General features: G+C 73.5%; 56 protein-coding genes (2 of these 56 only partly in view). 28 read left to right on the forward strand and 28 right to left on the reverse strand.

Annotated elements, in window-relative coordinates; translation table 11 throughout:
- On the forward strand, nucleotides 1–2,307 hold the 3' portion of the coding sequence (locus tag Mco01_RS12485; protein ID WP_204057055.1) for a helix-turn-helix transcriptional regulator. Its footprint begins 168 nt before the window's first position; 2,307 of the gene's 2,475 nt are visible here — the last part of the coding sequence; the start codon falls outside the window, past its left edge; the stop codon is at nucleotides 2,305–2,307.
- Nucleotides 2,308–2,313: 6 nt separating this feature from the next.
- On the opposite strand, the gene Mco01_RS12490 is transcribed toward Mco01_RS12485, so the two are convergent.
- From Mco01_RS12490 to Mco01_RS12510, 5 genes are all read right to left on the reverse strand, one after another.
- Nucleotides 2,314–2,880 (reverse strand): carboxymuconolactone decarboxylase family protein, encoded by a 567-nt coding sequence (locus Mco01_RS12490; RefSeq protein WP_204057056.1) that lies wholly within the window; start codon nucleotides 2,878–2,880, stop codon nucleotides 2,314–2,316.
- A gap of 93 nt (nucleotides 2,881–2,973) precedes the next feature.
- The gene (locus Mco01_RS12495) at nucleotides 2,974–3,789 is read right to left on the reverse strand and encodes an SAM-dependent methyltransferase (protein ID WP_204057057.1); all 816 of its coding nucleotides are present in this window, start codon (nucleotides 3,787–3,789) and stop codon (nucleotides 2,974–2,976) included.
- A gap of 100 nt (nucleotides 3,790–3,889) precedes the next feature.
- Nucleotides 3,890–4,501, reverse strand: coding sequence for an FMN reductase (locus Mco01_RS12500; RefSeq protein ID WP_204057058.1), 612 nt, complete (start codon nucleotides 4,499–4,501; stop codon nucleotides 3,890–3,892).
- A gap of 13 nt (nucleotides 4,502–4,514) precedes the next feature.
- On the reverse strand, nucleotides 4,515–5,612 hold the full coding sequence (locus Mco01_RS12505) for an LLM class flavin-dependent oxidoreductase (RefSeq protein WP_204057059.1): 1,098 nt from the start codon (nucleotides 5,610–5,612) through the stop codon (nucleotides 4,515–4,517).
- A 128-nt stretch (nucleotides 5,613–5,740) separates the two neighbouring features.
- Entirely contained in the window at nucleotides 5,741–6,526 is a 786-nt protein-coding gene (locus tag Mco01_RS12510; RefSeq protein WP_204057060.1) for an SDR family NAD(P)-dependent oxidoreductase, read from the reverse strand.
- Nucleotides 6,527–6,732: 206 nt separating this feature from the next.
- On the opposite strand from Mco01_RS12510, the gene Mco01_RS12515 reads away from it, so the two are divergent.
- The 8 genes from Mco01_RS12515 to atzF are packed head-to-tail and all read left to right on the forward strand — an operon-like array spanning nucleotide 6,733 to nucleotide 15,069.
- A complete protein-coding gene (locus Mco01_RS12515; protein ID WP_157099645.1) occupies nucleotides 6,733–7,485 on the forward strand; it encodes a GntR family transcriptional regulator in 753 nt (250 codons plus the stop codon).
- Nucleotides 7,460–8,986, forward strand: a complete 1,527-nt coding sequence (locus Mco01_RS12520) for an ABC transporter ATP-binding protein (RefSeq protein WP_036327598.1) — start codon at nucleotides 7,460–7,462, stop codon at nucleotides 8,984–8,986. Before Mco01_RS12515 ends, Mco01_RS12520 begins: the two co-directional genes overlap by 26 nt.
- On the forward strand, nucleotides 8,983–10,029 hold the full coding sequence (locus Mco01_RS12525; RefSeq protein ID WP_204057061.1) for an ABC transporter permease: 1,047 nt from the start codon (nucleotides 8,983–8,985) through the stop codon (nucleotides 10,027–10,029). The genes Mco01_RS12520 and Mco01_RS12525 overlap by 4 nt, the downstream gene beginning before the upstream one ends.
- A complete protein-coding gene (locus Mco01_RS12530) occupies nucleotides 10,016–10,918 on the forward strand; it encodes an ABC transporter permease (protein WP_036327596.1) in 903 nt (300 codons plus the stop codon). Before Mco01_RS12525 ends, Mco01_RS12530 begins: the two co-directional genes overlap by 14 nt.
- Nucleotides 10,919–10,939: 21 nt before the next feature.
- On the forward strand, nucleotides 10,940–12,076 hold the full coding sequence (locus Mco01_RS12535) for a BMP family ABC transporter substrate-binding protein (RefSeq protein WP_204057062.1): 1,137 nt from the start codon (nucleotides 10,940–10,942) through the stop codon (nucleotides 12,074–12,076).
- Nucleotides 12,073–12,636, forward strand: a complete 564-nt coding sequence (locus Mco01_RS12540; protein WP_204057063.1) for an isochorismatase family protein — start codon at nucleotides 12,073–12,075, stop codon at nucleotides 12,634–12,636. Before Mco01_RS12535 ends, Mco01_RS12540 begins: the two co-directional genes overlap by 4 nt.
- A complete protein-coding gene (gene biuH / locus Mco01_RS12545) occupies nucleotides 12,633–13,334 on the forward strand; it encodes a biuret amidohydrolase (protein WP_036327590.1) in 702 nt (233 codons plus the stop codon). The genes Mco01_RS12540 and biuH overlap by 4 nt, the downstream gene beginning before the upstream one ends.
- Complete coding sequence (gene atzF / locus Mco01_RS12550; RefSeq protein WP_204057064.1) at nucleotides 13,324–15,069, forward strand: allophanate hydrolase; 1,746 nt, start codon at nucleotides 13,324–13,326, stop codon at nucleotides 15,067–15,069. The genes biuH and atzF overlap by 11 nt, the downstream gene beginning before the upstream one ends.
- A 57-nt stretch (nucleotides 15,070–15,126) precedes the next feature.
- Here the strand turns inward: atzF and Mco01_RS12555 are convergent, their stop codons facing one another.
- Both Mco01_RS12555 and Mco01_RS12560 read right to left on the reverse strand, forming a co-directional pair.
- Nucleotides 15,127–15,579, reverse strand: coding sequence for a DoxX family protein (locus tag Mco01_RS12555; RefSeq protein WP_204057065.1), 453 nt, complete (start codon nucleotides 15,577–15,579; stop codon nucleotides 15,127–15,129).
- A gap of 922 nt (nucleotides 15,580–16,501) precedes the next feature.
- Entirely contained in the window at nucleotides 16,502–17,281 is a 780-nt protein-coding gene (locus tag Mco01_RS12560) for a glucose 1-dehydrogenase (RefSeq protein ID WP_204057164.1), read from the reverse strand.
- Between the two features lie 94 nt (nucleotides 17,282–17,375).
- Between Mco01_RS12560 and Mco01_RS12565 the strand changes: the two genes are divergently transcribed.
- The 3 genes from Mco01_RS12565 (at nucleotide 17,376) to Mco01_RS12575 (ending at nucleotide 19,663) form a co-directional block, all read left to right on the forward strand.
- Nucleotides 17,376–17,522: a TetR/AcrR family transcriptional regulator C-terminal domain-containing protein gene (locus Mco01_RS12565; RefSeq protein ID WP_239103561.1), complete on the forward strand. Its 147-nt coding sequence runs from the start codon at nucleotides 17,376–17,378 to the stop codon at nucleotides 17,520–17,522.
- A 150-nt stretch (nucleotides 17,523–17,672) separates the two neighbouring features.
- Complete coding sequence (locus Mco01_RS12570; RefSeq protein ID WP_239103562.1) at nucleotides 17,673–18,488, forward strand: sulfotransferase family protein; 816 nt, start codon at nucleotides 17,673–17,675, stop codon at nucleotides 18,486–18,488.
- On the forward strand, nucleotides 18,485–19,663 hold the full coding sequence (locus Mco01_RS12575; RefSeq protein WP_204057067.1) for a glycosyltransferase family 4 protein: 1,179 nt from the start codon (nucleotides 18,485–18,487) through the stop codon (nucleotides 19,661–19,663). Before Mco01_RS12570 ends, Mco01_RS12575 begins: the two co-directional genes overlap by 4 nt.
- A 58-nt stretch (nucleotides 19,664–19,721) precedes the next feature.
- On the opposite strand, the gene Mco01_RS12580 is transcribed toward Mco01_RS12575, so the two are convergent.
- Both Mco01_RS12580 and Mco01_RS12585 read right to left on the reverse strand, forming a co-directional pair.
- Nucleotides 19,722–20,390, reverse strand: coding sequence for a response regulator (locus tag Mco01_RS12580; RefSeq protein ID WP_204057068.1), 669 nt, complete (start codon nucleotides 20,388–20,390; stop codon nucleotides 19,722–19,724).
- On the reverse strand, nucleotides 20,387–21,697 hold the full coding sequence (locus Mco01_RS12585; RefSeq protein WP_204057069.1) for a sensor histidine kinase: 1,311 nt from the start codon (nucleotides 21,695–21,697) through the stop codon (nucleotides 20,387–20,389). The genes Mco01_RS12580 and Mco01_RS12585 overlap by 4 nt, the downstream gene beginning before the upstream one ends.
- A 191-nt stretch (nucleotides 21,698–21,888) precedes the next feature.
- Between Mco01_RS12585 and Mco01_RS12590 the strand changes: the two genes are divergently transcribed.
- Entirely contained in the window at nucleotides 21,889–22,905 is a 1,017-nt protein-coding gene (locus Mco01_RS12590; protein WP_204057070.1) for a carboxymuconolactone decarboxylase family protein, read from the forward strand.
- 109 nt (nucleotides 22,906–23,014) lie between these two features.
- Here the strand turns inward: Mco01_RS12590 and Mco01_RS12595 are convergent, their stop codons facing one another.
- Genes Mco01_RS12595 through Mco01_RS12605 form a run of 3 tightly spaced genes read right to left on the reverse strand, consistent with a single transcriptional unit; the run spans nucleotide 23,015 to nucleotide 25,739 of the window.
- The gene (locus Mco01_RS12595; RefSeq protein ID WP_204057071.1) at nucleotides 23,015–23,794 is read right to left on the reverse strand and encodes a PhzF family phenazine biosynthesis protein; all 780 of its coding nucleotides are present in this window, start codon (nucleotides 23,792–23,794) and stop codon (nucleotides 23,015–23,017) included.
- 32 nt (nucleotides 23,795–23,826) lie between these two features.
- Nucleotides 23,827–24,924, reverse strand: coding sequence for an acetate/propionate family kinase (locus Mco01_RS12600; RefSeq protein ID WP_204057072.1), 1,098 nt, complete (start codon nucleotides 24,922–24,924; stop codon nucleotides 23,827–23,829).
- A 41-nt stretch (nucleotides 24,925–24,965) separates the two neighbouring features.
- Nucleotides 24,966–25,739: a class I SAM-dependent methyltransferase gene (locus Mco01_RS12605; RefSeq protein WP_204057073.1), complete on the reverse strand. Its 774-nt coding sequence runs from the start codon at nucleotides 25,737–25,739 to the stop codon at nucleotides 24,966–24,968.
- Nucleotides 25,740–25,809: 70 nt separating this feature from the next.
- Here Mco01_RS12605 and Mco01_RS12610 point away from each other — a divergent pair, with 70 nt between their 5' ends.
- Nucleotides 25,810–26,373: a CGNR zinc finger domain-containing protein gene (locus tag Mco01_RS12610; protein ID WP_204057074.1), complete on the forward strand. Its 564-nt coding sequence runs from the start codon at nucleotides 25,810–25,812 to the stop codon at nucleotides 26,371–26,373.
- Nucleotides 26,374–26,435: 62 nt separating this feature from the next.
- On the opposite strand, the gene Mco01_RS12615 is transcribed toward Mco01_RS12610, so the two are convergent.
- A complete protein-coding gene (locus tag Mco01_RS12615; RefSeq protein WP_204057075.1) occupies nucleotides 26,436–27,164 on the reverse strand; it encodes a PP2C family protein-serine/threonine phosphatase in 729 nt (242 codons plus the stop codon).
- Nucleotides 27,165–27,222: 58 nt separating this feature from the next.
- On the opposite strand from Mco01_RS12615, the gene Mco01_RS12620 reads away from it, so the two are divergent.
- Complete coding sequence (locus Mco01_RS12620; RefSeq protein ID WP_204057076.1) at nucleotides 27,223–29,139, forward strand: HsdM family class I SAM-dependent methyltransferase; 1,917 nt, start codon at nucleotides 27,223–27,225, stop codon at nucleotides 29,137–29,139.
- Nucleotides 29,140–29,179: 40 nt separating this feature from the next.
- Nucleotides 29,180–30,070, forward strand: coding sequence for a serine/threonine-protein kinase (locus Mco01_RS12625; protein WP_204057077.1), 891 nt, complete (start codon nucleotides 29,180–29,182; stop codon nucleotides 30,068–30,070).
- 9 nt (nucleotides 30,071–30,079) lie between these two features.
- Here the strand turns inward: Mco01_RS12625 and Mco01_RS12630 are convergent, their stop codons facing one another.
- From Mco01_RS12630 to Mco01_RS12670, 9 genes are all read right to left on the reverse strand, one after another.
- Complete coding sequence (locus Mco01_RS12630; RefSeq protein WP_239103563.1) at nucleotides 30,080–31,129, reverse strand: DUF2293 domain-containing protein; 1,050 nt, start codon at nucleotides 31,127–31,129, stop codon at nucleotides 30,080–30,082.
- 15 nt (nucleotides 31,130–31,144) lie between these two features.
- Nucleotides 31,145–32,302, reverse strand: a complete 1,158-nt coding sequence (rodA, locus tag Mco01_RS12635; protein ID WP_204057078.1) for a rod shape-determining protein RodA — start codon at nucleotides 32,300–32,302, stop codon at nucleotides 31,145–31,147.
- Entirely contained in the window at nucleotides 32,299–34,308 is a 2,010-nt protein-coding gene (mrdA, locus tag Mco01_RS12640; RefSeq protein ID WP_204057079.1) for a penicillin-binding protein 2, read from the reverse strand. Before mrdA ends, rodA begins: the two co-directional genes overlap by 4 nt.
- Nucleotides 34,301–34,846 carry a rod shape-determining protein MreD gene (locus Mco01_RS12645; RefSeq protein WP_204057080.1) on the reverse strand — a complete coding sequence of 182 codons (546 nt, stop codon included), beginning with the start codon at nucleotides 34,844–34,846 and terminating at the stop codon, nucleotides 34,301–34,303. The genes mrdA and Mco01_RS12645 overlap by 8 nt, the downstream gene beginning before the upstream one ends.
- Nucleotides 34,843–35,628 (reverse strand): rod shape-determining protein MreC, encoded by a 786-nt coding sequence (gene mreC, locus Mco01_RS12650; protein ID WP_204057081.1) that lies wholly within the window; start codon nucleotides 35,626–35,628, stop codon nucleotides 34,843–34,845. Before mreC ends, Mco01_RS12645 begins: the two co-directional genes overlap by 4 nt.
- Nucleotides 35,625–36,662 (reverse strand): rod shape-determining protein, encoded by a 1,038-nt coding sequence (locus Mco01_RS12655; protein WP_204057082.1) that lies wholly within the window; start codon nucleotides 36,660–36,662, stop codon nucleotides 35,625–35,627. Before Mco01_RS12655 ends, mreC begins: the two co-directional genes overlap by 4 nt.
- 81 nt (nucleotides 36,663–36,743) lie before the next feature.
- Nucleotides 36,744–37,799, reverse strand: a complete 1,056-nt coding sequence (locus Mco01_RS12660; protein ID WP_204057083.1) for a serine hydrolase — start codon at nucleotides 37,797–37,799, stop codon at nucleotides 36,744–36,746.
- Between the two features lie 63 nt (nucleotides 37,800–37,862).
- Nucleotides 37,863–38,876 (reverse strand): agmatinase, encoded by a 1,014-nt coding sequence (speB, locus tag Mco01_RS12665; RefSeq protein WP_036327547.1) that lies wholly within the window; start codon nucleotides 38,874–38,876, stop codon nucleotides 37,863–37,865.
- 67 nt (nucleotides 38,877–38,943) lie between these two features.
- Nucleotides 38,944–40,152, reverse strand: a complete 1,209-nt coding sequence (locus tag Mco01_RS12670) for a cysteine desulfurase-like protein (protein WP_204057084.1) — start codon at nucleotides 40,150–40,152, stop codon at nucleotides 38,944–38,946.
- A gap of 109 nt (nucleotides 40,153–40,261) precedes the next feature.
- Between Mco01_RS12670 and Mco01_RS12675 the strand changes: the two genes are divergently transcribed.
- Complete coding sequence (locus Mco01_RS12675) at nucleotides 40,262–41,008, forward strand: SDR family NAD(P)-dependent oxidoreductase (RefSeq protein WP_204057085.1); 747 nt, start codon at nucleotides 40,262–40,264, stop codon at nucleotides 41,006–41,008.
- Here the strand turns inward: Mco01_RS12675 and Mco01_RS12680 are convergent.
- The 5 genes from Mco01_RS12680 to Mco01_RS12700 all read right to left on the reverse strand — a co-directional run bounded on the left by Mco01_RS12680 (nucleotide 40,993) and on the right by Mco01_RS12700 (nucleotide 45,541).
- Nucleotides 40,993–42,588 carry a PH domain-containing protein gene (locus tag Mco01_RS12680; RefSeq protein ID WP_204057086.1) on the reverse strand — a complete coding sequence of 532 codons (1,596 nt, stop codon included), beginning with the start codon at nucleotides 42,586–42,588 and terminating at the stop codon, nucleotides 40,993–40,995. The genes Mco01_RS12675 and Mco01_RS12680 overlap by 16 nt on opposite strands.
- The gene (locus Mco01_RS12685) at nucleotides 42,585–43,040 is read right to left on the reverse strand and encodes a PH domain-containing protein (protein ID WP_239103564.1); all 456 of its coding nucleotides are present in this window, start codon (nucleotides 43,038–43,040) and stop codon (nucleotides 42,585–42,587) included. The genes Mco01_RS12680 and Mco01_RS12685 overlap by 4 nt, the downstream gene beginning before the upstream one ends.
- A 181-nt stretch (nucleotides 43,041–43,221) precedes the next feature.
- On the reverse strand, nucleotides 43,222–43,365 hold the full coding sequence (locus Mco01_RS12690) for a hypothetical protein (RefSeq protein WP_204057088.1): 144 nt from the start codon (nucleotides 43,363–43,365) through the stop codon (nucleotides 43,222–43,224).
- A 189-nt stretch (nucleotides 43,366–43,554) separates the two neighbouring features.
- Nucleotides 43,555–44,994: an MFS transporter gene (locus Mco01_RS12695; RefSeq protein ID WP_204057089.1), complete on the reverse strand. Its 1,440-nt coding sequence runs from the start codon at nucleotides 44,992–44,994 to the stop codon at nucleotides 43,555–43,557.
- A gap of 109 nt (nucleotides 44,995–45,103) precedes the next feature.
- Nucleotides 45,104–45,541: an ATP-binding protein gene (locus Mco01_RS12700; protein ID WP_204057090.1), complete on the reverse strand. Its 438-nt coding sequence runs from the start codon at nucleotides 45,539–45,541 to the stop codon at nucleotides 45,104–45,106.
- A 146-nt stretch (nucleotides 45,542–45,687) separates the two neighbouring features.
- Between Mco01_RS12700 and Mco01_RS12705 the strand changes: the two genes are divergently transcribed.
- From Mco01_RS12705 to Mco01_RS12725, 5 genes are all read left to right on the forward strand, one after another.
- Entirely contained in the window at nucleotides 45,688–46,539 is an 852-nt protein-coding gene (locus tag Mco01_RS12705; protein WP_204057091.1) for a helix-turn-helix domain-containing protein, read from the forward strand.
- The gene (locus tag Mco01_RS12710) at nucleotides 46,536–46,757 is read left to right on the forward strand and encodes a DUF397 domain-containing protein (RefSeq protein WP_036327536.1); all 222 of its coding nucleotides are present in this window, start codon (nucleotides 46,536–46,538) and stop codon (nucleotides 46,755–46,757) included. The genes Mco01_RS12705 and Mco01_RS12710 overlap by 4 nt, the downstream gene beginning before the upstream one ends.
- A 126-nt stretch (nucleotides 46,758–46,883) precedes the next feature.
- Nucleotides 46,884–47,030, forward strand: a complete 147-nt coding sequence (locus tag Mco01_RS12715) for a hypothetical protein (protein ID WP_204057092.1) — start codon at nucleotides 46,884–46,886, stop codon at nucleotides 47,028–47,030.
- Between the two features lie 10 nt (nucleotides 47,031–47,040).
- Nucleotides 47,041–47,268: a DUF6158 family protein gene (locus tag Mco01_RS12720; protein ID WP_036327533.1), complete on the forward strand. Its 228-nt coding sequence runs from the start codon at nucleotides 47,041–47,043 to the stop codon at nucleotides 47,266–47,268.
- On the forward strand, nucleotides 47,261–47,536 hold the full coding sequence (locus Mco01_RS12725; RefSeq protein ID WP_204057093.1) for a helix-turn-helix domain-containing protein: 276 nt from the start codon (nucleotides 47,261–47,263) through the stop codon (nucleotides 47,534–47,536). Before Mco01_RS12720 ends, Mco01_RS12725 begins: the two co-directional genes overlap by 8 nt.
- A 72-nt stretch (nucleotides 47,537–47,608) precedes the next feature.
- Here the strand turns inward: Mco01_RS12725 and Mco01_RS12730 are convergent, their stop codons facing one another.
- A complete protein-coding gene (locus tag Mco01_RS12730) occupies nucleotides 47,609–47,983 on the reverse strand; it encodes a DUF8711 family protein (RefSeq protein WP_204057094.1) in 375 nt (124 codons plus the stop codon).
- Nucleotides 47,984–48,130: 147 nt separating this feature from the next.
- Between Mco01_RS12730 and Mco01_RS12735 the strand changes: the two genes are divergently transcribed.
- The 6 genes from Mco01_RS12735 to Mco01_RS12760 form a co-directional block, all read left to right on the forward strand.
- Nucleotides 48,131–49,123 (forward strand): LacI family DNA-binding transcriptional regulator, encoded by a 993-nt coding sequence (locus tag Mco01_RS12735; protein ID WP_204057095.1) that lies wholly within the window; start codon nucleotides 48,131–48,133, stop codon nucleotides 49,121–49,123.
- Nucleotides 49,124–49,663: 540 nt separating this feature from the next.
- The gene (locus tag Mco01_RS12740) at nucleotides 49,664–50,677 is read left to right on the forward strand and encodes a LacI family DNA-binding transcriptional regulator (RefSeq protein ID WP_204057096.1); all 1,014 of its coding nucleotides are present in this window, start codon (nucleotides 49,664–49,666) and stop codon (nucleotides 50,675–50,677) included.
- 212 nt (nucleotides 50,678–50,889) lie between these two features.
- Nucleotides 50,890–52,272: an extracellular solute-binding protein gene (locus tag Mco01_RS12745; RefSeq protein WP_204057097.1), complete on the forward strand. Its 1,383-nt coding sequence runs from the start codon at nucleotides 50,890–50,892 to the stop codon at nucleotides 52,270–52,272.
- An 87-nt stretch (nucleotides 52,273–52,359) separates the two neighbouring features.
- A complete protein-coding gene (locus Mco01_RS12750; protein ID WP_204057098.1) occupies nucleotides 52,360–53,286 on the forward strand; it encodes a carbohydrate ABC transporter permease in 927 nt (308 codons plus the stop codon).
- 11 nt (nucleotides 53,287–53,297) lie between these two features.
- Entirely contained in the window at nucleotides 53,298–54,281 is a 984-nt protein-coding gene (locus Mco01_RS12755; protein ID WP_204057099.1) for a carbohydrate ABC transporter permease, read from the forward strand.
- A 30-nt stretch (nucleotides 54,282–54,311) separates the two neighbouring features.
- Nucleotides 54,312–54,847 carry the beginning of a glycoside hydrolase family 13 protein gene (locus Mco01_RS12760; protein WP_204057100.1) on the forward strand. 1,048 nt of this gene lie beyond the right edge of the window, so the window shows 536 of its 1,584 coding nt (coding positions 1–536); its start codon is at nucleotides 54,312–54,314; its stop codon lies off the right edge, out of view.

A 54,847-nucleotide genomic window follows, 5' to 3' on the forward strand; every position in this document is an offset into this window, starting at 1 on the left:
GCGGAACGGCGCCGGCCGGACTTCCCGGACGGCGCGTGGTGGGTGGACCTCGCCGCCTCGACCGAGCACGAGCACGTGGCCACGGCGGTGGCCGCGGCCCTCGGCGTGGCGCAGTCGCCGGGCGAGGAGGAGGCGGCGACCGTCATCCGCCACCTCCGTCCCCGTACGGCCCTGCTCGTGCTGGACAACTGCGAACAGGTCGTCGCCGCGGTCGCCGTGCTGATCGACCGGCTGCTCACCTCCTGCCCGGGCCTGACGGTCGTGGCCACCTCACGCGAGGTGATCGGGGTGTCCGGGGAGACCGTGTTCCGCCTGGGCGGGCTGCGGCTTCCCGACGGGGACGGCGCCGGGGCCGAGGCCGTCGAGCTGTTCCTGCAGCGGGCCCGCACGGCCGACCCCTGGTTCCCGGCCACGCCCGACCACGCCGACGCGGTGGCCCGGCTGTGCCGCCGGCTCGACGGGCTGCCCCTCGCGATCGAACTGGCCGCGGCACGGGTCGGCGTGCTGGGCGTGGCGGAGATCGCCGACCGGCTGGACCGGGACGCGGCGATCCTGCGGCATCCGAGCCGTACGGCTCCCGCGCGCCACCAGACCCTCCAGGCCACGCTCGACTGGAGCCACCGCCTGCTCACCGAGCCCGAGCGGATCCTCTTCCGCCGGCTGTCGGCGTTCCAGGGCACGTTCTCGCTGGCCGCGGCGGAGGCGGTGGCCGCGGGCGCCGGCATCGACCCCGGGGAGGTCGTCGACCTGCTGGCCGGGCTGGTCGTCAAGTCCCTCGTGCTGCCGGTCGGCCGGGGCACCGGGTACCGGTACCGGATGCTGGAGACCATCCGCCAGTACGGCGAGCGCACGCTGGCCCTCAGCGGCGAGCGGGAGGCCGTGCACGCGGCGCACGCCGACTTCTACCTCGGGCTCGCCGAGGAGGCGCGGACCGGAGTGGAGGGCTCGGACCAGGCCCGCTGGCTCGACCTCATGGAGGCGGAGCACGACAACGTCCGAGCCGTGCTGCGGCGGGACCTCCCCTCGCGGCCCCACCTCAGGGCGGGCATGACCGCGCTCATGTGGCCGTTCTGGTACCGGCGCGGCTACTACCACGAGGCGCGGTCCTGGCTGGAGCAGGCCGCGGCGGACGCGGACGGCCCTCGGGAGCTGCGGGCGGCCGTGCTGACCGGCGCCGGGGTCCTCGCCTTCCTCCAGTGCGACTACCCGATCGCCTGCGAGCGGCTCAGCAAGGCCCGCGCCCTGTACGAGGAGGCCGGGGACCTCGCCGGCCTCGCCACCGCCCTCCAGCGGCTGGGGTCGGTCGCCCGCGAGGAGGGCCGGTTCGCCGACGCGCGCCGCCTGCACGAGGAGAGCCTGGCCATCTGGACGGAGCTGGGGGACGGCGCGGGCGTCGCCGCGTCGCTCGACTACCTGGGGTTCGCGGCCTGGCTTGAAGGGGACGCCGTGCGGGCGGTGGACCTGTGCCGCCGCGCGGTCGCGGCGTTCCGGGCGTCCGGACGACGGCAGGAGACGGCCGCCGCCATGATCAACCTCGGTGCGGCGACCCGCCTGACGGGCGAGACCGGGCGGGCCGAGGCGATCCTGCGGGGGAGCCTGGAGATCGCCAGGCACCTCGGCTACCAGGAGGGCATCGCCTGGGCGCTGCACGAGCTCGCCCTCACCCTCGCGTCCGCCGAGCCGGAACCGGGCGCCTTCGGGGACGTCCGGGCCCCGGAGCCGGGGGCCGCCGAGGGGACGACGGTGGCCGGCATGCTGCGGGAGAGCCTGGCGACCCATCTCGCGCTCGGCGACCGGTGGCGCGTCGCGAGCGTGGTCGAGTCGATCGCCGAGATCGTGACCACTCCCGTCGCGCCGCGGCGGGCGGCCGCCCTGCTCGGCGCCGCCGACGCGCTGCGCCGGACGCTGGGCGCGCCGGTCCCGCCCGCCGAGCGGCCCGCGCTGACCGCGTGCGTGGAGACGCTGCACGCGGCGCTGGGCGCGCGGGCCTTCGCCGACGCGTGGCGGGGCGGCGAGACGATGACCCTCGACGAGATGGCCGACGCCGCCGTCGAGGCCGGCGGGGAGGAGCCGGCGGCCGGAGGGCCGGAGCCGTTCGACGCGTACGGACTGACGGGCCGGGAGCTGGCCGTCCTCCGGCTGGTGAGCCGCGGCATGACCAACCGTGAGATCGCCGGGGAGCTGCACATCAGCGCCGGGACGGCGGGCGTCCACGTGTCCAACATCCTGCGCAAGCTCGGCGTGACCAGCCGCGTCCAGGCGGCCGCCATGGTTCGGGACGCCGGCCCGCCGGGACGGGCCGGCTGACCGGCCTCACACCTCGGACCCCTCCTGGGACTCCCTGAGCAGGGCCAGGTAGCCGTCCTCGGCGATCCGCTTCGCCCGCGCCGCGTACACCCCGGGGTCGTCGGGGGCGAACGTGCCCAGGCCGTCCACGTACCGGTTGAACATGCAGAACGCCGCGGCGATCAGCACGGTGTCGTGGATCTCGACGTCGGTGGCGCCCTCGGCGCGGGCGGCGGCCACCTCGTCGGCGGACACCTCCCGCCCGCCCCGCTGCACGGACGCGGCGATGCCGAGCAGGGCCCGCAGCTTGGCCGAGACGGGCGCGGCGTCCAGGCCCGCCCGCACCTGCTCGACCAGCTCCATCCCCTCCGGCAGCTGGGCCGCGGCGTACGCGGCGTGGGAGGAGTAGCAGTATTTGCACTCGTTCAGCGCGGACACGTAGGCCGCGATGAGCTCGCGCTCCCCGCGCGACAGCCTGCTCTCCCCGCGCAGCAGCACCTCCACCAGCTCGTTCAGCGGGCGGGCGGTCTCGGGGCGGAACCGGAACAGGCCGCGGATGCCGGGCTCGTCGGTGGTGAGGGCGATGTGGGCCATGGACTCTCCTTCGCTGGGGACGCCTCAAGCAGCGTCCGCGAAAAGATCCACTCGGTCAACGCCCGTCCGCGGCCGTTCCGGGACGGGACCGGGTCAGGGTTTGCGGCCGACGCCGCAGAACTCGTCGACCTCGCGGATCGAGCCGACGTCGACGGCGCCCGGCCGCCACAGCGGGCAGGACACGACGCCGGGCTCGACGACGTCGAGGCCGTCGAAGTACCGGGTGATCTGCTCGGGCGTCCGCAGCGTGTACGGCAGCGAGCCGCTCTGGTTCCAGATCGCGATGGCCGCGTCGAACTCCGGTCCGCGGATCACGTTGGTGCCGTCGGCGACCGCGAGGTGGCTGCCGGAGGGCAGGCCGTCGAGGAGCCGGGCCGCGATCGACCGCGCCTCCTCGTGGTCGGGGATGTGGCCGAGGATGTTCAGCAGCATCAGGCCGACGGGCCTGTCGAGGTCGAGCGTGGTGCGCGCCGCGGCCTCCAGGATCTTCTCCGGCTCCCGCAGGTCGGCGTCGATGTACTCGGTCACGCCTTCGGGGGCGCTGACGAGCAGGGCGCGGGCGTGCGCCAGCACCATCGGGTCGTTGTCGACGTAGACCACGCGCGCGTCGGGGGCGGCCCGCTGGGCGACCTCGTGCGTGTTGTCCACCGTGGGCAGGCCCGTGCCGATGTCGAGGAACTGCCGGATCCCCGCCTCGTGGACCATGTACTCCACCGACCGCTTGAGGAAGCCGCGGGAGCTGCGGGCGATGTCCACGATGTCGGGGAAGATCCCGCGGAACTGGTCGCCGATCGTGCGGTCGATCTCGTAGTTGTCCTTGCCGCCCAGCCAGTAGTTCCAGATGCGCGGCGAATGGGAGACCGTGGTGTCGATCCCCGGAGGCGTGGCGGGCGCGGAGCTTTCGGTCACGGACCCTCTCCTCGGTGCGAGGCCGTCGATTCACAGCAATCTTGGCAGTCGCGCCCGCGCCTGGTGGCGATTCGCGACAATGATCGTAATTCGTGACCGGCTACGGCCGCAGCTCCGCGAGGCGCTGCTCGAACGGGACCACCTCGTCGGCGGGCCGGGGCCGGGCGGCCCGAGCCGGCATGAGCGCGGCCAGTTCCTCCCCGGCCCGGGCGACGCGCTCGGAGAGGGGGCCGGTGGCGGCGTCCCCGCTCCCGCCCCAGTCCTCGGAGGCGGCGTACACGCCCGTCGGCGCCACCACGGCCCGCAGGTAGGCGAACATGGGCCGCAGCGCGTGGTCGAGGACCAGCGAGTGGCGCGCCGTGCCGCCCGTCGCCGCGACGACCACAGGCATGCCCGCGAGCGCGCCCTCCTCGACCACGTCGAAGAACGACTTGAACAGGCCGCTGTAGGACGCCGTGAAGACGGGCGTGACGGCGATGAGGCCGTCCGCCTCCGTCACGGCCTCGATCGCCTCCCGCAGCCGCGGCGAGGGGAAGCCCGTGACCATGGCGTTCGCGACGTCGGCGGCGAGGTCGCGCAGCTCGATCACGCGTACGGCGGCCTCGCCGGGCAGCCGCCGCCTGACCGCCTCGGTCAGCCGGTCCGCGAGCAGGCGGCTCGAGGAGGGGCGGCCGAGACCGGCCGACACGGCGACGAGCCTGAGGGCTGTCATGAGGTCTCCCTCCTCAGGAGCCGGCGGCGGCGGACTCGGCCGCGCGCCGCGCGACCAGGGCCGCGTGCGTGGGGGCGTCGGGCACCGTGTCCGGCCGGTTGCGCGCGAACTCCCGGCGCAGCACCGGCACGACCTCCTCGCCGAGGATGTCGAGCTGCTCCAGCACGGTCTTCAGCGGCAGGCCGGCGTGGTCCATCAGGAACAGCTGCCGCTGGTAGTCGCCGAACGACTCGCGGAAGGTGAGCGTCCGGTCGATGACCTGCTGCGGGCTGCCCACGGTCAGCGGGGTCTGCTCCGTGAAGTCCTCCAGCGAAGGGCCGTGCCCGTACACGGGGGCGTTGTCGAAGTACGGCCGGAACTCCCGTACGGCGTCCTGGGAGTTCTTCCGCATGAACACCTGGCCGCCCAGGCCGACGACGGCCTGCTCGGGCGTGCCGTGGCCGTAGTGGGCGTACCGCTCCCGGTACAGGCTGATCAGGCGCTGGAAGTGCTCCTTCGGCCAGAAGATGTTGTTGGCGAAGAACCCGTCGCCGTAGTACGCGGCCTGCTCGGCGATCTCCGGGCTGCGGATCGAGCCGTGCCACACGAACGGCGGGACGCCGTCGAGCGGGCGGGGCGTCGAGGTGAAGCCCTGCAGCGGGGTGCGGAACCGGCCCTCCCAGTCGACGACGTCCTCGCGCCACAGGCGGTGCAGCAGCGCGTAGTTCTCGACCGCCAGCGGGATGCCCGTACGGATGTCCTGCCCGAACCAGGGGTAGACCGGCCCGGTGTTGCCGCGGCCCAGCATCAGGTCCACCCGCCCGCCGGCCAGGTGCTGCAGCATCGCGAAGTCCTCGGCGATCTTGACCGGGTCGTTCGTCGTGATCAGGGTGGTCGCCGTCGACAGCACGAGCCGCTCGGTCCGCGCCGCGATGTAGCCGAGCATGGTCGTCGGCGACGACGGCACGAACGGCGGGTTGTGGTGCTCGCCGGTCGCGAAGACGTCGAGCCCCACCTCCTCCGCCTTGAGCGCGATCGTCACCATGGCCGTGATCCGCTCGTGCTCGCTGGGCGTCCTGCCCGTGGTGGGGTCCGGCGTGACGTCGCCCACCGTGAAGATCCCGAACTGCATCGTGCCCACTGTCCCTCGTCCGTTGAAATTTCAACCACACTAACGCGACGGAGGAGCGCTTATTCCTCGTCCGCCGTCCCCGTACGCCGGTCGTCGGCGGCCGGGTACGGGGGGCGGGCGGCGGGTCGTCAGCTCGGGAAGATGCCGCCGGTGACGTTGACGAAGGTGGCGGTGATCCCGCCGGCCCGGTCGGAGGCGAGGAACGCCGCCGTGTCGGCCACCTCCTGGAGACCGGGGGAGCGGCGCAGCATCCGCATCGAGGCGAGGTTGCCGAGCAGCCCGCGGAACGCGGCCTCGTCGAGCGCGAGACCGCCGTTGACCGCGGCGAGCTTCTCCGGCGACAGGGTCTCCGGCACCCCCGCCGCCCACAGGCCGAGGACGCGCACGCCGCGGGGGCCGACCTCGGCCGCCAGGTTGCGGACGAACACGTCGGTCGCCGCGTCGGCCGGCCCCGTGCCGCCCATCATCGGGCTCCCGACGGCGGAGCCGCTGTCCAGCGCGAGGATGACCCCCGACCCCTGCTCGACCATGTGCCGGGCGGCCGCCGTGGCGGTGACGAAGGTGGCCGTCAGGCCGGTGACGACCGGGCGCAGGAAGTCGTCGGCGGACAACTCGGTCAACGGAACGCCCTGGACGTCCCCGCGGGTGACGAGGTTGAGGGAGACGTCGATCCCGCCGGCCGCGGCGACCGCGGCGGCGTGCTCCCGCACGGCCCGCTCGTCGGTCGCGTCCAGCACGGCCACCTCGGCGCGGCCGCCCGAGGCGACGATGTCCTGGGCCACCCGGTCGAGGCTCGCGCGGGTGCGGCCGGCGAGGAAGACCCGCGCCCCCTCCCTGGCGAACGTCCGGGCGACGCCGCCCCCGATCGCGCCCCCGGCCCCGTAGATGATCGCGTTCTTGTTCTCGAGCAGCATCGCCAGGCTCCCTTACGTCGGCGTCCGGGCGGTCCGCCCGGCTCTCACATCGACGCGTCGATCGGGGAGCGGCCGGGAGGACACGGCCACGGAGAAATTCTTGGAGAGGGTCTCCCCGTCTCCGTACGGCTCCTGTGAGGGCCCGGCCACGGCGAATTAACGCGGCCCGCCACGGGGCGAAACGCGCCCTGCCTACCGTCCTGAACGTGGATGCGGGGCTGTATACAGGACCGGCTACAGGGCCGGACACGAGGACGCGGCTGCGTCGTGACCAGGTCTACGGCGAGCTTCGCCGCCGCCTGATGATCGGCGAGTTCGCGATCCGGTCCCGCCTGGTGGAGGAGCGGCTCGCGTCGCTGCTGGGGGTCTCCAGGACCCCGGTGCGCGAGGCGCTGGTCCGCCTGCTGTCCGACGGCCTGGTGGAGCGGGGCGAGGACGGCGGCTACTACGTCGCCCAGCCCGACCTCACCGACCTGCGCGATCTCTACGAGCTGCGGATCACCCTCGAACTGAGGGGGATCGCCCGTGCCCTGGACACCGGTGTCCGCGGCCACGACCCGGCGATCCTCGAACCGCTGCGGGACCAGTGGCGGGCGATGCGGGACGACCAGCCCGAGCCCGACCCGCAGTTCGTGGTGATGGACGAGGACTTCCACGTCACGATGAGCCGCGCCTCGGGGAACGCGGTCCTGACCAGCACCCTCGCGTCCGTCAACGCGCGGATCCGGGCGGTGCGCATGTACGACTTCCTGACCGCCGACCGGATCACGCTGACGATCCTCCAGCACCTGGAGATCGCCGAGGAGGTCCTGGCGGGGCGCCTGGAGGACGCCCTGACCGCGATGCGGCGGCACGTCGGGGAGTCGATGGACGTCGTCGAGCGCAGGGCCGCTCGCGCGATCACTCAGATGGCCCTCAACCGAGGCAGGCGCCATGACGTTGACCGAGGCTCCCACTAGACATCCCCTGCTCGCCGCCCGGGGGCTGACCCGGACGTTCGGCGAGGTCGTCGCCAACGACGGCGTCGACCTGGACGTCCTCCCCGGGGAGGTGCACGCGCTCGTCGGGGAGAACGGCGCGGGCAAGAGCACCCTTCTCAAGCTCATCTACGGCGTGCACCGGCCCGACTCGGGCGAGCTCGCCATCGACGGCACCCCCGTCCGCGTCGCCAGCCCGGCCGCCGCCCGGTCCCTCGGGATCGGCATGGTCTTCCAGGACATGCGCCTGGTCCCGGCGCTGACCGTGGCGGAGAACGTCGCCCTCGCGCTCCCCGGCAGGCTCCGTCTCGACGCGCTCGCCCGGCGCGTCGCGGCCGCCGCCGAGGAGTACGGCCTGGCCGTGGACCCCCTGGCCAAGGTCGCCCACCTGTCGATCGGGGAGCGGCAGCGGGCCGAGATCCTCAAGGTGCTGATCGCGGGGTCGCGGGTCGTCATCCTCGACGAGCCGACGAGCGTGCTCGCGCCGCAGGAGGTGGCGGCGCTCTTCCAGGTCGTCCGGCGGCTGCGCGACCTGGGCTACGGCGTCATCATCGTCACCCACAAGCTGAACGAGGTCAGGGCCGTCGCCGACCGGGTCACCGTGCTGCGCGGGGGCCGGGTCGTCCTCGGCGGGGCCGACCCCGGGGCGTACACCGACGCCGAGCTGGTCGAGGCCATGGTCGGGCGGGCGGTCCCGCCGCTCCCCGCCGACCGGCCCGCCCCGGCGCCCGGCGGCGCTCCCGCCCTCTCGCTCCGCCAGGTCGGCGTGTACGGCGACAGCGGCGTGCTCCGCCTGCGTGACGTGACCCTCGACGTGATGCCCGGCGAGGTGGTCGGGGTCGCCGGGGTGGCCGGCAGCGGGCAGCGCGAGCTGTGCGAGGTGGCCTGCGGCCTACGCCCGGCGGCCACCGGGGCGGTGACCGTGGCCGGGACCCCGCTCACCGGCGCCCGGCAGGCGGGGGGCGTCGCGGAGGTGCCGGAGGACCCGCTCGCCGACGCCGTCGTCCCGGGCCTGACCGTGGTCGAGCACGTGGCGCTCGGCCTTCCCGAGGTGCCCCGGCGGCGGTTCAACGTCGACTGGCGGCGCGTCGCCGGGATCGCCCGCGGCCTCGACGCCGCGGTCGGCCTGGAGATGGCGGCCGGGCACCGCCGGGTGGCCGAGCTGTCCGGAGGCAACGTGCAGCGGGTCATGCTGACGCGGGCGCTCGGCCGGGACGACACGGTGCTCGTGGTCGCGGCGTACCCGAGCCGCGGCCTGGACGTCGCCACCACCCGCCGCACCCAGGAGCTGCTGCTCGCGCGGGCCGCCGCCGGGGCGGGGGTGCTGGTGGTCTCCGAGGACCTCGACGAGCTCGTCTCGATCAGCGACCGGATCGCCGTGCTCCACAACGGGGAGCTGGCGGGGGTCGTCGAGGCGCGCGGCGCCGACCGGCAGGAGATCGGCCGCCTGATGCTGGGCGGCCGGGCGGGAGGGGAGGCATGACCGCCACGCTGGCGAGGCCCGCGGAGCGGGCCCCCGCGCACCGCACCGGAACCGCGCTGCGGACGGCCGGCCGCTGGGCCGGCGCGCTCGCCGGGGCCGTCGCGATCTTCTGCGTGCTGCTGCTGGCCAAGGGCGCCGACCCGGTGACGGCGCTGGGAGACATGGTGGCCTCGACCTTCACCGGGGCGAGCCTGCAGCAGATCGTCGTCAAGGCGACCCCCCTGATCCTCGCGGCCATGGCGGTCGTGCTCCCGGCCCGCGCCGGGCTGACGAACGTCGGCGGCGAAGGCCAGGTCGTGATCGGCGCGGTGGCGGGGGCCGGGGTCGGCCTGGTCGTCCAGGGCCCGGCGGCGCTGCCGCTCATGCTGCTCGCCGGGGCGGCCGGAGGGGCCCTGTGGGCCGGCGTCGCGGCGGCGCTGCGGCTGGCCGTCGGCGTCAACGAGGCCGTGACCACGCTGCTGCTGAACTACATCGCGCTCGACGTGATGCTCTACCTCATCTACGAGCCCTGGAAGGACCGGCACGGCTCGGGCCAGCCGGCCACCCGGCCGCTGGAGGTGGCCGCGCGGCTGCCGCTGCTCAGCGGGACCGCGATCCACATGGGCATCGTCATCGCCCTGGTGGCCGCCGTGGCCGTGTGGCTCGTGCTGCGCGCCACGTCGTTCGGGTTCAAGGTGTCGGTCGTGGGCGGCAACCCGGAGGCGGCGCGGCGGGCGGGGCTGCCGGTGGCCCGGCTCATCCTCGTCGCGATGCTGCTCGGCGGCGCGCTCGCCGGGCTCGCCGGCGTCGTCCACCTGGCCGGCGTGGAGTTCAAGCTGCGGCCCGGCCTGACGACGAACGTCGGGTACGTGGCGTTCCTCGCGGCCTGGCTCGCCCGGCACAAGCCGCTGCCCACGGTGGGCGCGGCGTTCCTGCTGGCCGCCGTGACGGTGGCGGGCGACAGCCTCCAGCTCGACAGCGGGCTGCCGGCCGCGACCGTCAACGTCCTCATGGGCCTCGTCCTGCTCGCCGTCCTTGGATGGAGTCGCCGTGCTCATCGTTGACGTGCTCACCGGAGGCGTGCGCGGCGGGACCGCGATCATGTTCGCCGCGCTGGGGGAGACGCTGGCCGAGCGCGCCGGCGTCGTGAACCTCGGCACCGAGGGATGCATGCTGGTCGGGGCCCTCGGCGGGTACGCCGTCGCCGCCGAGACCGGCAACCCCTGGCTGGGCCTGCTCGCCGGGGCACTGGCGGGCGCGCTGCTCGGGCTGGTCCACGCCGTCGCCGTCGTGTGGCGGCGCGCCGACCAGTTCGCGACCGGCCTGACCCTGATGTTCCTCGGGCTCGGGTTGACCTCCCTCTTCGGCGCCGCGTACGTCGGGAAGGCGGCCCCCGGGTTCGACCCCGTGCCGCTGCCCGTCCTCGGCGACATCCCGGTGATCGGGGAGATCCTGTTCCGGCACGACCCGGTGACGTACCTGACCTTCGTCGCCGCGCCCCTGCTGTGGTTCGCGCTGAACCGCACCAAGGCCGGGCTGCTCGTCCGGACCGCCGGGGAGCGGGCCGACGTGCTCCACGTGCACGGCTACTCCCCGGGCCTCATCCGGACCGTCGCCGTCACCGCGGGGGCCGCGCTCGCCGGCCTCGGGGGCGCCCAGCTGTCCACCGCCTACGCCCACGCCTGGTTCGAGGGCATGACCGCGGGCCGGGGGTTCATCGCGGTCGCCCTCGTCATCTTCGCCGCCTGGCGCCCCCTGTGGGTGGTGGCCGGGTCCTACCTGTTCGGGGCCGCGCTCGCCGTGGCGCCCGCGCTGCAGGCCCGCGGCCAGTCGCTCAACCAGTTCGCGCTCGACGCGCTGCCCTTCGTCATCACCCTCGTGATCCTCGCGGTCCTCGGCCGGCGCACGCTGCGCGCCGCCCCCGAGGAACTGCGCCGCGTCTTCGCCCGCTAGAAGCCCAGCCGGGAGACCCCCATGCGTAAGATCATCACCGGTGCGGCGCTCGCCGTCCTGGCCACCGCCTGCTCGGCCAACACCGCCGGCACCGCCACCCCCGCCTCGGGCGGGACCGTCGTCCCCGGGAAGGGCTCGACCGCCGTCGGCTTCATCTTCGTCGGCCCGAAGGACGACTACGGCTACAACCAGGCCGCCTACCAGGGCAGCCAGGAGGTGGCCAAGGCCTTCCCGAACCTCAAGGTCATCACCGCCGAGAACGTCCCCGAGGACGACAACGCGGCGCGGGTCATGAACAGCATGATCGCCAAGGGCGCGAAGATCGTCTTCGCCACGTCGTACGGCCACCTCGACGCCGCCCTCAAGGTGGCCGCCGAGCACCCCGACGTCGTGGTCGTCCAGCAGGGCAACCTCATCACCGGAAGCGCCCCGCCGAACGCCGGCACGTTCTTCGGCACCGTCTACGAGCCCGTCTATCTCGCGGGCATCGCGGCCGGCCGGGCGACGAAGACCGGCAAGCTCGGGTACGTCTACGCCTTCCCCATCAGCCAGACGATCGACAACATCGACGCCTTCGAGCTCGGCGCCCGGTCGGTGAACCCGTCCGTGAAGACGTACGCCGTGAACACATCGAGCTGGTGCGACCCGGCCAAGCAGGCCGAGGCCGCGGCGAACCTGCTCAAGCAGGGCGTCGACGTCATCACGCAGCACCAGGACTGCACGGCCACCGTCATCAAGGCCACCGAGGCGGCGGGCGCGATGACGGTCGGCTACCACGCGGACGCCTCCGCCATCGCGCCCAAGGGCTGGCTCACCGGCTCGCAGTGGAACTGGGGGCCGCTCTACTCCGACATCGTCCGCACGGCCCTCGGCGGCACGTTCACCGGGTCCAAGTACAACGGCAACTTCCGGGTCGGCTACAAGACCGGCGACAACCCGTTCGTCCAGTCGCCGTACGGGCCGCTGGTGGACGACAAGACCCGCCGGCTCATCGAGGCGGCCAAGGACACGCTGAAGAGCGGTTCCCCGTTCGCCGGGCCAGTGCGCGACCAGGAGGGTAAGGTGCGCATCCCGGACGGCACGACCCCCGACTACGAGACGATCGAGAAGATCGACTACTTCGTGGAGGGCGTCGTCGGAAGCCTGCCGAAGTCATGATCTCCACGCCCTATCCCTGGCCCTGGCACGGGTCGCTGGACCCCCGGCGGCTGGCGATACTGGCCGTGACCTGCCCGTCACCGCCCGGGGGACCGTCCGCGGCCGCCGCGGGCGAGGTGGCCGGGCAGGTCGCCGGGGCCGTGCGGAAGGCGGGCGGCCTCGTGGTGCGGGTGCGGGTCCGGCCCCCGCTCCGCCCGTCCGCCGGCCTCGCCGCGGCGGCTCCCTTCGGCGATCCCCCGGCAGTGGAGGACGGCGGGGACGCCGCGGACCTGGAGGCCCGCGCGGCCGGCTGGGACGGGTTCCACGGCTGCCCGCTCGACGAGCTGCTGCGGGCGGCCGGCCGCGACCTGCTCCTGCTGTCCGGCTGCTGCCTCGAACTGGGGGTGCACTCCACCATGCGCTCGGCCAACGACCGTGGGTACGAGTGCCTGCTGCTGTCCGACGCCTGCGCCGTCGCGGACGCGTCCCTCGGCCGGGCCGCGCTGTCCATGATCGAGATGTCCGGCGGGATCTTCGGCGCGGTCGGCTCGAGTACCGCCCTGCTTAGGGAGTTGTCATGAGATTTCCGGTTATCGAAGCGGAGCCGTACCCCTGGCCGTACGACGGCGGGCTCGACCCCGCGACCACGGCCCTGATCTGCGTGGACTGGCAGGTCGACTTCTGCGGCCCCGGCGGGTACGTGGACATGATGGGCTACGACCTGTCCCTCACCCGGGCGGGCCTGGAGCCGACGGCGCGGGTGCTGCGGGCCTGCCGGGAGGCGGGCGTGCTCGTCGTGCACACCCGGGAGGGCCACCGGCCCGACCTGGCCGACTGCCCGCCCAACAAGCTGTGGCGCTCGGCCCGGATCGGCGCCGGGATCGGCACGGCCGGCCCCTGCGGCCGCATCCTGGTGCGGGGCGAGCCGGGATGGGAGATCGTGCCCGAGGTGGCGCCCGTCGAGGGCGAGCTCGTCGTCGACAAGCCGGGCAAGGGGGCGTTCTACGCCACCGACCTCGACCTGCTGCTGCGCACCCGCGGCGTCACCCACCTGCTGCTGACCGGGATCACCACCGACGTCTGCGTGCACACCACGATGCGCGAGGCCAACGACCGCGGGTACGAGTGCCTGCTGCTGTCCGACTGCACGGGCGCCACCGACAAGGGCAACTACGAGGCGGCGCTGAAGATGGTGACCATGCAGGGCGGCGTGTTCGGCGCGGTCGCCCCGTCGAGCGCCCTGCTGTCCGCCCTCGGAGCCGGTGCCGGTGTTCGCTGACCTGCATGGCGGCTACCGCACCGGCGCCCTCAGGCCGTCCGACGTGGTGGCGGAGACGTACCGGAGGATCAAGGAGCGGGGGGACGACGGCGTCTGGATCACGCTGCGGCAGGAGGCCGACGTCCAGGCCGACCTCGCCCGGCTCGACCCCGCGCTGCCGCTGTACGGCGTGCCGTTCGCGGTCAAGGACAACATCGACGTCGCCGGCATGCCGACCACGGCCGCCTGCCCGGCGTTCGCCTACCGGCCCGGCCGGACCGCGCCGCTGGTGGAGCGCCTGCTCGCGGCCGGGGCGCTGCTCGTCGGGAAGACGAACCTCGACCAGTTCGCCACCGGGCTGTCCGGCTCGCGCAGCCCGTACGGGGCGTGCGAGTCGCCGCTGGTCCCCGGGCTCATCTCCGGCGGCTCGTCGTCGGGGTCGGCCGTGGCGGTGGCGGCCGGTCTGGTGCCGTTCGCGATCGGGACCGACACGGCGGGATCGGGCCGCGTGCCGGCCGCGCTGACCGGCACGGTCGGGCTGAAGCCCTCGCGCGGGCTGGTCCCGAGCCTCGGCATCCTGCCGGCCTGCGCCTCGCTCGACTGCGCCAGCGTGTTCGCGGCCTCGGTCGGCGACGCGCTGGCGGTCCTGCGGCTGATCGCCGGGCCGCACCCGGACGACCCCTGGTCGCGGGCGCTGCCCCTCGGCCGTCCCGGGAGCGGCCCGCGGCGGGTCGGCGTCCCCCGGGCGGCCGGGTTCCACGGGGACGGGCCGGCGGAGGCGGCGTTCGCCGGGGTGGTCGAGCGGCTCGAACAGCTGGGGCACACGACCGTGCCCGTCGACCTGGCGCCCTTCCTCGCTGCGGGGAGCCTGCTGTACGAGGGGCCGTGGGTGGCCGAGCGGCTCGCCGGTGTGGGCGACTTCGTCCGGCGGCACCCCCACGACCTGCATCCGGTCACCCGTGAGGTGCTGAGCACGGGGGAGGGGGTCAGCGGGGTCGACGTCTTCCGGGGCCTGCGGCGGCTCCAGGAGCTGCGCGCGGCCGTCGCACCCGTGTGGGCGGAGATCGACGCGCTGATGGTGCCGACCGTGCCGACCACCTTCACGCTGGCCGAGATGGCCGAGGACCCCGTCGGCCGCAACTCGGTCCTCGGTCACTACACGACCTTCGCGAACCTGCTCGACCTCGCCGCCGTCGCCGTCCCGGGCGGCCTGACCACGTCCGGGCGGCCCCACGGGGTGACGTTCCTCGCCCCGGCGGGCGCCGACGGCCTCCTCGCCGGTCTCGCGGCCGGATTCACCGGCGAGAGGCTCGACGGGCCCGCCGAGGTGCCGTACGAGCCGCCCGCGGTGAGCGGGACGGCGGAAGCAGAGGCGGGCGGACGGGTCGTGCTCGCGGTCGTGGGCGCGCACCGCACCGGCCAGCCGCTCCATCCGCACCTGGCGGCGCTCGGTGCCGTGTGCGCCGGGCTCACGCGGACGGCCCCGGTCTACCGGATGTACGACCTCGGCGACCGGCCGGGGCTGGTCAGGGAGGCCGGCGGCGGAACGGTGGAGGTCGAGCTGCACGAGCTCGCCCCCGCCGCGCTGGGGGAGCTGCTCGTCACCATCCCCGCCCCGCTCGGGCTCGGCACGCTGGAGCTCGCCGACGGCCGCCGCGTCCACGGCTTCCTCTGCGAGTCGTACGCGGTCGCGTCGGCCCGCGACATCACCGCGTACGCGAGCTGGCCCGCCTACCTGGCGGCGCGGCACGCGTGACGGCGCCCCGGCGCGGCGGTGCCCCTCCCGGCCGGCGGCCGGGAGGGGCCGCGGTGCTCAGGTGCCCTGAAGGTTGGGCTCGGCGGCCGCGGGCGTATACGCGTCCTCCCCGCGGCTGCGGTGGAGGACGGCGTCCAGCGCCCAGGTCCCGGGGCCGAGCACGGCCACCAGGAAGAACGACCAGCAGAACAGCACCGCGAGCTCGCCGCCGTTCAGCAGCGGCAGCAGGCCCTGCGGCTGGTGCACGACGAAGTACGCGTACGCCATCGAGCCGGAGGAGACGAGCGCGGCGATCCGCGAGAACAGGCCGATCATGATGAGCGCGCCGAAGATCACCTGGATCAGGGCGGCCCACCACCCGGGCCAGGTGCCGAACGGGATGGCGTGGCCGGTGCCGCGGTTCCCGCCCAGGACGCCGAACACCGACGACACCCCGTGGCACAGGAACAGCAGGCCGGTCACCATTCTGAACAGCGACAGCACCGGCCCGCTGATGTGGTCGAATTTCATGTCTTTCACCTCGTGGTCTTTCAGATGTGGCGGGGTGCCCGCGCGAAGCGGAGCATGCGCGAAACGGTGTGGCCGCGCGATCGGCGCCGTCGCCGGAAAGCGTGGCCGGACGTGCGGAGATAAGGATGGGAGGGCGTGAGAAGCGCCGGATCGATCGCGGCGTTCCGCCGTTTCAGGCCATTTCCGAAGGATTCTTCGGCATCTCAGTAAGGCCGGTGTAAAACCATCGCTTTTCCCGTCGTCCCGCGGTCCGTCGTCCCGGCCCGCGCGGCTTTCGCCGTCGCGGCCGGGCGGACGCGGCAGGCGTCCCTCCGAACCGTGCTGCAGCACCGATGGGCAGCGTCGTCGCTGTCGTGCCGAGCCTCGTCCATGGACCGCGGGTCCGCGCGGACGTATTCGGCGGCGAATAGGGGTCCGGCGGCGCCCACCCCAGAATGCGCACAGGGGTACCCCTAGTCAAGTCACCCGGTAAGCCGTTCGCACGTATTGACCGCGTAACACCGGCAGCGATGTGTTCTGTCCATCTTTACCTGGTGCTTCTACCCCGGCGAGGGCGTGCGTGCCGCCGTTCGCGACTAAATGCTCGGTGAAAGTTTCCTGTCGGCTCGACCGGCCGGGCGTCCGAGGAGGGAAATCAGGGGCGGACGACGCCGTACCCGAGCCGGCGGTACACGAAGAGCTGGTCGTAGTAGACGCGCCCGCTGACGAAAAGTGGCTCTTCACAGACCAGGGTGTAGTCGCGGCCTGTCTAGGGATCCGCGATCACGGCTGATGGCGGAAGCTGATGCGCATCAGCCGACTGTCAGCCCAGTCTTCGAGCATGCGGCGGGTGTGATCTCGATGGCTCGCCGGATGTGATCGGGCAGGTGCGACAAACACGCGTCACGTGCGGAGTCGTTCCATCCAGTCGTGTCTGGACTGTTCATGCGGTCTCGGTCTGTAGGGCGGGTCCGAGGAGGAGTCCACCGTCGATGACGTACTCCGACCCCGTGATGAACGACGCGTCTGAAGACGTGAGGAACAGGAGAAGCCGGGTGACGTCGGTCGGCTCTCCAAGTCGTGGGATGGCGAACGGCTCGGGTGAGTAGAAGTCGGCGATCGCCGCGGTGGCGCCGGCTGCTGGTTCTTGGATGAAGGGGGTCGCGATCACGCCGGGGTGGATGGTGTTCACGCGGATGTGGTCCCGGCCGAGCTCGAGCGCGGCCATTCGGGTAAGGCCTCGCACGGCCCACTTGCTGGCGACGTACGGCGCGTAGTGCGCCGTGCCGCCCAGGCCCATCGTCGAGGCGATGTTGACGATGGCTCCCCCTGTTGCGCGGCGCAGAGCGGGGGCGGCGACCTTGATGCCGAGGAAGGTCCCTGTGAGGTTGATGTCGAGGATGCGTGACCACGTGGCTTGGTCCGTGTTCTCAATCGGCGCCGGCGGGTTCTGGACGCCCGCGTTGTTGACGAGCACGTTCAGGGCGCCGAAGGCGCTCTCGGCGGCCAGCACAGCGGCGGACCACGAACTCTCGTCGGTGACGTCGAGGCGGGTGAAGTGAGCGCGGGTCCCTAGCTCGTCGGCGAGAGCGGCGCCGCGTTCGGTGTCGATGTTGCCGATCACCACGTTCGCTCCCTCCGCGTGAAAGGCGCGTACGTGGCTCGATCCCTGGCCACCGGTCCCACCGGTCACGAGCACGGTCTGGTTGTCGAAGCGGTTCATCGAATGGTCCTTCGGTACGTGGTGACTGACCGGGATCATCGGCGATGAACGGCCGGCCGACGGCGTGGACCTCGCAGCCACCCAGTTCCTGGGCATGATCTCCAACTACGTCTTCTGGCCGACACTCCTGGTGCCGGGCTGGGAGGTGAGCGCCGAACGCGTCGCTCAGGTAGTCGACGAGGCCGTCCGCACCATCGCCGCCCGGTACGCCTCGGCTCGGCCTCCATGTCCCCGGGGCTGAAGCAGGCGACGACGCGCCCGTCGAGGCGGGCCGCACGGACCGGCGTTCCCAGGCTTTTCCCTGGAAGCGGGCGTAGCGTGAAGCGGCATGACCTGGCAGCGGAGGATGAACGGCGCACTGAGCAGGTATGCGGGTATCCAGGTAAAACGGGTGGAGAAAGGGCGTAATCCCGTTTCGTTCTCCGGTCCTGCCGACGAGAACCTGGTCCGCCCTCCGGCCGACCCGCGGGCCGACCGGCTGCTGGTGGCTCCCGTGTTCGTCATGTCCCCGGTGCGGTCGGGCTCCACGCTGCTGCGGGCCGTCCTCAACGCCCACTCCGAGCTGCACGCCCCGCACGAGCTGCACGTCCGCCGCCTGACCGTAGGGTACGGCACCCCTCTGGCCGAGAAGGCGATGACGGCGCTCGGCCACAACCGGGCCGACCTGGAACACCTGCTGTGGGACCGGGTCCTCCACCGGGAGCTCGTGCGCAGCGGCAAGCGGACCATCGTCGACAAGACCCCCGCCAACGCCTTCGCGTACGCGCGGATCGCCGCCTGCTGGCCGGACGCGCGGTACGTCTTCCTGCTGCGGCACCCCGCCTCGATCGCCGCCTCCTGGTACGAGGCCGGCGGGGAGCGGCGCACCCGTGAGGACGCCGCGGCCGACGCGCTGCGGTACATGAAGGCGGTGCAGCGGGCGCGCAAGGCGCTGACCGGTCTCACCGTCCGGTACGAGGACCTGACGGCGGAGCCCGAGAAGACGGTCCGCTCGATCTGCGACTTCCTCGGCGTCGCCTTTGAGCCCGGCATGCTGCGGTACGGCGACCAGGGCGTGCTGCAGAAGGGCCTCGGCGACTGGAAGGACAAGATCCGGTCCGGCAGCGTGCAGCCCGGCCGTGACCTGCCCGACCCCGGCGGGATACCCGACATCCTGAAGCCCATGTGCCGCAGCTGGGGCTACCTGTCCGGAGGCGAGGGCTCGTGAGGATCCGCTACATGCTGCTCCACGCGTACGGCATGGGCGGCACCATCCGCACCGTGGTCAGCCAGGCGAACGCGATGGCCGCGCTCGGCCACGACGTGGAGATCGTGAGCGTGATCCGCAGGCGGGACCGCCCGCAGTTCCGGCTCGACCGCTCGGTGGCCCTGTCCACCCTCGTCGACCAGCGGGAGGGCGTCCTGACCGACTCCCTCGGCCGCAAGGTGTGGCGCCGGGTGCGCGGCAAGATCGTCCCGTACGGCGAGTTCGCGGCCGCCTACTTCACCGAGCGGGTGGAGAAGGCGGCCATCGACTACGTCTCCTCGCTCGACGAGGGGATCCTCGTCACCACGCGCCCCGCCCTGAACCTGATCTCCGCCCGCCGGGCTCCCTCCGGTGTGGTGCGGGTGGCCCAGGAGCACATGAACCTCAACGCGTACCCGGAGACGCTGCGCCGCGAGATCGTGCGGCACTACGGCGCGTTCGACGCGGTCTCCGTGCTGACCGGGACGGATCGCCGGGACTACCAGCGCCTGCTGCCGGACACCCCCGTCGTGCGCATCCCGAACGCCGTCGACAGGGCCGGCCGCGTCCCGTCCCGGCAGGAGCACAAGGTCGTGGTCGCGGCCGGCCGGCTGGTCGCGCAGAAGGGGTTCGACCTGCTGATCCCGGCGTTCGCGGCGGCGGCGCGGCGCCATCCCGGGTGGCGGCTGCGCATCTTCGGCACCGGCCCGAAGAAGCACGAGCTGACCGCGCTCGCCGACCGGCAGGGGCTCGGCGACCGGATCGCGCTGATGGGACGCAGCCCGCGCCTGCACGAGGAGCTGGCCAGGGCGTCCGTCTACGCCCTCAGCTCCCGCTTCGAGGGGCTGCCGATGGTGATGATCGAGGCGATGGCGCACGCCCTGCCGGTCGCCGCCTTCGACTGCCCGACCGGCCCGGGTGACGTGCTGACCGACGGGATCGACGGCCTCCTCGTGCCGCCCGAGGACGTCGACGCGCTCGCGGAGGCCCTCGGCCGGCTGATGGCGGAGCGGGAGACCCGGGTGCGCCTGGGCTCGGCCGCCGCCGTCACGGCCGCCGAGTACGACCCCGAGATCGTGATGCCCCAATGGGAGCGGCTGTTCGCCGAGCTCCTGACCGGCAAGCCGGCCGGGGACGGCTTCCGCAGCGCGAGCTGAGACGGCCGCGCGGAGCCGTCGTCCCGGAGGTGGCGGCCTTCGCCGGCCGCCGGGCGGGTCAGCGGGGCGCGTCGCGGGGCACGACCAGCCCCGACTCGTAGGCGAAGACCACGAGCTGGGCCCTGTCCCGCGCGCCCAGCTTGGTCATCGCCCTGCTGACGTGCGTCTTCGCGGTGAACGGGCTGATCACCATGTGCGCCGCGATCTCGTCGTTGGTGAGGCCGCGGGCGACCAGGGCGACCACCTCCCGTTCGCGGTTGGTGAGCGCGCCCAGCGCTTCGACAGGGACGGCGTCCGGCGGCCTGGAGACGTACTCGCTGATGAGCCTGCGGGTGATCGCCGGCGACAGCAGGGCGTCGCCCCGGGCCGCGACGTGCACCGCCTGGATCAGCTCGGCCGGCTCGGTGTCCTTGAGCAGGAACCCGCTCGCGCCCGCCCGCAGCGCCGCGAACACGTACTCGTCCAGCCCGTAGTTCGTCAGGATCACCACGCGGACGCCGGCCAGCCGCGGGTCGGCCGCGATCTGGCGGGTGGCCTCGATGCCGTCCATCACCGGCATCTGCACGTCGACGAGGGCGACGTCCGGCACGTGCCGCCCGGCCAGCGCCACCCCCTGGCGTCCGTCGCCGGCGTCGCCGACCACCTCGATGTCCTCCTCGGCGTCGAGCAGCGCCCGGAACCCGGCCCGGATGAGCGTCTGGTCGTCGACCAGCAGAACGCGGATCACCCCGCCTCCCCGCCGAGCGTGGCGGGCGCGGGGTGTGCGCCCAGCGTGGCGGGCGCGGAGTGCCCGGGGTGCGCGGCGGGGGCCGCCACGGGGTGCGCGGTGGCGGCCGTGCCGGCTGCCGTGGCCTCCGCCGCGGGGTGCGCGGTGGCGGTCGCGAGGCCCGGCGCCGGTGACAGGGGGAGCTCGGCCTCGACGGAGAAGCCGCCGCCGGGGCGCGGCCCGGCGGACAGGCGGCCGCCCAGCGCGGCGACCCGTTCGCGCATGCCGGTCAGCCCCACCCCGGGGACCGGCGGGCCGTCCGGGGCCGCCCGCCCGTCGTCGTGCACCCGCACGGTCAGCACGTCGGGCCCGTACTCGACCCCGACCGCGGCCGAGGCGGCGGGTCCCGCGTGCCTGGCCACGTTGGTGAGCGCCTCCTGGACGATCCGGTAGGCCGTCCGGTCGACCTCGCCCGGGAGCTCCCGCCGGTCGCCGGAGACGTCCAGGGAGACGGGCACGCCCGCGGCCCGCGCCCGGTCGGCCAGCTCGCCGATCCGGCCGACGCCGTTGGCCGCCTCCTCGCCCGGGTCGCGCAGCACCTCCAGCGTCGCCCTCAGCTCGCGCATCGCGTCGCCGCTCGCCTCCTGGATCGCGAGCAGCGCGGGCGGCACGTCCTCGCCGCGTTTGCGGGCCAGGTGGACCGCCACCCCGGCCTGCACCTTGATGATCGAGATGCTGTGGGTGAGGGAGTCGTGCAGCTCGCGGGCGATCCGCAGCCGCTCCTCGCCCGCCCGCCGCAGCGCCGCCTCCTCGCGCGTCCGCTCGGCCTCGGCGGCGCGCTCCTCGGCCTGCCGCAGGTACGCCTGCCGCTGCCGGGAGACGACGCCGCCCACGTTGGCGGCGACGAACCAGCCGACCAGCAGCACGGCGCGCTGGACCACCGCCCGCGGGTCACCCGTCCCCGCGGCCGACAGGTCGGCCAGCAGCGTGCCGCCCAGGAACAGGGCGCTCGCGCCCGCCGCCGCGATCCGACGGCCGTCCCTGGCGACGGAGTACGCGGTGATGAGCACCGGGAACGCGGCCGACGTCTCGGGGTGCACCCGGGCCGAGAACGCCAGCATGCAGGCCGTGGCCACCGCCAGGGCGGGCAGCGGGGCCCGCCGCCAGGCGACCACGGCGAGGGTCCCGGCCAGCAGCGCGAGGTACTCCAGCGGCCCCGGGGCCGCCCCGACCGGCGCCAGCACGATGCCGCCCAGTAGCGCGCCGCCCACCGCGGCCGCGAGCGCCGCGTCGGGGAGGTATCCGCGCCACCCGCGATCAGCGTCCATACCGGCAGGGTAGCCCGGACCGCCCGCCCGCCACCTCCTCCAGGGAGACCGCTCCGGCTGTACTCCCGGGGGAGTACGCCCGGCCCGCCGCCCGCGGGGAGAGCAGCGGCGGCCGCCTCCGCCCGTACGACGACACGGCGGCGCCGGGCGGCGAGCATCGACGCCGAGCACACGACACCGAAGGAGAACCCATGCCGACGCCCTTCCGATACGTCGTCCCGGTGACCCGGGAGGCGGCGTCCGGGCCGGTCGCCGAGGTCTACGGGCAGATGGCCCGCGATTTCGGACTGGCCCGGATGCCGCTGTTCATGACGCTGTCCCCGGCACCCGACGTGCTCGTGGCCGCCTGGGCGGCGCTGCGGGAGTCGCTGCTCGCCGGGACGGCCTCCCGCACCGGGAAGGAGGTGGTGGCGACAGGGGTGTCCCTGGCCAACAGGTGCCCGTTCTGCGTCGACGCGCACACCGTGCTCCTGCACGCCACTGGCGACCACGGGCTCGCGGAGACGATCGCCCGCGGGGAGACGCCCGGCTCGCCGGAGCACGCCCGGCTCCTCGCCTGGGCCCAGGCCACCAGCGGGGCGGTCGCGGGGCCGGCCGCGCCCGCGCCGTTCCCGCCCGGCGGGGCCGCCGAGTACGTCGGGACGGCGCTGGCGTTCCACTTCGTCAACCGCATGGTGTCGGCCCTGCTGACCGACGACTTCCTTCCGGGCGGCCTGCAGCGGTCACGGCTCGTGCGCAGGGTCGGCGGCCGCGCCATGTCCCGGGCCGTACGACGCGGGGCCGTCGCGGGTGACGCGCTCCCGCTGCTGGAGGGGCTGCCCACAGGGCCCGAGCCGGGGTGGGCCGAGGGCACCCCGATCGGCCGCGCGTTCGCCGCCCTGCGCGGGGTGGCCCTGTCGGACGAGGTGCCGCTGGGGGAGGAGGCCATGTGGCACGTCGCCGGGGAGGTCGCCCGGTGGGACGGCGGGCACCCGCCGCTGGGCCGGCCGGCCGCGCCGCCCGACGCGCTGCCGCCCGCGGACCGGCCGGCCGCGCGGCTCGCCCTGCTGGCCGCCCTCGCGCCATATCGGATCACCGACGCGGACGTGGCCGCCTGGCGGGACGCGGCGAGGGGGGACGACGCGGACCTCGTGCGGCTGCTGGCGTTCGGGGCCGTCACGGCCGTCGACCGCATCGAGGCCGCGCTCGCCCCCACCGTTCCCGCCTGAGGCGGGGCGACGACGACGCCCGCCGTTCCCGTCTGACGCGGCGCGACGACGGACACCGTCCCCGCCTGAGGTGGCGGCAGGACGACGACCACGCGGCGGGCCGCGCCGCTCAGACCTGCAGCTCGCCGGACCAGACGGTCACGGCGTGGCCGGCCAGCTCGACCCGGTCGCCGCGCAGCGTGGTGCGCACCGTGCCACCGCGCTCGGAGACCTGCGCGCCGACGAGCGCGTCCCGGCCGAGCCGTCCCGACCAGTACGGCGACAGCACGCAGTGGGCCGATCCCGTCACCGGATCCTCGGGAACGCCCACACGCGGGGCGAAGAAGCGGGACACGAAGTCGGCGGATCCGTCACCCGGGGCGGTGACGATCACGCCTCGGGCGTCGACCGCGGTGAGCCGCTCGACGTCCGGCCGCAGCCCGCGCACCACATCGGCCGACTCGACCTCGGCGAGGACGTCGAACCGGCTGCGGCCCACCCACACGGGTGTGACCCCGAGGGCCTCCGCCAGGCCGTCCGGAGCCTCGGTCTTCTCGGGCGGCGCGGCCGGGAAGTCCATCGCGATCAGGTCGTCGCCGGCCTGCTCGGTGGCGAGGACGCCGCTCTTCGTCGCGAACTCCAGCCGGCCCCGGGCGCCGAGGGAGTACAGCACGTGCGCGGTGGCCAGCGTCGCGTGCCCGCACAGCGCCACCTCGACGGCGGGGGTGAACCAGCGCAGCCCGTACGGCCCCTGGCCGCCGTCCGTCACGAAGGCGGTCTCCGAGTGCCGCATCTCGGCCGCGACCGCCTGCATCCACTCGTCGGGCACGGGATCGTCCAGCAGGCAGACGCCGGCCGGGTTGCCTCTGAAGGGTTTGTCGGTGAAGGAGTCGACGGTGAAGACGCGCATGTCCCGGGATTGTACGGCGGCCGGTGGGACGGTCAGCGGGGCAGCAGGGTCAGGGCGTCCCGCGCGACCTGGAGCTCCTCGCGTGGACGGACCACCAGGACCGGCACGCGGGCGTCCGGGGGACTCACCACGGCGTCCTCGTCCACGTCCCACCGCGCGGGCGGCTCGACGCCCAGCACGGCGAGGCGGCGGCACACGTCGTCGCGCACCTCGGGCTGGTCCCAGCCGATCTCGCCGGTGAAGACCAGCGCGTCGAGCCGGTCGAGGTTCGAGGCCGCGGCCGCCACCTCCCGGGCCACCCGGTGCGCGAACACCTCCAGGGCCAGCGCCGCCGCCTCCTCCTTCGACGCGACCAGGTCGCGCGTGTCGCCGGACAGCCCGTCCGACAGCCCGAGCAGGCCCGAGGCGTGCTCCAGGCCGTCGCGGAGCTCGTCGAGCGTGAGGCGGCCGCCCGCCAGCAGCCACAGCAGCATCCCGGGGTCGACGCTGCCCGACCGCTTGCTCATCGGCACGCCCTCGAGCGGGGTGAAGCCCATCGAGGTGTCCACGCTGCGGCCCTCCCGCACGGCGCAGACCGAGCAGCCGCCGCCGAGGTGGGTGAGGACGAGCTGGAGGTCCTCCGCGGGACGGCCGAGCATCTCCCGCGCCCGCCCGGCGGCCCAGGCGTACGAGAGCCCGTGGAAGCCGTACCTGCGCAGCCCCCACCGGCGGCGCCACTCCGCCGGGACGGGGTAGGTGGCGGCGGCGCGGGGCAGTCCCGCGTGGAACGCGGTGTCCGGGCAGAGGACGTGCGGGACGGACGGCAGCGCGCGCCGGGCCGCCTCGACGAGCGCGAGGGCCGGCGGCACGTGCAGCGGGGCGAGGTCGGCGTACCCGCGGACGGCCTCGATCACGTCGTCGTCGGCCACGGTCGGCTTCACCACGGCGTCGCCTCCGTGGACCAGGCGGTGGCCGACGATCGCCACTTCGGCGTCGCCGGCCTCGGCGAGGAAGTCCGCCACCGTCCGCTCGGCGGCCGACGGGTCGGGGCTGCGCTCGCTGTGCTCCGTCCGCAGCACGCGGCCGTCCCTGACCAGGTGGAGCTGGAGGCTCGACGAGCCCGCGTTGACCGTGAGCACGACCGGTGTCATAGCCGTCCGAGTCCCCCGGAGATCCCGCCGCAAACGCGGCTTCAGGGGCGGACGGCGCACAGCAGGCGGTCGTGACCGCGCTGCCAGAGCGTTCCGATCTCGCCGAAGCCGGCGTCGCGGAGGGCGTTGACGTGGGTCGACAGATGGCCCGACTCCGAGCCGTGGTGCCCGGCGGCGGCCGTCCTCCCGCCGCGCGCCCGCGTCAGATCGGCGAGCGCGGGGTCCGCGGTGACCGCGTCCCACCACTGCCGCCAGTCCTCCGGCCGGCCCTGCGCGAACCGCCGCCGCTCCTCCCTCTCGTGGACGGCGACCTCCAGCCTCGCCAGGGTCGGCGTCGCGTCGCCGGAGATCAGGTGGTCGCCGTTCAGGAACAGGCCGCCGGGCCGCAGGACGGTCGCCAGCTCGCCGTACACGCGCCGCAGTTCGGGCTCGGGCAGCCAGTGCAGCGCGGTCGTGCTCACGGCGGCGTCGGCCGGCCGGTCGAGCCCGAGGGCGTCGCTCCACCCGGGCACGCGCAGGTCGAGGTCGGCGAAGCGCAGGTTCTCCAGACGGCCGTACGCGGACCGGCCCAGCGCGAGCAGCAGCGGGTCGGTGTCGACCGCGACGACGGTCGCGCGGGGCAGCCGGTCGAGCAGGCGGGCCGACAGCGAGCCGGGGCCGCAGCCGAGGTCGATCACGAGGGGGTCCGGCCGGCCCACTCCGGCCTCCACGGCGTCGATCAGGGCGGTGAAGCGCTCCTCCCGGTCAGGCAGGTAGCCCTCCTGCTGGCGGTCCCACCGCTCGACCCATTCCCGGGCCACGTCGTACGTCGGCATGACGCCTCCTGTAACTGTCACATATGCTTTCGCCAGTCACAACATAAGCAGTGAGGGTGTAACTGGTCAAGTGAACTTCAACAGTCACAACGATGCGGTCGTGGCGATCGCCGTCGATCTGGTGAACGCCTTGACGCCCGGAGAGGCCCGGGGCCGGCCGTACGAGCCGCCCCAGGGCGAGGAGCTGCCGGAAGCCGTCGCCCAAGCCCTCGGGGACCGGCGGGCGCGGCGGGTCACGGCCGGGGAGGCGGGCGAGCTCGCCCAGGTGGCGGTGGCCCTGCGCGGGGTCTTCGAGGCGTCCGGCAGGGGCGACGTGGACGCGGCCGCCCACCTGGTGAACGGCCTGCTGGCCGAGACCGACGCCCGGCCGCACCTCGACCGGCACGACGGCGAGCCGTGGCACCTGCACTACCACGGCACCGGGGGCACGCTCGCGGGCGACTACGCCGCGAGCTGCGCCACCGGCCTCGCCGTGGTGCTCGGCGGCGAGCTGCACGACCGTCTCGGCGTGTGCACGGCGCCGCACTGCGACCGGGTGTACGTCGACACCTCGCGCAACGGCACCCGCCGCTTCTGCTCGACCGCCTGCCAGAACCGGGTGAAGACGGCCGCCTTCCGGGCCCGGAACGCCTAGGCGCGCAGGTCGGGGGGCGGCGGGACGAAGGGCGGCCCCGCCGTCGCGCTCGCGCGGAGCGCTCAGGCGGGCTCGACGTCGGCGACGACGCAGCTGATGTTGTCCGGGCCGCCGCCCTCGTTGGCCAGGTCGATGAGCCGCCGCACGACGTCCTCCGGCTCGGCGACCGTGCTCAGCACGTGGTGCAGGGTCTCCGGCTCCAGGACGGCGGTCAGGCCGTCCGAGCACAGCAGGTAGCGGTCGCCGGGGTGGGCGTCGCGCAGCGAGAGGTCGGGATCGGCGAACCCGCTCGTCTCCAGGGCGCGCAGCAGCAGCGAGCGGTTGGGGTGCCGGGCCGCCTGGTCGGGGCTCATCCGGCCGTCGTCCACGAGCGACTGCACCAGCGTGTGGTCGCGGGTGATCTGGTAGAGGGCGCCGTCCCGCAGCATGTACGCCCGCGAGTCGCCGACGTGCGCCACCGCGAACCTGGTCGAGCCGTCCCACAGCATCGCCGTGACGGTGGTGCCCATCCGCTCCAGCGAGGGATCCTGCTCGGCCAGGTCGCTCAACCTCTGCCCCGCCTGATGGACCGCGGTGTCGAGGGCCGCCACCGGGTCCTCCGGCATCGGCCCCTCCTCCAAGGCCGCCAGCGCGGCGATGACGGCGGCGCTCGCCACCTCGCCGTGGCCGTGCCCGCCCATCCCGTCGGCGATGGCGAGCAGGCGCTCTCCCGCGTGCAGCGAGTCCTCGTTCTTGGCGCGAGCGCGCCCCACATCGGAGCCGGCGGCGTAGCGAATGCGGTTGTGCGTCATGCTTTTGAGTAAACCATTGGTTGAGTGACTTCACAAGCATCGGTGCTACGCTGACTCCATGAGCCAGGACGCCACAGTGAACGCGGGCGACATCGCCCGGCTCGCCGACGTCGGCAGGGCGGCGGTGAGCAACTGGCGCCGCCGGTACGAGGACTTCCCCCAGCCGGTGGGCGGCACCGCCTCCAGCCCGCTCTTCTCCCTGCCTGAGATCGAGGCGTGGCTGCGCAGGAACGGCAAGTCGTACGAGGTCTCCCTAGGGGACCGGGTGTGGCAGCGGCTCCGTGGCGCGGCCGGCGACCTGCACCTGGGCGAGGCGCTGGGCCGCGTGGGGGCGTTCCTGCTCTACCTGCGCCGCGATCCCGAGGGCTGGGAGCGGCTGTCCCGGACCGCCGACCTGGCCGCACGGCTGCCGGAGGCGGTGGCAGCGGCGACCGGGGACCTCCCCGAGACCTCGGCCGAGCCGGCCGACCCCGACCTGCTCCGCCTCGTCGCGACGATGGCGGCCCGTGAGGGGGAGGCCGAGACGTTCGAGTTCCTCTGCGAGCGGTACGTCGAGGTTCACAGCCGCCGTCTGTCCCTCACCCGGGCCGACGCCGCCGAGCTGATGACGCGGCTCGCCTGCGAGGGGGCCGGGTCCGTCCTCGACCCCGCGTGCGGCCTCGGCACCCTGCTCCTGGCCGCGCCGGGCGGCCGGCTGCTCGGACAGGACGCGGGGGAGGAGGCCGCCGTCCTCGCCGCGCTGCGCCTGCTGCTGCGCGGCCGGGACGCCGCCGTCGTGCCGGGGGACGCCCTGCGGCACGACGGGTTCCCCGGCACGCAGGCCGACGCGGTCGTGTGCGACCCGCCGTTCAACGAACGCGCCTGGGGGCACGAGGAACTGGTCGGCGACCCCCGCTGGCAGTACGGCACGCCGCCGCGGGGGGAGCCGGAGCTGGCCTGGGTGCAGCACTGCCTCGCGCACGTCCGGACCGGCGGCCTGGTCGCCATCCTGATGCCGGCCGCCGCCGCGAGCCGCCGGCCCGGCCGGCGCATCCGGTCCAACCTCCTGCGGGCCGGCGCGCTGCGGGCCGTCGTCACGCTGCCGTCCGGCGGGCCCGACCTGTGGCTGCTGCGGCGTCCCGAGCCGGGGGAGCGGCGGCCCGCGGCCGTCCTCGTGACCGACGCGTCCGGCGGGCCGGAGGTCGCCGAGGCCGCCTGGCGGGCGTACCTGGCGGGCGCCCCGCAGCCGCCCGCGAGCCGGGCCGTCCCCATCATCGACGTCCTCGACGACGAGGTGGACGTCAGCCCGGCCCGTCACCTGTCGCCGCGCAGCGACGCCCGCGGCTACCCGGCGGCCCTCGACCGGTTCCGGGAGGCGTCCGCGGCGCTGGCCGCGGCGCCGCCCGACCTGGAGGTGCTCGCCGAGGGCGCGGCGGACTGGGACGCGCCGGTCACCACGATCGCCGAACTGGCCAAGGCGGGCCTGCTCGCCGTCAGCCACTCGACGCTGCGCGCGCTCCCCGAGGAGGACGCGGCGGACGAGGCGGGCGTGCCCGTCCTCACGGCCGACGACCTGCTGTCCGGCGGCCCGCCCACCGGCCGCGCGACCGGCGCGGGCGGCCAGGTGACCGTGCGCCCCGGAGACGTGGTGGCGTCCGCGGTCGCCGCGCGGGTCGTCCGGGCGGAGGGGGCGGTGCTCGGCCCGCAGCTCAGCCTGTTCCGGGCCGACCCCGGCCACCTCGACCCCGACTTCCTGGCCGGGTTCCTCCGCTTCGCCCTCGGCGGGGGCCGGCCCCACCTCGGGTCGAGCCGGGTGGACGTCCGCCGGGTCCGCGTGCCGCGCCTTCCCCTGCCCGCCCAGCGCGCGTACGGCGCGGCCTTCCGGCGGCTGCTCGCGCTGGAGGACGGGCTGCGCGAGGCCTCCGCCGCGGGCGAGGAGCTCGCCCGGGTCGGCGTCGAAGGACTGATCGACGGACGTCTTCGCCCTCGTGGATGAAGGTGTAACTTTTTCCCCGGAAGGTCGACGGGAGGGGCGCATGGTCATCGGCGACCGGTATGAGCTGGACGACCTCCCCTTGGGCCAGGGCGGCATGGGCGCGGTCTACGGCGGGCACGACCGGCGCCTCGACCGCAAGGTGGCCGTGAAGTTCCTCCGGTTTCCCGACGGCCCCGACGAGGAGCTGGAGCGCCGGTTCATCCGCGAGGCGCGCATCCTCGCCCGGCTGGAGCACCCGGGCGCGCCGGTCCTGTACGACTTCGGCACCTATGAGCAGCGGCTGTTCCAGGTCATGCAGTTCATCGAGGGTGTGACGGTCGCCGACCTGCTCAGCGAGCACGGGCCGCTGCCGGTGCCGTGGGCCGCCGCCATCGCCGCGCAGGCGTGCGCCGTGCTGACCGCGGCACACGAGCTGTCGATCTGCCACCGGGACCTCAAGCCGACCAACCTCATGCTCTGCCCGGACGGCAGCGTCAAGGTGCTCGACTTCGGGCTCGCCATGCTGCGGGAGGCCGACGTCGCCCAGTTCACCCGGGTGGGCCAGATCCTCGGCACCCCGGCGTACATGTCGCCCGAGCAGATCCAGCGCGGCGTGGCCGACCCGAAGAGCGACCTGTACGCCCTCGGGTGCGTGCTGCACGAGATGCTGACCGGCCGGCAGCTGTTCACCGGGCCGACCGAGTACGCCGTGTTCGACAAGCAGGTGAAGGAGCGGCCCCCGCGGGTGCCCGGCGTGCCGGCCGACCTCGACGGGCTCGTCGCGCAGCTGCTGGAGAAGGAGCCCCGCGACCGTCCCGCCGACGCGTACGAGCTCTACGAGCGGCTGCAGCCGTTCGCCGTCGACCTGCCGATGCTGCCCGGGTTCCTCAACCCGCCGTCCGTCCCGAGCCCGGGCCGCATGTACGCCCGCATGGTGGGCCGCGTCCGCTGACGCACCCGGTCAGGGGCGGCCGCGCCAGGCGGCGAGGACCTCCTCGACACGGGGGCGGATGCGGTCCCGTGCGGTCATCCGCGGCACGCCGGACATCAGCAGCGCGTCGTACTCGGTGTCGAGGTGCCGCACGCTCGCGACGACGGCCAGCGTCACGGCGCCCTCGTCCAGCGCGCGGGCGGCGGCCGTGCGGCCCACCCGCCCGCTGCCGCGCTCGGCCGCGTGCTCCGCGATCGCGGCGGCCCGGCCGGCGGGGCAGCGGGGGAAGAGGCGGACGATCTCGGCGGCCATCCGCTCCCGGAACTCGGCGTCCTGACCTTCCCGCCGCTCCCGGTCGCGTTCGCGGCGGCGCAGCCGGACCTCCTCGTCGGCCAGGCACCGCTCCTCGGCCAGCGCCAGCGCGCCCTCCTCCACGAGGACGCCGAGCCGCTCGTACCGCTTGCGCCTGCGGTTGTACCGCACCACGACGGCCGACAGCCCGCTCTCCTTCTTGGCCCGCCGGCTTAGCGCGGCGTTCCCGGCCGGCAGCAGGTGCAGGTGGTCCATGTCCGCGCAGGTCAGGCAGTGGGGCCGGTCGTCCTCCATGATGAGGTACGGCCCGGCGCCGCCGCACCCGGCGCAGGTCCAGGGCTCCAGGGGCGCGACCACGACGAGGTCGGGGGCCCGGTCGAGCCGCTCCGCCAGCTGCCGCCGGCGGCTCTCGCTCAGCTCGGGGGAGACCCAGTGCACGCGGAACCGGCGCTCCAGCTCGTCGTCGCCGGCCGCCGTGAAGCGCAGCGGGCGGCCGTCCCTGCTCGCGGCCCGGTAGGCCGTCTCGCTCGGCAGCAGCCCCCGTTCCGCGGCCCACTCGCCGAGGTGCGCGACGGCCTCGGCCATCCTCGCCTCGTCCACGGCGGCCAGCCGTTCGAGGCTGTCGACGCGGCCCTGCCTCCAGGCGTCCACGTGGCGGCCGTGCAGCCACCGCAGGCCGGTGAGGACGTCGATCGCGGTCACGTACCGGCGGGTCCCGAGGGCGATCTCCGCCGCCTGGGCCACCCGGCCGCCGAGCTTGCTGCGCACGGGCACCAGCCTGCCCTACGCGGACGCGGTCCGCCTGCCGACCGCGGCCAGCAGTCCCACGGCCGCGAACGCGGAGATGGTCGCGGACCCCCCGTACGACACGAACGGGAGGGGCAGCCCGGCGATCGGCAGCAGGCCCATGGTCATCCCGACGTTGACGAACGTCTGGAACGCCAGCCAGCACACCACCCCGCCCGCCAGCACGGTCCCGAACGGCGAGGGGCTGCGGCCCGCGATCCGCAGTCCCTGCCACAGCAGCAGGAGCATCAGCACGATCACGCAGGCGGCGCCGGCGAACCCGAGCTCCTCGCCGGCCACGGTGAAGATGAAGTCGGTGTGCTGTTCCGGCACGAAGTGCCCGGCCGTCTGCTCGCCGTGGAACAGCCCCTTGCCCAGCACGCCGCCCGAGCCTATGGCGATCCGCGCCTGGGTCGCGTTGTAGCCGACGCCCAGCGGGTCGGCGTCCGGGTCGGCGAGCACCATCAGGCGCTGGAGCTGGTAGGGCCGGATCAGGTCGAGCCGCCACACCAGCAGCAGCACGGCCGCGGCGGAGGCCGCGAGACCCGCGAACCAGCGGACGGGGACCCCGGCGACCAGCAGCATCCCGCCCGTCACCGCGGCGAACACGAGCATCGTCCCGAAGTCGGGCTGCAGCATGATCAGCCCGATCGGCACGGCCGCCAGCCCGAGCGCGAGCAGCACCGCCCCCGCTCCCGGCCGCCGCTCGCCGTCCCTGAGCTCGCCGAGCGCCGCCGCCACCGCGAGGACCGTCCCCACCTTGGCGAACTCCGACGGCTGGAACTGCAGGCCGGACCCGAGCACGATCCAGGCGTGCGAGCCGTTGACCGTCCGCCCCAGCGGCGTCAGCACCGCGACCAGCGCTGCGAGGCCGCCCAGGTAGAACACCGGCACGTACGCCCGCAGGAGGCGCAGGTCGCACCGCGACAACAGCCACATCAGCGCGAACCCCAGGCCCACGCTGAGCGCCTGGCGCTGCAGAAGGGTGGACCCGGGCTCGTTCCTGGTGGCCGACAGGACCAGCAGCAGCCCGATGCCCGACAGGGCCGCCGCCGGGAGCACGACCCCCCAGGCAGCGAACGCGCCCCGGGCCCTCGGCCGCGGGCGCGACCTGAGCCGGGCGGGCGACAGCCGTACGGGGAGGAACGTCGTCATCGGGCACCACCCGCCGGCTTGTGCTTCGCGTGCTTCTTGTGCTTCTTGTGCGTCGCGTGCTTCTTCTTCGGGGAGAGGTGGTAGATGCCCTCCCAGATCTTCCGCGCCGCCGGAGCCGCGGTGCTCGCTCCCATGCCGCCCTGCGACACCACCACGACCACCACGTACTTCGGGTGCCCGGCCGGGGCGAACGACGCGAACCAGGACGTGTCCTGCCTGCCGTACGCCTCGGCCGTGCCGGTCTTGCCGGCCACCGAGAGCCGTTTGAACGGGAAGCCCTTGAAGGCGGCCGCGGCCGTGCCGGTGCGGGGGACGCCGGCGAGGGAGTCGCGGATGTACCGCAGCGTCTTCGCCGGAACGTCGACGTGCCCCACGACCGGCGGGGTGATCGTGCGCGCCACCGAGCCGTCCGGGCGCACCACGGCCTTGGCGACGCGCGGGCTGATCACCCGGCCGCCGTTGGCCAGCGCGGCGTACCCCCGGGCGAGCTGGAGCGGGGTCACCAGGACGTCGCCCTGCCCGATGGCGAAGTTGGCCGCGTCCCCGGCCCACCACACGCCGCCGTCGCGGCAGTTCTCCGCCGCGAGCCGCTTGAGGTAGGCCGCCCGCTTGCGGTCCGGGACGTCCGGATAGCCGGTCTTGGCTCGGCGGCAGGTGTCGGCCCGGCCGCGCTCCCAGGTGGCCTTCTTCCAGGCGCGGTCCGGGACCCGGCCGGCCGCCTCGTTCGGCAGGTCGATCCCGGTGCGGACGCCGAAGCCGAACTGCTTGGCCATGGCCTGCATGGGGTCCTTCGGGTGCCGGACCGGTTTCAGCCCGCCGTCGCGCCTCCACATCCTGTCGGCGAAGCGGTAGAAGATCGTGTCGCACGACACCACGAGGGCCCGGCGCATGTTCATGCGGCCGAGCGCGATGCCGTCGAAGTTGTGGAACGCCCGGCCGCCCACCTTGTACGACCCCGGGCAGTCGTAGGTGGCGCCCAGCTTGTAGCCCGCCTTCGCGGCGGCCGCCGTCGAGGTCACCTTCCACGTCGAGCCCGGCGCCCACTGCCCGAGCACGGCGCTGGAGACCAGCGGCAGCGTCTCGTAGTCGCGCTGCGAGATGCCGCCGGTCCACACGCCCGGGTCGTACGTGGGGTAGTCGGCCAGCGCGGCCACGCGCCCGGTGCGCGCCTCCAGCACGACGGCGGCGCCGGCGTCGGCCGGCTCCCCGCGCCTGCGCGCCGAGGCGACGGCGCCCGCCAGCGCCTTCTCCGCCACCCGCTGGATCCGCGCGTCGATGCTCGTGACCAGGCTGTCGCCGGGCTCCGCCGCCTGCTCGCGCAGCAGGCCGGTCACCGTGCCCGTGCTGTCGACCGCCACCTCCCGCACGCCGCTGCGGCCCGCCAGCTCGCGGTCGTACTCCGCCTCCAGCCCGTCACGGCCGACGAGCTCGGGGCCGCCCGGCGGGTCGTCCGGCGACGGCGGCTGGAGGTAGCCGAGCAGGTGGGCCCCGGCCGTGCCGAGCGGGTACGTCCGGACCGGGCGCAGCGCCGTGCTCACGCCGGGGAACTCCTCCTGCCGCTCGGCGATCGACAGCGCCGTCCGCGCGCTCACGTCGTCCGCCACGACGATCGGCTGGTACGGCGAGCCGGGCCAGCAGGGCCGCGGGACGTCGCGGGCGCACAGCCGGGCGCGGTCGGCGATCTCCTGGTACGGCCGGCCCAGGGCCTGCGCGAGCCGCGTCAGCACCGCCCGTCCTCCGTCGGGCTGGTGGATGAGCGCCATGTAGTCCACCGACACCTGCGGCTTGGTCTGGTTGGCCACCAGCGGCCCGCCGTGGACGTCGAGGATCTCCCCCCGGACCGGCGGCAGCGCCACGGTCCGCACCCGCGACTCGGTGGCCGCCCTGGCGTAGTCGGGTCCGGTCGTGACCTGCAGGAACCACAGGCGGCCAAGGAGCGTGACCATGAGCGCGGTCACCACGACGTACAGCACCGCGAGCCGCCCCCGGTGCGCGCTCCTACGCACGGTGCCCCCGCGGGTGGGGCGAGCGGAGCGCGGAACGCGACACGGGCCCGCCGAACCGCCTCCTGCGGGTGACGGGCGCCAGCGCGGCGACCGCCCCGGCGGCCACGGCCGCGCCCGCCGCCGTCCAGGCGAGGGCCCCGGGCAGGACGGCGGCGGTGGCCGCCCACGCTTCGTCGCCGAGCGCGAGCCCGAGCGCCGCGTCGAGCAGGGTCGCGCCGGCGGCGGCCCCGAGCGCCGCGCCCGCCCGCGCCACCGGGCCGGCGTCGTCCGGGACCCGGGCGCACAGCCACCCGGCCAGGCACAGGGCGAGCGCGAGCCGCCCGATCGTGTGGTCCGCGGGCGGCGCGATGTCGGCGGCCAGCCCCGCGGCGAACCCCAGGACGGCCGCCCCCGCCGGGCTCAGCAGCGGCGCGAGCGCGACCACGCCGACGAGCGCCATGGAGGGCCCGCCGCCCGGCAGGTCGAGGGCGTTGACCCCGGCGACCTGCGCCACCGGGGCGAGCAGGACGACGACCGCCGCGGCCAGGACGCGCCTCATCCGGCCGCACCCGCGGGCGGCTCGGCTCCGTCGGGCACCGCGACCGGGCCGCCCAGCACGACCGTGACCAGGTCGAGGGCGGTGAACCGGGCGAACGGCCGGACCAGGGCGGTCGGCGTCAGCGCGCCGGGCGTCCGCTCCACCGACACGACCGTGCCGATCGGCACGTCCGGCACGTACGGCCGCATGTTCTCCGACCCCAGCGTGACCACGCGGTCGCCCGGCCGCACCGCCGCCGTCGCGCTGAGCAGGCTCAGCCGCAGCAGCCCGCGCTCGGGCACGCCCGTGACCAGGCCGACCTCGCGGGAGGTCTCCAGCCGTGCGCCGATCGAGGCGGCCGCGGCCGTGGCGAGCTGGACGGTGGCCGTCGACGGGCCCGCCCGGACGACCCGCCCCACCAGCCCGTCGGCGTCGAACACGGTCATGTCCCCGGTGACGCCCGCACGGGTCCCGGCGTCGATCGTGACCGTCTGGTCCCGGCCGAACGCGATCGCGTGGGCGGGCGCCACCCGGTAGTCGCCGGCCCCGGCCGGCGCCTGCGAGGGACGGCGGGCGGCGAGCAGGGCGGCCCGCAGGCGGGCGTTCTCCCGCTCGACCCCGTCCAGGCGGCGCGGGTCGACCGCCAGTCGCGTGACCGAGGACACCCCGCTCTCCAGCGAGCCGTACACGACCGATCCGAGCGCCCGCAGCGGGGGCAGCGTCAGCCAGTGGTCCGCCGCGACGAGCAGCACCGACACGGCGACCAGCAGCGCCGGCACGCGGCGGCCGGAGGCCGTCCTCATCGGCGGTTTTCGGGAAGGAACACGTCCTGCATCTCGTCGAACCGCTCGACGCACCGGCCCGCGCCGAGGACGACCGACTTGAGCGGCTGGTCGACCAGGTGGATCGGCATGCCGACGGCCTCCCCGAGCCGCGCGGCCAGCCCGTCGAGCAGCGCGCCGCCCCCGGTCAGCACGATGCCGTTGTCGATCAGGTCGCCCGCGAGCTCGGCCGGGCACTGGTCGAGCGTCGTCTGCACCGCGTCGACGATCGTCTGGACCTGGTCCTCGATCGCCTCGCGCACCTCGGCCCGGCTGATCGCCGCGGTCTTCGGCAGCCCGGTCACCAGGTCGCGGCCGCGGATCGGGACCGACGTCGCGTCGTCCGCGCCGCCCGGCCGGGCGCTGCCTAACGTGATCTTGATGTGCTCCGCCGTCCGCTCGCCCAGGAGCAGGGCGTGCTCCTTCTTGACGTAGTTGACGATGGCCTCGTCGAGCTCGTCGCCGCCCACCCTGACCGACTTGGCGACGACCACGCCGCCGAGCGACACGATCGCGACCTCGGTCGTGCCGCCGCCGATGTCGACGACCATGTTGCCGGTGGTGTCGCCGACGTTGAGCCCGGCGCCGATCGCGGCGGCCATCGGCTCCTCGATGATGTGGACCCGCCGCGCGCCCGCCTCGTACGCGGCCTCCCTGACCGCCCGCTGCTCGACGCTGGTGGTGCCGCTGGGCACGGCGACCACGACGCGGGGCTTGGCGAGGTAGCGGTTCTTGTGCGAAAGCTGGATGAAGTGGCGCAGCATCCGCTCGGCGGCGTCGAGGTCGGCGATCACGCCGTCCTTGAGCGGGCGCATGGTGACGATGTGCGGGGGAGTGCGGCCGATCATCTCCTTGGCCGCCGTGCCGACCGCCACGATCCGGTCCGTGTGCATGTTGATCGCCACCACGGACGGCTCGTCCAGCACCACGCCCTTCTTGCGCACGTACACGAGCGTGTTCGCCGTACCGAGATCGACCGCGATGTCCCGGCCGAGCAATCCCCACGGGAAACCCATCGCCGACCAGCTTTCAGAGAGGGAGAGCACGGCGTGGCCGCTGCCCGGCGCCCGGGGGCCTAAACGGCATCTGCGGATCTTCTAGGCGACGCTGAGGTAGAGGTCCCTCGCCAGCTTCGTCACCCGTGCCGCCGAGTTCGTGAAGGACGCCCCCGAGGGCTGCACGGTGAGCACCACCATGATCAGCCGGTCGCCGATCACGCCAGTAGTGTGGAGCACGGGACGGACGAAATCAACCGGATCGCGCGTGCTGTGGAACGTACCCATCTCGTACGACGCGGTCCCGGTTCGTCCGCAACGCGTCGGCGGGGTCGAGCCGAAACCCGACCAGCCCTGCTTGACGAGCCACGGCCGGGGCACCGCTCGGGGGATCCCGAAGTACTGGTCGAAGCCGTCGCTCGCGCAGTGCCACGCCTGGCGCAGGTTGCCCAGGATGAGGTCGCGGACCCGCGGCTGGGCCTGGTCGAGCAGGTAGCGGTAGACGAGCGCGATGTCGGACGCGCTGATCGCCGTGTAGCCCCAGAAGCCGGGCTTGGCGGCCGGCGGCGGGGCCGTGTCGGCCAGGCCGAGCCGGCGCGCAGTCCGGCGCACGATCTCGCCCTGGCCGCCGCGGTGCCACAGGGTCGTGGCGGCGTCGTCGTCGCTGCCGCGCAGCATCGGCGTGAGCAGGGCCAGGTCCGCCCGTGAGACGGGCCCGCGGTGCCGCTCCAGGTAGTCGAGCGCGATGAGGATCTTGACGACGGAGGCGGAGCGGAAGCGGCGGTGGGCGTCGTGGCGCGCCACCACCCTGCCGGCGCCTCCGGTCGACCGGTCCACGACCACGTAGCCGGCCGTCACGCCGGCCGGCACCCGGACGGGCCGCGGTGAGGCCGGGGCCGCGCGGCCGGTGGCGGTATGCGCCGGCCGGGCGGCGCGGGGAACGGTCGTGCCAGGGGTGGACGCGCCGGTGGTGGACGTTCCGGAGGGACCGCTCCCGGTCCGCTCGCTCCCGCCGCCGGGAGCCGGCCCGGCCGCCCCGCAGCCGGTCGCGAGCAGGACGGCCGCCAGGACGGCCGGCAGCACGGCGTGCAGCCCGCCCGGCCGGATGGCGGCTGCGGGGGCGGTGACGGCCGCGCGTGCCGGGGGCCGGTGTCGCATCACCCTGCAATCCCTACCAGACCACCGCGCTCCGCCCCCGCCGTTCGGCCGGAATGGCCGGTCTCAGCGGCCGTCGAGGAGGGGGCGGGACGGGTCCCACCGGGTCCCCTCGGCGGCGTCCTTCCGCCGGCGCGCCATGGCCGACAGCGCCTCCAGGACCACCCGGTTGCCGAGGTAGGCGGTGATGTCCGCGTGGTCGTACGGCGGTGCCACCTCGACGATCTCCACCCCGACCACGGGAAGCTCGTAGCAGGTCCGCCGTACGGCGTCGAGGAGCTGGCGGGCCGACAGGCCGCCGGGCTCAGGCGTGCCCGTGCCCGGCGCGTGGCCGGGGTCGCACACGTCGACGTCGACCGACAGGTAGACGCCCTCGCACTCGTCGAGCGCGATGCCGTACGCCTCGGTGAGGCAGGCGTCGAGACCTCTCGTGACGATCTCGGTCATCTCGTACGAGCGCATGCGCTGCCCGGCCATCCAGCCGAGGATGTCCGGGCCCGGCCAGTAGCCCCGCAGTCCGATCTGGAGGAACCGGTCGCCCCGGATCGCGCCCGATTCGATCAGCCGCCGCATCGGCTGGCCGTGGCCGTGCAGGTGGCCGAACTCGATGTCCCCCGTGTCGGCGTGCGCGTCGAAGTGCAGCATCGAGATCCGGCCGAACCCGTGGTGGCGGGCCACGCCGGTCGCGTCCGGGAGCGCCACGGTGTGGTCGCCGCCGAGCACGATCGGCACGGCGCCGGAGGCGGCGATGCGGGCCACCGCCTCCTCGATCGCCCGCAGGCTGCCCTCGATGTCGCCCGCGTACGTCTCGACGTCACCGGCGTCGAGCACCCGCAGATCGCGCAGGGCGTCCACGCGCAGCGCGAGGCTCGGCCGGTGGCCGTCGTGCGGGAGGTAGCAGGTCTGCCGGATGGCGTTCGGCCCGAACCGCGCCCCCGGACGGTGGGAGGTGCCGCCGTCGAAGGGCGCGCCGAGGATGACCACGTCGGCGCCGGCGAAGCTGTCCGGATCGTCCAGGTCGCAGCGCTCGACGCCGAGGAACGTGATGTCGGGGCCGAACATCTGGCCGTAACGGGTCACTCGGTCTCCTTGGTGCGGGCGGCATATCCGGCATCACATGGTATTCAGCGACAAGTCCGACATTGTGTCAGCGGCGCGGCAGATCCTCCAGCGCATTGAGCAGGCGGTCCACGTCCGCGCGGCTGTTGTAGTGCACGAGCCCGGCCCGTACGGCGGAGCCCTCGTCCCGGATGCCCAGGGCGCGCGTGAGCTCCCACGCGTAGCAGTGCCCGTCCCAGACGTTCACCCGGTTGGCGGCGAGGTGCTCGGCCACCTCCCGGGGGGTGTGCCCGGACACGGTGAAGTACGCCGTGGCCGTGCGGCGGCGGGGCGACCCGACGAGGCTCACGTGGGGCAGCGACGACAGGCCCTTGAGGAGATGGGTGAGCTCCGCCTGCTCGTACGCCTCCACCGCCGTCATCGAGGCCAGCAGCCGCTCCCGCCGGGTCCCGGTGGCGGCCGGGTCGAGGTCCGCGAGGTGGTCGACGGCCGCCGCGACCCCGGCGAGGTCGGCGAAGGGCGCGGTCCCGGTCTCGAACCGGTCCGGCACCTCGGAGGGCGAGGAGGCGAGCTTGTCGGGCCGCAGCGTCTCCAGCAGGGCGGGCCGCGCGACCACGGCCCCGATGTGCGGGCCCGACCACTTGTAGGCGCTGGTCGCGTAGAAGTCGGCCCCGAGCGCCGCCATGTCGATCGGCCCGTGCGGGGTGGCGTGGACGCCGTCCACGTACGACAGGGCCCCGACGGCCCGGGCGCGCGCCGTGATGCGCGGGACGTCGGGCATGGTCCCCAGGATGTTGCTGGCCGCGGTCACCGCGACCAGCCGGGTCCGTTCGGTGACGAGCTCGTCGTACTGGCCGGCCGGCAGCTCGCCGTCCGGCACCTCGACCTCCGCCCACCGCACCCGCGCCCCGGCGCGCTCGGCCGCCTGCACCCAGGGCCGGACGTTGGCGTCGTGGTCGAGGCGGGAGACGACGATCTCGTCGCCCGGCCCCCAGCCCTTGGCCAGCGCGTACGCGAACCGGTACGTCAGCGTCGTCATGTTGGGCCCGAGGACCACGCCCGCCGGATCCCCGCCCACCAGGTCCGCGACGGCCGCGCGGGCCCGCGTGACGATGGCGTCGGACCGGGCGCTGCCGGGGAAGGCCCCGTGCGTGTTGCCGATGCCGGCGGAGTAGGCGGCGGCGATGGCGTCGATGACCGGCTGGGGCACCTGGGTGCCCGCGGCCGCGTCCAGCCAGGCGTAACCGTCGGACAGGGCGGGATAGAGCGCGCGGACGCGCTCGATGTCGAGGCTCATGCCTCACAGTGTCGTGGGACATTCGGGCCGACGGAAGCCGCATTCTGGACGTTTCGTCCATAGGGCCGCAGACGGAAGGAATGCCGCCGAAACTGCTAGCCTGCGGATGATGAGCGGACGAGCGGTACTGGTCACGGGGGCGTCGCGGGGCATCGGGCGGGCGATCGCGCTCGCCTTCGCCGAGCGTGGCGACCGTGTCGCGATCCACCACAGGGACTCCTCCGACCTGGCCGTACGGCTCAGGGACGAGCTGCCGGGCGAGGGCCACGCCGTCGTGCGGGCGGACGTGTCCGACCCGGAGCAGGCCCGGCGCATGACCGACGAGGCGGCCGGCGCGCTGGGCGGCATCGACGTGCTGGTCAACAACGCGGGCGTCTTCCTCCGGCATCCGATCGCCGAGGTCTCCTACGAGGAGTGGCGGGAGGTGTGGCGCAGGACGCTGGACGTCAACCTCGTCGGGCCCGCCAACGTCACCTGGAGCGCCGTGCGGCACATGCGGCCGGGCGGGCGGATCGTCAACGTCTCCTCCCGCGGCGCCTTCCGCGGCGAGCCCGAGAGCCCGGCATACGCCGCGAGCAAGGCGGGGCTCAACGCCATGGGCCAGTCGCTCGCCGTCGCCCTGGCACCGCTCGGCATCACCGTCGGCACCGTGGCCCCCGGCTTCGTGGAGACCGACATGACCAACGAGCACCTCAAGCCGCCGCGCGGCGACGAGATCCGCGCGCAGAGCCCCTTCGGCCGGGTGGCCCGGCCGGAGGAGATCGCGGCGGCCGTCCTCTACCTGGCGTCGCCGGAGGCCGAGTGGGCGAGCGGCGCCGTCATCGACCTCAACGGCGCCTCCTACCTGCGCACCTGACCCTCGGCGGCGGGGACGGCGTCCCCGCCGGCCAGGAAGGGGTCGAGCAGCCCGGGTGACCCGGCGGCGGCGATCCGCAGCGCCTCGGCCAGGGCGACGTCCTGCACCCGGTACCCCTGCCGTCCGGCCGCGGTCGTGGCGGTCAGCGTGACCAGCCCGGCCCGCCGCTGGAAGAACGAGCGCTCGACGTTCCAGCCGATGATCCCGTCGCACTCCAGCACCACCCGCCGCCGCACCAGCGAGCCCGTACGGCTCACGAGGTAGCCGGACGCGAGCGTGTGCCCCAGGTTGCGGGCCCGGTCGGCGGCCATCAGGGCGGTGAGGGGGAGCAGGGCGACCATCGTCAGGCCCGGCCAGGACGGCAGGTCGGACCAGAGCCAGCAGTACAGCAGCACGGCCGTGACCGCCGCGTGGACGCCGAACGCGCGGGTGAAGCGGCGGCGCACGGCGGCGGAGCCGTGCGTGGTCAGCGGCACGGTGACCGGCGACGGATCCCCGGCGCCGCGCAGCACGCGGACCGCGACGGCCTCCGCCTCCGCCTTCGGCGCGGGCGGCAGCAGCATGGACCCGCCGCGCTGGGCGCCCTGGCCCACCCGCAGCCCGGTCGTGATCGCGATGAGGCGCGCCCCCCGTACGGCCCGCAGCAGCAGCGGCTCGCTCACCTCCACGCCGCGCAGGCGCCGTTCCTCCACGGTCGTCGCGCGGGTGGTGACGAGGCCGCGGGTGACGTGGAGGGTGCCGCCGCGGTGCCGGGTCAGCCGGAAGTTCCAGAAGGCCAGCAGGTAGCCGATCGTGGAGGCCACCCCCACGAAGAGGGCGAGCACGAGCACCACCGTCGCGACGGCCAGCGGCAGCGCGGCCGCGCTCAGCCAGCGCCACGTCTCGCGGACCGGCCCGACCTGCCCGAGGTCCACGTTGCCCTCGGAGGCCAGCCGCGACAGGAAACCCGCGATGACGCCGACCGCGACGAGCCCGGACAGCGTGAACGGCCCGTACCTGATCCACTGGGGGCGCAGGACGGCCAGTTCGGTCTCGTCCGCGCCGGGGGCGCCCGCGACGACGGCCGGGACGCCGGTCGCGGCGATGTCCTCGGGCGGGGTGTCGGCGACCGGGCTCCGGTGCAGGAGCTCCACCCGCAGCCGGGCCGCCTCGGCGACGCTGAGCGCGTCGAGCTTGAGCTCGCCGCCGCGCTTGCGGTCGGACATGCCGGTGCCGACCTCCACGCGGGCCAGCCCGAGCAGGCGGTGCAGGATGTGCGAGGTCACGTCGACCGTGCGGACCCGGTCGCGGGGGACGGTCACCACCTTCCTGTTCAGCAGGCCCTTGCGGACCTGCACGTGCTCGGCCGTGATCCGGTACGTCGTGGTGAACCAGCGCAGCATGCCGAACAGGACCATGATCCCGACGCCGACGAGGCTCCACAGGTGGCCCTCGCCCCCGCTGCTCGATCCGGCGAACAGCAGGCCGATCAGGGCCGGGGCGGCCCGGACGACCTCCTGGAAGGGGTGGATCACCAGCATCCGCGGGCTCAGCCGCCGCCAGTCGGTCTCGACCGGGGTGGCCGTCATCGCGGCGGTCACGTGGCGTCACCCGCCGTCGCCTGCGCGTTCGCCGTGAGCTCGGCGACCAGGCGCTGGGCGGTGTCCCGGTCGAGGCCGTCCACCTTGAGCGGCCCGGCCGCGGACGCGGTGGTGACGGTGACGTTTGCCAGCCGGAACAGCTGCTCCAGCGGCCCGCGCCGGCTGTCGACGGTCTGGATCCGGGAGACCGGGGCGATCCGCCACTCCTGCTTGAACCAGCCCGACCGGGTGAAGACGGCCGCCGGGGTCGCCTCCCACCGGTGCACGCGGTAGCGCCACTGCGGCATGACCGCGACGTGCGCGACGGCGGCGACGACGGTGGCCGCCAGGGCGGCGACGTGCACCGCGCGGTCGCCGTCGTCGAGGACCAGCCAGACGACCTGGACGGCGGCGAGGAACAGCCAGCCGAGGGCGGCCCGCGTGGTCCAGTACCAGATCGCGGTACGGCTCACGCGGTTCAACGGGGGGCGGAGGGTTGCGTTGTCCACATATCTAACTCTGCCTGACCGGCGAGATGACCATCCAGTGGTGCCCATCCCGTATGCGACAGGACAAATGTCATGCAGGGGGCGGGGAAACGGCCGGGCCGGGAGCGCGCGGCGCCCGGTCCCGGCCGCTCAGATCATGGTGTTCTCACGGCGCAGGGGTGTAATCGCCGGCGCCCGTGTCGTCGCGCCGGGCCTTCTTGGCCTGCTTGGCGCTCCGGGCCTCCTTGATGGCCGTCCTCTTGGCCTTTCCGGTGGACTTCGCCGGCTTCTTCTTCTGTTCGTCAGCCATGATTCCCCCGTATGTACGAAGATGCGCCCTACATGCGCATCTGGGGGGTTGATACCCCTTCGGGGGTGTCCGGCATCCCCGCGCCGCCGCTCGCGCCGGGCGAGCGGCGATGCGAGCGGCGATGCGAACGGCGATGCGAGCGGCGGCGGGGGGAGCCGGACCGGGGACCCGGGCCGGCCGCCCGACGGGTCAGACGGTCTGCGGCTCCTGCGCGCTCAGCGGCTGGGCGATGTCCTCCAGCGACCGGCGCGCGGCCTCGACGCCCATGAACCACTCGACGGCGCCCGCCCCGATCATGAGGGCCGCGCCGAGGACGTATCCCAGCACGACGTTGCCGACCGACTCGCTCTCGACCAGGCGGCCGAACAGGACCGGGCCGATGATGCCGCCGAGGCCCGTGCCCACCGCGTAGAACAGCGCGATGGCCAGCGCCCTCGTCTCCATCGGGAAGATCTCCGACACGGTCAGGTACGCCGAGCTGGCCCCGGCCGAGGCGAAGAAGAACACGACCATCCAGCAGGCCGTGAGCGTCACCGCGTTCAGGACGTGGGCGTCGAACAGGGCCGCCGTGCCGAGCAGCAGCAGCCCCGACAGCGCGTAGCAGCCTGAGATCAGCGCCCGCCTGCCGACGGTGTCGAAGAACCTGCCGAGCAGCACCGGGCCCAGGAAGTTGCCGATCGCGATCGGGATCAGGTACCAGGCGGTGCTGCTGTCCGAGACCTTGAAGAACGTCGACAGCACCAGCGCGTACGTGAAGAAGATCGAGTTGTACAGGAACGCCTGGCCGACGAACAGCGCCAGCCCGACGGTGGTCCGCTTCGGGTAGCGGCGCAGCAGCGTGCTCGCGACCTCGGTCAGCGGGGTGTGGTCCCGCTGGGTGATCCTGATCTCGCCGCGGGCCGGCTCGAGGTCGGCGTCCGACTCCTCGCGCACCGTACGCTCGATGCCCGAGACGATCTCCTCCGCCTCGCGTTCCCTGCCGTGGATGAACAGCCACCGCGGGCTCTCCGGCACGAGCCGCCGCACCAGCAGGATCCCCACGCCGAGGACGGCGCCGAGGCCGAACAGCAGCCGCCAGCCGACGTCGGCGGGGAACACGCTCGTGCTGAGCGCGGGGATCGCGACCACCGCGCCGAGGGCCGTGCCCAGCCAGAACGAGCCGTTGACCACGAGGTCGACCGTGCCGCGCACGCGTGCCGGGATCAGCTCGTCGATCGCCGAGTTGATCGCGGCGTACTCGCCTCCGATGCCCGCGCCGGTGAAGAAGCGGCACAGGAAGAAGTACCAGGCGTCGTGCGAGAACGCCGTGGCCACGGTGGCGGCGAGGTAGAGGGCGAGCGTGACGATGAACAGCTTCTTGCGCCCGAAACGGTCGGTCAGGTGCCCGAAGAAGAGGGCGCCGACGCAGGCGCCGGCCACGTAGACGCCGGCGGCGAGGCCGACCTGGCTTTCCGTCAGCGCGAGACCGCTGCTCTTCTCGGTGATGCGGGGGCCGATGACTCCGACGATCGTGACCTCGAGGCCGTCGAGGATCCAGACGGTGCCGAGGCCGATGAGCACCAGCCAGTGCCAGCGAGCCCAGGGGAGCCGATCCAGCCGTGCGGGAATGTCGGTACTAATTTGCGCCATATCGTCCCCTTCTTCGGAAGATATGTCGCCCGACTACCCCGCATCCGGCCGGAAATTCGCGCCTCGCCTCATCGGTGGCCGCGGGCCTCGCGTGGGCCGCCCCCGGGCGTCAGCGCCCGGGCAGCTCCCGTACGCCGGGGACCCGCGCGGGCACCGGCTCCTGGCCCAGCTCGAACCACACGCACACGCCCGTACGGCTGGCCGACACGCCCCACCGGTGGGTGAACAGGTCGACGAGGTGGACCCCGCGCCCGGGCGTGAGGTGCGGGGACGTCCAGCAGCCGCACGCCTGCGTGGACAGCGTCACACGGGCGGAGGCCGGCGTGGCCGCCACGGCGACCGAGTATCCGGGACGGCTCCCGCAGGAGGAGGCGTGGCGCAGGGACTCGGCGACGAGTTCGCCGATCAGCTGGACGGCGTCGTCGCGGCACGGATGGCGGTCCCCCAGCCGGGCGGCGACGAACCGCCGCGCCGCCCGCGCCTGGGACGGGTCTCCCGAGAAAGGCCGTGAGATCGCGATTCTCCCCGAGAGGTTGAGAATTGTCATCCTGCGATAACTCCCTGTGCACCCGTCCGTGGATGCCGAATCGAGGTCCGTGTCAGACTTCGTTCATCCTGCACTTTGATATTCCGCCGTGCAATACGGCGAATGCAGGATTGCACGGTTCCTTTTCCAAAGGGGGATATCGGCTGATGCGGGGAGGACGGGGTCCGACGGTCCGGCTTCGCCGGCTTTCCGCGGAACTGACTCGTCTGCGCCGGGAGTCGGGGTTCACCCGCGAGGAGGTGTCCCAGCGCCTCGGCGTGGCGGCCTCCACGGTGTACCGGATCGAGAGCGGGCACACCCGGCCGCAGAGCCGGACCATGCGCGACCTGCTCGACCTCTACCAGGTGGGCGGCGGCGAGCGGGAGGGCCTGCTGGGGCTGGCCCGCGAGGCCGCCCGGCGCGGCTGGTGGCACGCGTACGACGACGTCCTGCCCGGTCCGTACGTCGGGCTGGAGGCGGAGGCCGCGTCGGTCTGGAACTACGAGCCGCTGCTCGTGCCGGGGCTGCTGGAGACCGAGGCCTACGCCCGGGCCGTCGTCAGCGCCGCGCTGGTCCAGGACCCGGCCGAGATCGAACGGCGGATCGCGGTCCGGATGGAGCGGCAGCGCCGCCTCGCCGGGCCCGACGCCATCGCCTACTGGGCCGTCGTCGACGAGGCCGCGCTCCGGCGTCCCGTCGGTGGCCCGGCCGTCATGGCCGAGCAGTTGCGCAGGCTGCAGGAGGTCGCCGTGCAGCCGAACGTCACCCTCCAGGTGCTCCCGTTCGACGCCGGCGCCTATCTGGGCATGGGCACCCCGCTCGCCGTCCTCGCCTTCCCCGATCCGGAGGACCCCGGCGTGGTCTTCCTGGAGAACATGGGCGGCGAGCTCTACCTGGAAGACCCCGACGAGGTCCGCGCGTACGTCCAGGTCTTCGATCACCTTCGTGCCGCCGCGCTCGGCCCGGAGAAGTCCATAGAGAAGGTCATTTCTGTCGAGAAGGAGATGTCAGGACGATGAGGGGAACCGAACCGGCGGTCACCGCGGACGGCGCCGTCTGGCGCAAGGCGACCCGCTCGAACACCGTCGGCAACCAGTGCGTCGAGGTCGCGCTGCTGCGCGGCGGCATCGCCGTGCGCGACTCCAAGGACCCCGAAGGCCCCCGGCTCATGTTCAGCCCCGGGGAGTGGGAGGCCTTCATCGACGGCGTCAAGGGCGGCGAGTTCGACCTGTCCTGACCCGCGTGCCGGTACGGCCCGCACGCCGGGGTGCGGGCCGTACCGCCTGTCGGCGCCGCTCAGAGGGGCCTCACGGGCCGTCCGCGCCGGATGAATGGGTCCACCGGCAGCGGGCAGGAGACCCGCATGAGGACAGAGGACGGCCGTTACATCGACACCGACGACGACCCGGATTTCGCGGGGGAGCACGCTCCCTCGGCGACCGACCCGCCGAACGCGGAACCCGATGACAAGAGCCCCGACGAGCGATGGGAAAAGCCGACCGAGGCGTGAGGAGGACGTGATGACGATGGGGGTCGACCCGGCCGAGCTGGGCGACGAGGACCTGTTCCGCGAGCTGCGCCACCTGCACGAGACCCGTACGGACACGCTCTTCCACGGCTCGGACGACGCGCTTGAGCGGCACACCTCGCGGACCGAGGAGCTGGAGGGGGAGTACCTGAAGCGCTTCCCGGAGCGTCACGTGGACCCCGAGCGGCTGCGCGAGGGCGCGAGGCTGCGCGATGCGTGACGACGGCGCGGGGCCCGCGGAGGGCAGGGCCGAGGAGAGTCTCGGCGACGCCCAGGAGATGTCGTCCCGGGAGCTGACCGTGTACGAGGCGGTCGCCACGCTGAACGTGGACGAACGCCCCGCGACGGTCTCCGAGATCGCGGGGATGACCGAGCTGCCGGAGGACGACGTGCGCCGGGCGCTCGGCGGCCTCGCCGACGGCGGACGGCTGGTCCGCGACGGCGAGGCCTACAAGCTCGGCGCCCACGACTGGGGGCTCGACTACTGACGGCGGCGGGGCGGGGCCGGCGGGCGCCCGCCCCCACACGCGTGGCGAGCCGCGGCAGGCCCCGCCCGCGCGTCAGGAGCAGGCGGCGGCCAGGTCCTGGGTGGCCTGGGTGGCCTTGGTGGCGAACTGGCTGAGCTTCGCCGCCGCCCCCGGGTCCGAGACGTCGATCTTGAACGACGCCCACGAGTCGGCCATGCCGACCAGCGCGGTCTTGAGGTCGCCGTCGGCCTTGCCCGACAGGTCCTTCAGCTTCGCCGCGAGGTCCTTGGTCGCCGTGTTGATGCCGTCGATGTTCCCCGCCGACGCGCCGGCCTTGGTGCTGTAGTCGGTGAACGCCTGGGTCGCCTCCTGGCACACCGAAGCCTGGGCGCTGCCCCCGCAGGCGGCGGTCAGGGTGAGAAGGGCGGACGCCGCGGCGACGACGAGGGAGCTCTTGAGGATGTTCATGATGCCTTCCTGGTGATCTGTGACGCCGCTGACGTTAGGGACGCCTGCTTGCGGATCACTTTCACGGCGCTTACAGATCGGGATCCCCGATGGGAACGGCGATCGAGCGCCGCTGGCGACGGTCCGCGCCGTCGTATGCTTGCGCCCATGACGCGACGGCTTGCAGAGGTTGCGAAAAAGGTCGGGGTCAGCGAGGCCACGGTGAGTCGCGTCCTCAATGGCAAGGCGGGGGTCTCCGAGGCCACCCGTGAGGCCGTGCTGACGGCCCTGGACGTGCTCGGGTACGAGCGGCCCACCCAGCTGCGCGGGGAACGCGCCCGGCTGGTGGGCCTGGTGCTCCCCGAGCTGCAGAACCCGATCTTCCCCGCGTTCGCCGAGGTGGTCGGCGGCGCCCTGGCCCAGCAGGGGTTCACGCCCGTCCTGTGCACCCGCACGGTCGGCGGGATCTCCGAGGCCGACTACGTCGACCTGCTCCTGCAGCAGCAGGTGTCCGGCGTCGTGTTCGCCGGCGGCCTCTACACCCAGACCGGTGTGGTCCACGAGCACTACCTGCGTCTGGTGGAGCGCCGCCTGCCGACCGTGCTGGTGAACGCGGCGGCCGACCACTGGGAGTTCCCGCGGGTCTCCTGCGACGACAAGATCGCCGTCGAGCAGGCCCTCGGGCACCTGCGCGCCCTGGGCCACGAGCACATCGGGCTGATCGTCGGCCCGCCCGACCACATGCCGTCCATCCGGAAGCTGGAGGCGTTCCGCGCGGCGGGCGGCGAGCTGGTCGAGCACACCATGCACTCGCTGGAGGGCGGCCACGCGGCGGCGCTCAAGTTCGTCCGCCAGGGCGTCACCGGCCTGATCTGCGGCAGCGACCCGCTCGCGTTGGGGGCGATCCGCGCCGCCCGCCGCGCGGGCCGCCGGGTGCCGGACGACGTGTCGGTGGTCGGCTACGACGACTCCGCGCTGATGACCTGCGTGGACCCGCCCCTGACGACTGTGCGCCAGCCCATCGAGGCGATGGGCCGGGCCGCGGTCGAGCTCCTGCTGAGCCAGATGGAGGGCGCCGCGGTCGCCACCGGCGAGCTGCTGTTCGAGCCCGAGCTCGTGGTGCGATCCTCCACCGGCCGGGTCGGCGTCGCGGTGAGCTGAGCTCGTCCCCATGCTTGGGGGTGAGCCCGGAGGAGGAGGCGTCCACTCCTCCTCCGGGTGTCCCGTTCCGATCCGGGCGTGACCACGACGCGTACGCCTCGAACTCGGAGACCTGCCCGGCAGCCCGGCCGGCGGTGCCGGTGAAGGTCAGGCCCGGCTGTCGCGCGCGCTTGGTGACGGCGGCGTGGTCCCGGGAGGCTCGGGTGCCGGCGGGGAGGCGGACGTCACGGCGACGGCGGCTCCGGATCTTCTCATGGAGGCCCTTTCGCAGGAGGATCCGAGAGATGCGGCGTGACGCGGGACCGCCACATCTCTGACTGGGCGAGTGGCCCACACGATAAGTTGGCGAACAACCAACTGCAATATTTCGACGAGAAGTCGTAAGATAACGCCCGTGTCACGACCAGCCCTCGTCCCAGCTGACGCCGTCATGGACCGCTCCCTGCCGCGGCGAGATTCCTCGGATGCCTGGACGGCGTCCGCCGACCCTGAGCGCAAGCCGATGAAATCTCTTGCGCTATTTGTCGTATAGTTGCGCCCATGACACGACGGCTTGCGGAAGTGGCCAAGAAGGTGGGCGTGAGCGAGGCGACGGTGAGTCGCGTCCTCAACGGCAAGCCGGGCGTCTCCGACGCCACCCGGGAGGCGGTGCTCACGGCCCTCGACGTGCTCGGGTACGAGCGCCCCACCCAGTTGCGGGGCGACCGCGGACGGCTCGTCGGCCTCGTCCTCCCCGAGTTGCAAAACCCGATCTTCCCGGCGTTCGCCGAGGTGGTGGGCGGCGCCCTCGCGCAGCAGGGGTTCACCTCGGTCCTGTGCACCCGCACGGTCGGCGGCGTCTCCGAGGCCGACTACGTCGACCTGCTGCTCCAGCAGCACGTGTCGGGGATGGTCTTCGCGGGCGGCCTGTACGCCCAGGGGGACGCCTCGCACAGCCACTACGAGCGGGTGCTGGAGCGCAAGCTGCCCATCGTCCTGGTCAACGCCGCGGTCGAGCACCTCGGCTTCCCGCAGGTGTCCTGCGACGACGTGGCGGCCTCCGAGATCGCGCTCGCCCACCTGCTGGCCCTCGGCCACACGCAGGTGGCGCTCCTGCTCGGCCCGCCCGATCACGTGCCGTCGCAGCGCAAGCTCGCCGCCTTCCGCGCGTACGCGCGGGCCAACGGCGTGGAGCTGCCCGCCGACCACGTCGAGCACACGATGTTCTCGCTGGAGGGAGGCCACGCGGCGGCCGCCCGCATGGTCCGCCGCGGGATCACCGGCATCGTCTGCGCGAGCGACGTGCTCGCGCTGGGGGCCATCCGGGCCGCCCGCAGGGCCGGCCTCTCGGTGCCCGATGACGTCTCGGTCATCGGATACGACGACTCGGCCCTGATGAACTGCACCGACCCGCCCCTCACGACCGTGCGGCAGCCGATCGACGCCATGGGCCGGGCCGCGGTCGAGCTCCTCGTGGCGCAGATCGACGCCGCCGTCGTTCCCGGTGACGAGCTGCTCTTCGAGCCGGAGCTGGTCGTCCGGGCGTCCACCGCGCCGGCTCCCAGGAAGGTGTGACCCTTTCCTGTCTGGACGCCCGCCCGGCTGCGAGATCTCATGTCAGTGACACACCCGTAACTGTCACTTTTTTGCACAGTGCATGACGAACTATTGCTCCCACATGCATGCCTCTGTATGTTTCTCGCAACCGAGCGGATCGGGGCGCTCCAGCCGGCCCCGGGACGCGTGCTCCAACGGGTCGTGGTGCGCGGTTCCAGAAGGGAACGATGATGAAAGCCCAGAAGCTCTCGATACTGCTGGTCTCGGGACTCACCCTCGCGGCCGCGGCCGCCTGCGGCTCCGACGACGGCGGCAGCGGTGGCAGCAAGACCAGTGCGGCACCCGGCGGCGCCGCAGGGCCGGTCTCTATCTCGATCAACTGTGAGCCGCCGAAGACGAACAAGGCGCAGCGCGCGACCTTCGAAGAGGACGTGGCGGCCTTCCAGAAGCTGAACCCGAACATCAAGATCGAGAAGGTCACCGACGCCTTCCCCTGCTACGACCCGAAGACCTTCGAGCCCAAGCTCGCCAGTGGCGACCTGGAGACGGTCTTCTACGTCAACTTCCCCAACGTGGGCCGCCTCATCGCGAGCGGGCAGGCCGCGGACATCACGCCGTACGTCAACGACCTCAAGACGTTCGCGGACTACAACAACGAGATCGACATGTTCAAGAAGGACGGCAAGGTCTACGGCCTGCCGACCGACGGCTACGGCATGGGTCTCGTCTACAACAAGGCGGTCTTCACCAAGGCCGGCCTCGACCCGAACAACCCGCCCAAGACCTGGGCCGAGGTGCAGGCCGCCGCGAAGAAGATCGCGGGGCTCGGCCAGGGGTACGTCGGATACGGCGAGTACAGCGGCAACAACGTCGGCGGCTGGCACTTCACCGCCTCCATCTACGGCCGCGGCGGCTCGGTCATCAGCGACGACGGCAAGAAGGCCGCCTTCAACAGCCCCGAGGGCAAGGCCGTGCTGCAGAACCTCCAGCAGATGCGCTGGGTCGACAACAGCATGGGCTCCCAGCTCTACATCGAGTGGCCGGCCCTGATGAAGGCCATGGCCGGCGGCAAGATGGGCATGATGCTGGGCGCGCCCGACGTGCTCATCTCGCTGCGCAACGACTTCGGCGGCAAGTTCGAGAACTACGCCATCACCGCGCAGCCCGAGGCCAAGGCCCTGTTCAACGGCGGCGCCGGCTACATGATCAACCCGAAGGCCACGCCGGAGCAGATCAAGGCCGGCCTCAAGTGGATCGAGTACGAGTTCCTCACCCCCGGCAAGGGCCAGCTCGACTACGTGCGGGCCAAGGGCCAGGGCCTGACCGTCGGCCAGCCCTACCCGGACCTGTACCGCCCGGACACCCCCTCCGGCCAGGCGGTCGACCAGCTGCGCAAGGACAACGCCAACATCGACGCGGGCCAGTTCGCCGGATGGGTGGAGGGCTCCAAGGGCATCCCGCCGAAGGCGGAGCCTGGGCCGTACGCGCAGGAGATCTACGCGATCCTCGACACCCCGATGTCGGCCGTCCTCACCAGGAAGGACGCCAACGTCGACCAGCTCCTCTCCGACGCGGAGGCGAAGGTCAACTCGCTGCTGGCATCCAAGGGCTGACCGTTCGATAATCCGGGGCGCCGTGCCGTGACCGAAACCCGCGCGCGGCCGGCGCCCCGGCAATCACGTCGAGATCGGAACACAACGATGACCACAGCGAGCATCCCGGTGACGAGCGGCGGCAGGCGGCGGGAGCCGACCAGGCTGCGCCGCCTCGTCCAGCGGAACGTGACCGCCTACGGCTTCCTGTGCGGCGCACTGATCTGTTTCGCGTTCTTCTCCTGGTATCCGATGATCCGGGAGGTCATCCTCAGCTTCCAGAAGACGAACTTCGTGGACCCGCCGAAGTGGGTGGGGCTGGCGAACTTCCGCACCGTCGTCAACGACCCGGCCTTCGGGCCGGCGTGGGTCAACACGGCGCTGTTCACCGTGCTCGCCCTGCTGTGCGGCTACGGAGTCCCGTTCGTCACGGCGATCGTCCTCAACGAGCTGCGGCACGCGCGCGCCTATCTGCGCTTCGTCGTCTACCTTCCGGTGATGCTGCCGCCGGCGGTGAGCGTCCTGCTGTTCCAGTGGTTCTACAACCCCGACTACGGGCTGTTCAACCAGATCCTCGGCTTCGTCCACCTGCCGGGACTGCAATGGCTCAACTCGACGAGCACGGCGCTGATCTCGCTGGTCATCGTCTCCACGTGGATGAACATGGGCAGCGGAACGCTGATCTACCTCGCCGCCCTGCAGACCATCCCGAGCGAGCTGTACGAGGCCGCCGAGCTCGACGGCGCCGGCCTCTTCAAGCGGATCCGGCACGTGACGATCCCGCAGACCAGGCTGATCCTGCTGGTGATGCTCCTGCTGCAGATCGTCGCGACGATGCAGGTGTTCATCGAGCCGTACCTGCTCACCGGCGGCGGTCCCGAGAACGCCACGGTCAGCGTCGTCTACCTCATGTACCAGTACGCCTTCAACTTCGGCAACCTCAACGCCGGCAACGCGCTCGGTCTGATGCTCATGATCGTGCTCATGGTGTTCTCCGCGATCTACCTGCGCGTCTCGCGCGACAACACGGTGTGAGGGGAGCGTCCATGTCCAACGTCACGGTCATGCCGGGCCGTCCGGCCGGCACCTCGTCCACGCCCGCGGGCGGGGACCACCGGGGACGCCCGCGCCGGCGGCCCCGCAAGCCCATCAACACGCAGTTCCGCACCGCCGTCTCGCCGCACCAGCTCAACACGACCCGTGGCCGGATCGTCTACTGGATCGTCCTGGTGGTCGTGGTGGTCAGCTTCACCGCCGCGTTCGTCTTCCCGCTGTACTGGATGATCACGGGCGCGATGAAGTCCACGGAGGAGCTCAACTCGATCCCGCCGACGTTCCTGCCGGAGCACTTCTCGTTCGACGGCTACCTCCAGGCGTGGGATCTGCTCGACCTGGGCACGCTGCTCGGCAACACCGCCGTCTACGCGGGCGGCGCCTGGCTGCTGACGCTCGCGGTCGACGTCTCCGCGGCCTACGCCCTGTCGAAGCTCCGCCCGGCGTTCGGCAAGGTCGTCCTGGCGCTGATGCTGTCGACGCTGATGATCCCGCCCATGGTCATAATGCTTCCGGCGTACCTGACGGTGAAGGACGTGCCGTTCTTCCACTGGAACCTGCTCAACACCCCGTGGGCGATCTGGTTGCCGGCCGCGGCGAACGGCTTCAACGTCTTCCTGCTCAAGCGCTTCTTCGACTCGATCCCACGGGAGCTGCTCGAAGCCGCCGAGATCGACGGCGCGTCGCCGCTCCGCATCCTGTGGTCGGTGGTGATGCCGATCTCCCGGCCCATCCTCGGCGTGGTGTCCATCCTGACCGTCGTGAACGTGTGGCGGGACTTCGTCTGGCCGCTGCTGGTCCTGCCCGACAGCGAGAAGATGTCCGTGAGCATCGGCATCGCCTCGCTCTCCTCGCAGATGCCGCAGAACGTCCTGGTCGCCTCCCTGGTGATCGCGAGCATCCCGACCATCGTCGTGTTCTTCCTGTTCCAGCGGCACATCATGGCGGGCCTCACCGCCGGAAGCCTCAAGGGCTGACCCCTTCACCCGTAAGGAGTTGTATTCAGCATGCCCGGCAGCACGCCCCCGGGGACGACCCCGGACCGCGGATGGTGGCGAGGGGCGGCGATCTACCAGGTCTACCTGCGCAGCTTCGCCGACGGCAACGGCGACGGGACGGGAGACCTAGCAGGCCTCCGGTCGCGTCTGCAGTACCTGGCCGACCTCGGTGTGGACGCCATCTGGCTCAACCCCTGGTATCCCTCGCCCATGGCCGACGGCGGCTACGACGTCGCCGACTACCGCAGCATCGAGCCCGTGTTCGGCACGCTGGCCGAGGCGGAGAAGCTGATCGAGGAGGCCCACGACCTGGGCATCCGCACGATCGTCGACGTCGTCCCGAACCACGCCTCCGACCAGCACGCCTGGTTCCGTGAGGCGCTGGCGGCCGGTCCCGGTTCGGAGGCCCGGGAGCGGTTCTGGTTCCGGCCCGGCGTCGGCGACGGCCCCCCGAACGGCTGGCAGTCGATCTTCGGCGGCCCCGCCTGGACGCAGGTCCCGGACGGCGAGTGGTACCTGCACCTGTTCGCGCCCGAGCAGCCCGA

The sequence above is a fragment of the Microbispora corallina genome (genome assembly GCF_016863035.1).
In the GTDB taxonomy this organism is placed as follows: Bacteria; Actinomycetota; Actinomycetes; order Streptosporangiales; family Streptosporangiaceae; genus Microbispora; species Microbispora corallina.

Excerpts from the sequence above, each read along its gene's own strand:
- Mco01_RS12490 (WP_204057056.1), bottom strand. The coding sequence starts at position 2,880 with ATGGCCCACATCGCCCTCACCACCGACGAGCCCGGCATCCGCGGCCTG.
- Mco01_RS12500 (WP_204057058.1), bottom strand. The coding sequence starts at position 4,501 with ATGACAGCCCTCAGGCTCGTCGCCGTGTCGGCCGGTCTCGGCCGCCCC.
- Mco01_RS12505 (WP_204057059.1), bottom strand. The coding sequence starts at position 5,612 with ATGCAGTTCGGGATCTTCACGGTGGGCGACGTCACGCCGGACCCCACC.
- Mco01_RS12510 (WP_204057060.1), bottom strand. The coding sequence starts at position 6,526 with ATGCTGCTCGAGAACAAGAACGCGATCATCTACGGGGCCGGGGGCGCG.
- Mco01_RS12520 (WP_036327598.1), top strand. The coding sequence starts at position 7,460 with ATGACGTTGACCGAGGCTCCCACTAGACATCCCCTGCTCGCCGCCCGG.
- Mco01_RS12525 (WP_204057061.1), top strand. The coding sequence starts at position 8,983 with ATGACCGCCACGCTGGCGAGGCCCGCGGAGCGGGCCCCCGCGCACCGC.
- Mco01_RS12535 (WP_204057062.1), top strand. The coding sequence starts at position 10,940 with ATGCGTAAGATCATCACCGGTGCGGCGCTCGCCGTCCTGGCCACCGCC.
- Mco01_RS12540 (WP_204057063.1), top strand. The coding sequence starts at position 12,073 with ATGATCTCCACGCCCTATCCCTGGCCCTGGCACGGGTCGCTGGACCCC.
- biuH (WP_036327590.1), top strand. The coding sequence starts at position 12,633 with ATGAGATTTCCGGTTATCGAAGCGGAGCCGTACCCCTGGCCGTACGAC.
- Mco01_RS12555 (WP_204057065.1), bottom strand. The coding sequence starts at position 15,579 with ATGAAATTCGACCACATCAGCGGGCCGGTGCTGTCGCTGTTCAGAATG.
- Mco01_RS12560 (WP_204057164.1), bottom strand. The coding sequence starts at position 17,281 with ATGAACCGCTTCGACAACCAGACCGTGCTCGTGACCGGTGGGACCGGT.
- Mco01_RS12565 (WP_239103561.1), top strand. The coding sequence starts at position 17,376 with ATGATCTCCAACTACGTCTTCTGGCCGACACTCCTGGTGCCGGGCTGG.
- Mco01_RS12585 (WP_204057069.1), bottom strand. The coding sequence starts at position 21,697 with ATGGACGCTGATCGCGGGTGGCGCGGATACCTCCCCGACGCGGCGCTC.
- Mco01_RS12590 (WP_204057070.1), top strand. The coding sequence starts at position 21,889 with ATGCCGACGCCCTTCCGATACGTCGTCCCGGTGACCCGGGAGGCGGCG.
- Mco01_RS12595 (WP_204057071.1), bottom strand. The coding sequence starts at position 23,794 with ATGCGCGTCTTCACCGTCGACTCCTTCACCGACAAACCCTTCAGAGGC.
- Mco01_RS12600 (WP_204057072.1), bottom strand. The coding sequence starts at position 24,924 with ATGACACCGGTCGTGCTCACGGTCAACGCGGGCTCGTCGAGCCTCCAG.
- Mco01_RS12605 (WP_204057073.1), bottom strand. The coding sequence starts at position 25,739 with ATGCCGACGTACGACGTGGCCCGGGAATGGGTCGAGCGGTGGGACCGC.
- Mco01_RS12615 (WP_204057075.1), bottom strand. The coding sequence starts at position 27,164 with ATGACGCACAACCGCATTCGCTACGCCGCCGGCTCCGATGTGGGGCGC.
- Mco01_RS12620 (WP_204057076.1), top strand. The coding sequence starts at position 27,223 with ATGAGCCAGGACGCCACAGTGAACGCGGGCGACATCGCCCGGCTCGCC.
- Mco01_RS12625 (WP_204057077.1), top strand. The coding sequence starts at position 29,180 with ATGGTCATCGGCGACCGGTATGAGCTGGACGACCTCCCCTTGGGCCAG.
- rodA (WP_204057078.1), bottom strand. The coding sequence starts at position 32,302 with ATGACGACGTTCCTCCCCGTACGGCTGTCGCCCGCCCGGCTCAGGTCG.
- Mco01_RS12645 (WP_204057080.1), bottom strand. The coding sequence starts at position 34,846 with ATGAGGCGCGTCCTGGCCGCGGCGGTCGTCGTCCTGCTCGCCCCGGTG.
- mreC (WP_204057081.1), bottom strand. The coding sequence starts at position 35,628 with ATGAGGACGGCCTCCGGCCGCCGCGTGCCGGCGCTGCTGGTCGCCGTG.
- Mco01_RS12655 (WP_204057082.1), bottom strand. The coding sequence starts at position 36,662 with ATGGGTTTCCCGTGGGGATTGCTCGGCCGGGACATCGCGGTCGATCTC.
- Mco01_RS12660 (WP_204057083.1), bottom strand. The coding sequence starts at position 37,799 with ATGCGACACCGGCCCCCGGCACGCGCGGCCGTCACCGCCCCCGCAGCC.
- Mco01_RS12670 (WP_204057084.1), bottom strand. The coding sequence starts at position 40,152 with ATGAGCCTCGACATCGAGCGCGTCCGCGCGCTCTATCCCGCCCTGTCC.
- Mco01_RS12675 (WP_204057085.1), top strand. The coding sequence starts at position 40,262 with ATGAGCGGACGAGCGGTACTGGTCACGGGGGCGTCGCGGGGCATCGGG.
- Mco01_RS12690 (WP_204057088.1), bottom strand. The coding sequence starts at position 43,365 with ATGGCTGACGAACAGAAGAAGAAGCCGGCGAAGTCCACCGGAAAGGCC.
- Mco01_RS12695 (WP_204057089.1), bottom strand. The coding sequence starts at position 44,994 with ATGGCGCAAATTAGTACCGACATTCCCGCACGGCTGGATCGGCTCCCC.
- Mco01_RS12700 (WP_204057090.1), bottom strand. The coding sequence starts at position 45,541 with ATGACAATTCTCAACCTCTCGGGGAGAATCGCGATCTCACGGCCTTTC.
- Mco01_RS12705 (WP_204057091.1), top strand. The coding sequence starts at position 45,688 with ATGCGGGGAGGACGGGGTCCGACGGTCCGGCTTCGCCGGCTTTCCGCG.
- Mco01_RS12710 (WP_036327536.1), top strand. The coding sequence starts at position 46,536 with ATGAGGGGAACCGAACCGGCGGTCACCGCGGACGGCGCCGTCTGGCGC.
- Mco01_RS12715 (WP_204057092.1), top strand. The coding sequence starts at position 46,884 with ATGAGGACAGAGGACGGCCGTTACATCGACACCGACGACGACCCGGAT.
- Mco01_RS12720 (WP_036327533.1), top strand. The coding sequence starts at position 47,041 with ATGACGATGGGGGTCGACCCGGCCGAGCTGGGCGACGAGGACCTGTTC.
- Mco01_RS12725 (WP_204057093.1), top strand. The coding sequence starts at position 47,261 with ATGCGTGACGACGGCGCGGGGCCCGCGGAGGGCAGGGCCGAGGAGAGT.
- Mco01_RS12730 (WP_204057094.1), bottom strand. The coding sequence starts at position 47,983 with ATGAACATCCTCAAGAGCTCCCTCGTCGTCGCCGCGGCGTCCGCCCTT.
- Mco01_RS12735 (WP_204057095.1), top strand. The coding sequence starts at position 48,131 with ATGACGCGACGGCTTGCAGAGGTTGCGAAAAAGGTCGGGGTCAGCGAG.
- Mco01_RS12740 (WP_204057096.1), top strand. The coding sequence starts at position 49,664 with ATGACACGACGGCTTGCGGAAGTGGCCAAGAAGGTGGGCGTGAGCGAG.
- Mco01_RS12745 (WP_204057097.1), top strand. The coding sequence starts at position 50,890 with ATGAAAGCCCAGAAGCTCTCGATACTGCTGGTCTCGGGACTCACCCTC.
- Mco01_RS12750 (WP_204057098.1), top strand. The coding sequence starts at position 52,360 with ATGACCACAGCGAGCATCCCGGTGACGAGCGGCGGCAGGCGGCGGGAG.
- Mco01_RS12755 (WP_204057099.1), top strand. The coding sequence starts at position 53,298 with ATGTCCAACGTCACGGTCATGCCGGGCCGTCCGGCCGGCACCTCGTCC.